51 protein-coding genes and 1 riboswitch (1 of these 52 cut by a window edge) are annotated in these 57,671 nt (G+C 40.9%); of the genes, 42 read left to right on the top strand and 9 right to left on the bottom strand.

The window, feature by feature from the left end; translation table 11 throughout:
* Nucleotides 1–432: 432 nt before the first annotated feature.
* The 26 genes from ORH16_RS04120 (at nt 433) to ndk (ending at nt 28,594) form a co-directional block, all read left to right on the top strand.
* Nucleotides 433–1,161 carry a winged helix-turn-helix domain-containing protein gene (locus tag ORH16_RS04120; RefSeq protein WP_265456474.1) on the top strand — a complete coding sequence of 243 codons (729 nt, stop codon included), beginning with the start codon at nt 433–435 and terminating at the stop codon, nt 1,159–1,161.
* 276 nt (nt 1,162–1,437) lie between these two features.
* On the top strand, nt 1,438–5,508 hold the full coding sequence (locus ORH16_RS04115; RefSeq protein WP_322597285.1) for a pectate lyase-like adhesive domain-containing protein: 4,071 nt from the start codon (nt 1,438–1,440) through the stop codon (nt 5,506–5,508).
* A 16-nt stretch (nt 5,509–5,524) separates the two neighbouring features.
* A complete protein-coding gene (locus ORH16_RS04110) occupies nt 5,525–5,839 on the top strand; it encodes an LPXTG cell wall anchor domain-containing protein (protein ID WP_265456472.1) in 315 nt (104 codons plus the stop codon).
* Entirely contained in the window at nt 5,836–6,651 is an 816-nt protein-coding gene (locus ORH16_RS04105; RefSeq protein ID WP_265456470.1) for a WxL domain-containing protein, read from the top strand. Before ORH16_RS04110 ends, ORH16_RS04105 begins: the two co-directional genes overlap by 4 nt.
* 87 nt (nt 6,652–6,738) lie before the next feature.
* Complete coding sequence (locus ORH16_RS04100) at nt 6,739–7,602, top strand: WxL domain-containing protein (protein WP_265456469.1); 864 nt, start codon at nt 6,739–6,741, stop codon at nt 7,600–7,602.
* Between the two features lie 152 nt (nt 7,603–7,754).
* Nucleotides 7,755–8,858: a DUF916 and DUF3324 domain-containing protein gene (locus tag ORH16_RS04095; protein ID WP_265456467.1), complete on the top strand. Its 1,104-nt coding sequence runs from the start codon at nt 7,755–7,757 to the stop codon at nt 8,856–8,858.
* A gap of 135 nt (nt 8,859–8,993) precedes the next feature.
* Complete coding sequence (locus ORH16_RS04090) at nt 8,994–9,560, top strand: hypothetical protein (protein ID WP_265456465.1); 567 nt, start codon at nt 8,994–8,996, stop codon at nt 9,558–9,560.
* On the top strand, nt 9,557–10,444 hold the full coding sequence (gene lepB, locus ORH16_RS04085; protein ID WP_322597281.1) for a signal peptidase I: 888 nt from the start codon (nt 9,557–9,559) through the stop codon (nt 10,442–10,444). The genes ORH16_RS04090 and lepB overlap by 4 nt, the downstream gene beginning before the upstream one ends.
* Before the next feature lie 263 nt (nt 10,445–10,707).
* Nucleotides 10,708–11,916, top strand: coding sequence for an ABC transporter substrate-binding protein (locus tag ORH16_RS04080; protein WP_265456463.1), 1,209 nt, complete (start codon nt 10,708–10,710; stop codon nt 11,914–11,916).
* Between the two features lie 109 nt (nt 11,917–12,025).
* Complete coding sequence (locus ORH16_RS04075) at nt 12,026–12,904, top strand: branched-chain amino acid ABC transporter permease (protein WP_265456462.1); 879 nt, start codon at nt 12,026–12,028, stop codon at nt 12,902–12,904.
* A 9-nt stretch (nt 12,905–12,913) separates the two neighbouring features.
* Nucleotides 12,914–13,870: a branched-chain amino acid ABC transporter permease gene (locus ORH16_RS04070; RefSeq protein WP_265456460.1), complete on the top strand. Its 957-nt coding sequence runs from the start codon at nt 12,914–12,916 to the stop codon at nt 13,868–13,870.
* On the top strand, nt 13,870–14,646 hold the full coding sequence (locus ORH16_RS04065; protein ID WP_265456459.1) for an ABC transporter ATP-binding protein: 777 nt from the start codon (nt 13,870–13,872) through the stop codon (nt 14,644–14,646). Before ORH16_RS04070 ends, ORH16_RS04065 begins: the two co-directional genes overlap by 1 nt.
* On the top strand, nt 14,646–15,347 hold the full coding sequence (locus ORH16_RS04060; RefSeq protein WP_265456457.1) for an ABC transporter ATP-binding protein: 702 nt from the start codon (nt 14,646–14,648) through the stop codon (nt 15,345–15,347). The genes ORH16_RS04065 and ORH16_RS04060 overlap by 1 nt, the downstream gene beginning before the upstream one ends.
* A 3-nt stretch (nt 15,348–15,350) precedes the next feature.
* Nucleotides 15,351–15,998: a CBS domain-containing protein gene (locus ORH16_RS04055; RefSeq protein ID WP_265456455.1), complete on the top strand. Its 648-nt coding sequence runs from the start codon at nt 15,351–15,353 to the stop codon at nt 15,996–15,998.
* Between the two features lie 392 nt (nt 15,999–16,390).
* Complete coding sequence (locus tag ORH16_RS04050; protein ID WP_265456453.1) at nt 16,391–17,026, top strand: endonuclease III domain-containing protein; 636 nt, start codon at nt 16,391–16,393, stop codon at nt 17,024–17,026.
* A gap of 160 nt (nt 17,027–17,186) precedes the next feature.
* Nucleotides 17,187–17,834, top strand: a complete 648-nt coding sequence (locus ORH16_RS04045) for a FusB/FusC family EF-G-binding protein (protein ID WP_265456452.1) — start codon at nt 17,187–17,189, stop codon at nt 17,832–17,834.
* Nucleotides 17,835–18,188: 354 nt separating this feature from the next.
* A complete protein-coding gene (locus tag ORH16_RS04040) occupies nt 18,189–19,208 on the top strand; it encodes a LacI family DNA-binding transcriptional regulator (protein WP_265456661.1) in 1,020 nt (339 codons plus the stop codon).
* Nucleotides 19,209–19,434: 226 nt separating this feature from the next.
* Complete coding sequence (locus ORH16_RS04035) at nt 19,435–19,749, top strand: PTS sugar transporter subunit IIB (RefSeq protein WP_265456450.1); 315 nt, start codon at nt 19,435–19,437, stop codon at nt 19,747–19,749.
* Between the two features lie 13 nt (nt 19,750–19,762).
* Nucleotides 19,763–21,175, top strand: a complete 1,413-nt coding sequence (locus tag ORH16_RS04030) for an L-fucose/L-arabinose isomerase family protein (RefSeq protein WP_265456449.1) — start codon at nt 19,763–19,765, stop codon at nt 21,173–21,175.
* Nucleotides 21,172–22,002 carry a transketolase gene (locus tag ORH16_RS04025; protein ID WP_265456447.1) on the top strand — a complete coding sequence of 277 codons (831 nt, stop codon included), beginning with the start codon at nt 21,172–21,174 and terminating at the stop codon, nt 22,000–22,002. Before ORH16_RS04030 ends, ORH16_RS04025 begins: the two co-directional genes overlap by 4 nt.
* Nucleotides 21,999–22,925, top strand: a complete 927-nt coding sequence (locus tag ORH16_RS04020) for a transketolase family protein (protein WP_265456445.1) — start codon at nt 21,999–22,001, stop codon at nt 22,923–22,925. Before ORH16_RS04025 ends, ORH16_RS04020 begins: the two co-directional genes overlap by 4 nt.
* A 12-nt stretch (nt 22,926–22,937) precedes the next feature.
* Nucleotides 22,938–24,374, top strand: a complete 1,437-nt coding sequence (locus ORH16_RS04015) for an FGGY family carbohydrate kinase (RefSeq protein WP_265456444.1) — start codon at nt 22,938–22,940, stop codon at nt 24,372–24,374.
* A gap of 38 nt (nt 24,375–24,412) precedes the next feature.
* Nucleotides 24,413–25,873 (top strand): DUF1593 domain-containing protein, encoded by a 1,461-nt coding sequence (locus tag ORH16_RS04010; protein WP_265456442.1) that lies wholly within the window; start codon nt 24,413–24,415, stop codon nt 25,871–25,873.
* Nucleotides 25,874–25,896: 23 nt separating this feature from the next.
* On the top strand, nt 25,897–27,117 hold the full coding sequence (locus tag ORH16_RS04005) for an MFS transporter (RefSeq protein ID WP_265456440.1): 1,221 nt from the start codon (nt 25,897–25,899) through the stop codon (nt 27,115–27,117).
* A 91-nt stretch (nt 27,118–27,208) separates the two neighbouring features.
* Nucleotides 27,209–28,117 (top strand): ROK family protein, encoded by a 909-nt coding sequence (locus ORH16_RS04000; protein WP_265456438.1) that lies wholly within the window; start codon nt 27,209–27,211, stop codon nt 28,115–28,117.
* A 75-nt stretch (nt 28,118–28,192) separates the two neighbouring features.
* A complete protein-coding gene (ndk, locus tag ORH16_RS03995) occupies nt 28,193–28,594 on the top strand; it encodes a nucleoside-diphosphate kinase (RefSeq protein WP_265456437.1) in 402 nt (133 codons plus the stop codon).
* 80 nt (nt 28,595–28,674) lie between these two features.
* Here the strand turns inward: ndk and mgrA are convergent, their stop codons facing one another.
* Complete coding sequence (gene mgrA / locus ORH16_RS03990) at nt 28,675–29,661, bottom strand: L-glyceraldehyde 3-phosphate reductase (RefSeq protein WP_265456435.1); 987 nt, start codon at nt 29,659–29,661, stop codon at nt 28,675–28,677.
* A gap of 105 nt (nt 29,662–29,766) precedes the next feature.
* Here mgrA and ORH16_RS03985 point away from each other — a divergent pair, with 105 nt between their 5' ends.
* Nucleotides 29,767–30,177, top strand: a complete 411-nt coding sequence (locus ORH16_RS03985; RefSeq protein ID WP_265456433.1) for a MerR family transcriptional regulator — start codon at nt 29,767–29,769, stop codon at nt 30,175–30,177.
* 165 nt (nt 30,178–30,342) lie between these two features.
* On the opposite strand, the gene ORH16_RS03980 is transcribed toward ORH16_RS03985, so the two are convergent.
* Complete coding sequence (locus ORH16_RS03980) at nt 30,343–31,074, bottom strand: class I SAM-dependent methyltransferase (protein ID WP_265456431.1); 732 nt, start codon at nt 31,072–31,074, stop codon at nt 30,343–30,345.
* Between the two features lie 214 nt (nt 31,075–31,288).
* Complete coding sequence (locus ORH16_RS03975) at nt 31,289–33,724, bottom strand: hydroxymethylglutaryl-CoA reductase, degradative (RefSeq protein ID WP_265456429.1); 2,436 nt, start codon at nt 33,722–33,724, stop codon at nt 31,289–31,291.
* Nucleotides 33,725–33,939: 215 nt separating this feature from the next.
* Between ORH16_RS03975 and ORH16_RS03970 the strand changes: the two genes are divergently transcribed.
* From ORH16_RS03970 to ORH16_RS03935, 8 genes are all read left to right on the top strand, one after another.
* Complete coding sequence (locus ORH16_RS03970; protein ID WP_265456428.1) at nt 33,940–35,094, top strand: hydroxymethylglutaryl-CoA synthase; 1,155 nt, start codon at nt 33,940–33,942, stop codon at nt 35,092–35,094.
* 315 nt (nt 35,095–35,409) lie between these two features.
* Entirely contained in the window at nt 35,410–37,098 is a 1,689-nt protein-coding gene (locus tag ORH16_RS03965; RefSeq protein WP_265456427.1) for a peptide ABC transporter substrate-binding protein, read from the top strand.
* Between the two features lie 183 nt (nt 37,099–37,281).
* The gene (locus ORH16_RS03960) at nt 37,282–38,355 is read left to right on the top strand and encodes a dipeptide epimerase (protein WP_265456426.1); all 1,074 of its coding nucleotides are present in this window, start codon (nt 37,282–37,284) and stop codon (nt 38,353–38,355) included.
* A gap of 20 nt (nt 38,356–38,375) precedes the next feature.
* A complete protein-coding gene (locus ORH16_RS03955; protein WP_265456424.1) occupies nt 38,376–39,284 on the top strand; it encodes a C40 family peptidase in 909 nt (302 codons plus the stop codon).
* A gap of 5 nt (nt 39,285–39,289) precedes the next feature.
* Entirely contained in the window at nt 39,290–40,081 is a 792-nt protein-coding gene (locus ORH16_RS03950; protein ID WP_265456422.1) for a M55 family metallopeptidase, read from the top strand.
* Nucleotides 40,082–40,303: 222 nt separating this feature from the next.
* On the top strand, nt 40,304–41,140 hold the full coding sequence (locus tag ORH16_RS03945; protein WP_265456421.1) for an AraC family transcriptional regulator: 837 nt from the start codon (nt 40,304–40,306) through the stop codon (nt 41,138–41,140).
* A 264-nt stretch (nt 41,141–41,404) separates the two neighbouring features.
* Entirely contained in the window at nt 41,405–42,715 is a 1,311-nt protein-coding gene (locus tag ORH16_RS03940; RefSeq protein WP_265456419.1) for an alpha-glucosidase/alpha-galactosidase, read from the top strand.
* Between the two features lie 224 nt (nt 42,716–42,939).
* Nucleotides 42,940–43,653, top strand: coding sequence for a glucosamine-6-phosphate deaminase (locus tag ORH16_RS03935; RefSeq protein ID WP_265456417.1), 714 nt, complete (start codon nt 42,940–42,942; stop codon nt 43,651–43,653).
* Between the two features lie 63 nt (nt 43,654–43,716).
* Here the strand turns inward: ORH16_RS03935 and ORH16_RS03930 are convergent, their stop codons facing one another.
* The 3 genes from ORH16_RS03930 to ORH16_RS03920 all read right to left on the bottom strand — a co-directional run bounded on the left by ORH16_RS03930 (nt 43,717) and on the right by ORH16_RS03920 (nt 46,356).
* Nucleotides 43,717–44,886, bottom strand: coding sequence for an MFS transporter (locus tag ORH16_RS03930; RefSeq protein WP_265456415.1), 1,170 nt, complete (start codon nt 44,884–44,886; stop codon nt 43,717–43,719).
* A 75-nt stretch (nt 44,887–44,961) separates the two neighbouring features.
* Nucleotides 44,962–45,237, bottom strand: a complete 276-nt coding sequence (locus ORH16_RS03925; RefSeq protein WP_265456413.1) for a hypothetical protein — start codon at nt 45,235–45,237, stop codon at nt 44,962–44,964.
* Between the two features lie 111 nt (nt 45,238–45,348).
* Nucleotides 45,349–46,356 (bottom strand): hypothetical protein, encoded by a 1,008-nt coding sequence (locus ORH16_RS03920; RefSeq protein ID WP_265456411.1) that lies wholly within the window; start codon nt 46,354–46,356, stop codon nt 45,349–45,351.
* Nucleotides 46,357–46,494: 138 nt separating this feature from the next.
* Between ORH16_RS03920 and ORH16_RS03915 the strand changes: the two genes are divergently transcribed.
* Nucleotides 46,495–47,298: an HAD-IIB family hydrolase gene (locus ORH16_RS03915; protein ID WP_265456409.1), complete on the top strand. Its 804-nt coding sequence runs from the start codon at nt 46,495–46,497 to the stop codon at nt 47,296–47,298.
* Between the two features lie 65 nt (nt 47,299–47,363).
* Here ORH16_RS03915 and ORH16_RS03910 read toward each other — a convergent pair whose 3' ends face one another.
* On the bottom strand, nt 47,364–48,347 hold the full coding sequence (locus tag ORH16_RS03910) for an alpha/beta hydrolase fold domain-containing protein (RefSeq protein ID WP_265456407.1): 984 nt from the start codon (nt 48,345–48,347) through the stop codon (nt 47,364–47,366).
* A 341-nt stretch (nt 48,348–48,688) separates the two neighbouring features.
* Nucleotides 48,689–48,752: riboswitch (Fluoride riboswitch) on the top strand.
* 89 nt (nt 48,753–48,841) lie between these two features.
* Between ORH16_RS03910 and eno the strand changes: the two genes are divergently transcribed.
* Nucleotides 48,842–50,113: a phosphopyruvate hydratase gene (eno, locus tag ORH16_RS03905; RefSeq protein WP_265456405.1), complete on the top strand. Its 1,272-nt coding sequence runs from the start codon at nt 48,842–48,844 to the stop codon at nt 50,111–50,113.
* A gap of 21 nt (nt 50,114–50,134) precedes the next feature.
* On the top strand, nt 50,135–50,803 hold the full coding sequence (locus ORH16_RS03900; RefSeq protein ID WP_265456403.1) for a 2,3-bisphosphoglycerate-dependent phosphoglycerate mutase: 669 nt from the start codon (nt 50,135–50,137) through the stop codon (nt 50,801–50,803).
* 349 nt (nt 50,804–51,152) lie between these two features.
* On the opposite strand, the gene ORH16_RS03895 is transcribed toward ORH16_RS03900, so the two are convergent.
* The gene (locus ORH16_RS03895) at nt 51,153–52,658 is read right to left on the bottom strand and encodes a helix-turn-helix domain-containing protein (protein ID WP_265456402.1); all 1,506 of its coding nucleotides are present in this window, start codon (nt 52,656–52,658) and stop codon (nt 51,153–51,155) included.
* Between the two features lie 253 nt (nt 52,659–52,911).
* On the opposite strand from ORH16_RS03895, the gene ORH16_RS03890 reads away from it, so the two are divergent.
* The 4 genes from ORH16_RS03890 to ORH16_RS03875 all read left to right on the top strand — a co-directional run bounded on the left by ORH16_RS03890 (nt 52,912) and on the right by ORH16_RS03875 (nt 56,880).
* Entirely contained in the window at nt 52,912–53,607 is a 696-nt protein-coding gene (locus ORH16_RS03890; RefSeq protein ID WP_265456400.1) for a winged helix-turn-helix domain-containing protein, read from the top strand.
* A 251-nt stretch (nt 53,608–53,858) separates the two neighbouring features.
* Nucleotides 53,859–54,365: an acyl-CoA thioesterase gene (locus ORH16_RS03885; RefSeq protein ID WP_265456398.1), complete on the top strand. Its 507-nt coding sequence runs from the start codon at nt 53,859–53,861 to the stop codon at nt 54,363–54,365.
* A 284-nt stretch (nt 54,366–54,649) separates the two neighbouring features.
* Nucleotides 54,650–56,179, top strand: coding sequence for an ABC transporter permease (locus ORH16_RS03880; protein ID WP_265456396.1), 1,530 nt, complete (start codon nt 54,650–54,652; stop codon nt 56,177–56,179).
* 23 nt (nt 56,180–56,202) lie between these two features.
* Nucleotides 56,203–56,880 (top strand): ABC transporter ATP-binding protein, encoded by a 678-nt coding sequence (locus ORH16_RS03875; RefSeq protein ID WP_265456394.1) that lies wholly within the window; start codon nt 56,203–56,205, stop codon nt 56,878–56,880.
* Nucleotides 56,881–57,229: 349 nt separating this feature from the next.
* On the opposite strand, the gene ORH16_RS03870 is transcribed toward ORH16_RS03875, so the two are convergent.
* Nucleotides 57,230–57,671, bottom strand: the 3' portion of a protein-coding gene (locus ORH16_RS03870) for an endonuclease/exonuclease/phosphatase family protein (protein ID WP_265456391.1). The gene runs 365 nt beyond the window's last position; only the last 442 of its 807 coding nucleotides appear in the window; its start codon lies beyond the right edge, outside the window; its stop codon occupies nt 57,230–57,232.

Raw genomic sequence — 57,671 nt, 5'->3', positions numbered from 1 at the left:
TGATTCTGATATTTTATTCTCCTGTAGCAAGCAAAAAGGTACATTTCAAAATACATATAAATGTCGATTTTTTTTTAGAAGGGAGCATGCAATATAATTTAAACCTTTTTTATAGATATTAGAGCAGGTCTAAAAAAAGAGAAGAAACTAATAGCCAATTAGCTGTATTAGTTTCTTCTTCTTTTTTAAAGGGATTCCAATAAAGCAAGATACTAAAATTTAAGCCGTTTTAAAAACCGTCATTTTTTTTAAAAAACATTGCAATTACAAGGTATTCTGAAAAATCTTCGCATAAGAGACAGTTATAAGAAGAAAAGTGTTCAAATGGCGCTTTTTCTTCATGTTTTTTTAAAATAATGAATATGTTTAAACATGTGAAATTTTTACTATCAAAGTTTTTTAAAATAGTTAACTGAAATTTGAGGTGACGAGATGCAGCAGATTCTTTTACTGACTAAGAATATTTTTATAGATAGTGATTGGCAGAATCGCATCCAGCAATTAGGCTATGAAGTCTTTTGTTCAAGCCAAGTGTTAGAACAGGTTCTATTTAAACAAGACTTTTCACTGTTTTCACTTTTCAAAACGATTATTTTTAGTGAAAGCATAACTGATGAAGAAGTGAGCAAGATTGTTGAGAATGCCTCCACAGAACAAACTAGTCTTTTTAGAATTGATGAGCAGCCATCATCTGAAGAATACATGGATGGGGTTAATAGTCGAGACGTTCTCAAAATTATCAATTCCCAAATGAATCCCAATGAGCTAAGAGAGGCTTTAGTAGATGGGAAATCAATTAAGATTCTTGCGACATTTTCGCAAAACTTTCAAGAGACATCAGTAAAAGAAGTGTCAATCCAGTCCATAGGTACACTACTTGGAGTGTTGTCAAGGAAAGAAAAAGAGCTGTTTGATATACTCTACGCAAAAAATGGTGATTTTGTAGCACGGACGGAATTAAGTACTAGTTTATGGCATCAAGAAGTGTCTAATTCTTCTCTAACTCAATTGTCGCAAATTATTGGGCGATTAAAGAGGAAGATGCAAAAATTTGATTTTGATGAAAATTTCATTATTACCCATTGGAATAAAGGTTATGCCCTCGATCGACGTTTTTGTGAAAGTATAGATGCCTTCGAGAATGAAAAAGTTAACAACTAACTAAAATTAATAAACAAGTTTTGGTTGATTAGTCCTGTTAGTTATAGACATCGGTGTACTTAAGAAACAAGATTCTAATACTGTTTTAAGCATGATTGTCATGTTTAAAAATATATATTTCTCTAAGTGGTTCTAGAGATGATTGTATTTATTAGTGGAAAGGGGGCGTTGTTGGTTATCAAAGCAGCTGTAATTCTATCTGACAGGCTGCTAATTTCTCGAGGAGTGTGATGCTTTTCTTGGAAGTAGAAAAGATAGGAGGGAAGAGTGAATGAAATGAAAAACAAAAGAAAACATTGGTTGCTGTTAATAAATTTCATAACGTTGTTTTCATTAATTACAGCAACTGTTGTTCAACTTTCTTCTGGGTTGACTGAAATTTTTGCGGCGCCAAATGAGATTAGCTTATCTTCAGAAGACGATTTAACTAGTCTACAAGCTGGAAATGAGTTTGTTATGAAAATCTCAGATAGTCGTGATGAAGGTGACATCGCAACAACGGAGAATACAGATGTTCCACTTGTAGATAGATCTGGTGATCTCAGCGATGCTTCAACTAGTTCTGGAACGGCTTCTGTTACTCGTCAATGGACGATGACTTTGCCAGAAGGTATTTCATTTGATGAAGATGCTGAAAAGGCTATGCTACAAGAAGCAGATGCAAATGTTGTTTTACCAACATTTAGCTATGATGAAGACACAAGAGTATTGGATATTTCAGTAGATGTTGCAGTTACAGAATTGGATTTGAAACTCTCGGCAGATACTGCTGGAAGCTATGAATTAAGTGTAGCAGACAAAAATATCATGCTAACGGATTCAAATAAACTAGAGGTAGTTATTGGTGAAGCTGAAGAGGTTAATTCAGCAATAACTGATGCTATTGAACCAATGGCAGTAACTACTGATGAGGTTGGTACACAAGCGAGCGAGGCATTGCTTGATTTTGATTATGGAGTGACTTACAAACCCGATGCTGATGCTACATGGGGAACTGAAGCAGCAGCTACAGAAGTAGTGACGGTGTATACATTTACTGAGTTGAATAACGCAATACTAAGTGGGACTGCCGATTATATCAAACTAGGTAATGATATTGTGAGTGATACCTTTCTTGCACTCGGTGCCCTTAATCGAAGAAATGCTAGTGCATATCGCCGAGATTATGTGATTGATGGACAAGGTTATACCTTAGATTCAGGATCAGTAAGTTGGTCGTATCCAGAAACTCCTAACAGAGAACATAATTTTTACATTAAAAACATCAAAATGCATTCTACTAATCCGTATGGATGCTTTATGGGTGCTGAAGCAAATTATAATTATACGTCAATGGTTTTTGAAGATGTTGATTATGATGGCTCGCAGTTAACTGCATCATGGACAACAACGCTTTTTTTTAGAGGAGCAAATAAAGTGACTTCACGTTATGACTCGTATACAGCATCCTATGTGAATGCCAATAATACGGGGCAAGATTATTCTTCAGTAAGATCAGTTTATACTGGTTTAACTTACGGATCTCGTGGACAAAGTGGGCTTGAAGCCTATCGAGTTATTTTTGATGAAGGCTCAACTTTTGATTGCATTGTCGAAAATGGTGACGGATTGTTGATTGGTTCATACAGAGGTAAAGAGCCTAGTGCAGCTGGTAGGACAACACCTTATGTCGCTGTTCGAACTGGTGCAAATGTGAACATGGTTTCTCAAGGAAATAGTGGCGAGACATGGTATTACTATACTGGTGATGGTCTTTATTATGCTGGTATTAATATTCAAGCCGGTGGCAAACTGTATGTTGGGACCGATGCTACACTAACGATGGACGTACGAAATACGACAAGAACCGGAATTTTCTTGGGTGGAGGTACGTCAAGTAAGCGAACCAATCTAACGATTGACAATGGGGGAACGTTAAATCTCCTAGCTGATGGTAATCGTAATACTACTGATAATAAGTATGCAGGTATCAAACTTTACCAATATTCTGATTTGAATATTTTAGCAGGTGGTAAGTTAACTGGTCTTATTGAAAACGATTGGAGCGGTCGCCCGGCGGTTGAATTAGCCGCATATAGTACAGTTACCGTCGGCTCTGATGGTGCTGAATATATTGATGATAATACCCCACAAGGACTATTAGATATAACTGCCAGTGGCACAAATGGTACTGCTTTAAATCTCATGGCTTACTCAAACTTTACCGTTAAAGATTTTGGACAAGCCTCCTTCCTTGGACGGTGGCAATATGGAACAACAAGTGATTTTGTTCGAGTAGATGGATCTCTTGTTGTCGGAGAGCGTGGCATATTTGAAGCTGTACTAGCCGAAGAGACAGGGTCTGAAGCAACCGGCTACAGGAACTTGGTTAACGCACCTTCAACAACCTCGACATTCAAGTTTACTGATGCCTATCGAGTTGATTTGGATGCTCGTGGTAACCCTAATGCTGTTCTGTTAAGTATGGGAACGGCTTCTGTTAGAGGAACTTTTACTGCGGATATTCAAGGGGTTTATCAATGGAACCAAGGGAATACCGCAGCTGGTGATGATACCTATGATGAAGAGTGGATACCGATTTATAATGCATCAATCTCTTACAATCAAAGTACAATTCGAACTAGAAACGCCAGCAGTTCTATGCAGAGTATAGCCGATGACTTTATGGGATTAAATACAGCAACTGGGAAAGTTGCTTATGACACCCAAAATTCTGAACGAGTACTTTATATTTGGATTCCGGATGTCACAGTTAGTATTGACGAAGTATCAGACAATGAAACTATAGCAAGCGGTCAAAAGATTACAGGTGTAACTAATCCAAATGCTTATGTAACGGTCTCTGCAAGAGGCTCAGTAATAGGTGGAACGCTAACTAGTTCTGGAAACTATGATACAGATGGTAATTTAGTCTCGTACAATGCATTAGCAGATGCTAATGGTAACTTTGAGATTGATGTACCGAGTGATTTAACTCTATACGTAGGGGATGAAATATCTGTTTACAGTTGGCGAGCAGGTAAATTCCAAACTGAAACGACGACTGTACTAGATAAAACACCGCCAGAAGCCACAACTCAAACTTACTACACCTATCTTGGTGATACGGCTCCTAGTGCGAGTGACTTTATTACAGGAGTTACTGATAAGGGTGTTACGGATACTTCTGGATACACAATTGCTTACAATTCAGCGACAGATATGGATACCTTGATGGCAACAACTGGTACGAAAAAAGTACAGATTGACGTTTCCGATTTGGCGGTAGATAGCTCAGGAGCTACAACTCCAAATACAGCTACATTCACAGTAGATTTAGTTGTTTATGACAATGCAACAGGTATTGAAGCACCAGGCGCACCGCTGACCTATTCTTATGTAGATATTCGTGATTTGACTTCAACTGAACTGAGTACCAACATCTTCACGGATGGTGGTGTTACTGCTTATAAGATTGAAGATGGGATTCTTACTACATGGGATGCGTTTAGTGTCTTTAACGTTAACTTAGGTTCTTTAGGAGATTTGAGTACGATTTCTCCAGATACACCTTATGATGTTGTGGTGACATTACCAACATCAGCATCTGGATTAACTAACGAATTATCTGTAGCAATACCGGTAACCGTCATCAACATGAATTCTATACTAACTTTTGAATTTGTGGATGAAGGCGGTAATACCTTAAGTGGTTACTCATTGACTGCTGGTGAAGGTAGTTCTAACGATATCGTTATGACAAATGGTCTTTATGTAGGAGATTATGTTGATTTAACCTCTGATATTTTCCAACTATTACAAGATCGTATTGCAGAAGTTCAAAGTGCTGGATATGAGATTACCACTCGTCCAACAGGAGAAAATAATCTTTTAGTTACGGATGTCGCTCAAACCATTCAATATATTGTTACTGGTCAAGTATTCCTTGAGTCAGCGCCAGCAGCTTTGAATTTTGGTTCGATTGACTACGATGCTAATACTCAAAGAATTAGTGATCCGACTCAAGATGGCTCAGATTTGATTGTCTCAGATACCCGTGCAAGCACAGCTGCTGGATGGACATTGCAAGCTGCTGTGACAAGTCCAATGACTAACTCTGATGGCTCGATTATCAGTGAGGCGTTAAGATATGTTCGGGGAACTGATGATGAAATTACTTTAAATGGTAGCAATCAGAATATCTTTGTAAGTAGCACTGGTGGTAGAACCAACATTACTGATACATGGGGGATTTCTGATACAGATCCAGGCTTGAAATTGGAAGTTAATCCGCAACAAGTTTCTGGTAGCCAGCTTGGTACATTCTCTGGCGTCGTTACTTGGACAATCATTGTAGGACAACCATAGAAGGGATGGGAGATAAATGAAAAAGAAAATAGGTTTTCTCCTAGCCTTGATCTTATTGATTGTAGGAGCTTTCGGTCAAGCTCGCTTAGCTAGTGCAACAGGAGACGTTGGGGGTCAAGTACAAAATGACGGCGAGATTACTTTCTATGAAGAATCTACAGTTCAATCAACTGTAGCAAGTAGTGAATTGCCGAGTACAGGCGGTAAATTGCCACAAACAGGTGAAACTATAAGAAATTATAGTTTAATTGGCGGAGGGATTTTACTCGCATTGTTATTAGTTATTCTTTATCGCAGAAAAAAGGATAAAGAGAAGGGGGGAGCCGCATGATGAAAAAAAGGTTCTTTATGCGTTCCCTACTAAGCTCAATTATTCTTGGTTCATTTGTGATGGGAGCAACGCAAACTTTGGCGACATCTTCTGCTGATTCTCTCGGTGGCAGTGGCTCAGTAACTGTTGATAAGACAGATATTACAACGCCAAAAGATCCAGAAAATCCTGGAAATGAAGTTGATCCTGGACCAGGTCCATCGACAACAGGAGACTTGCGAATTGATTTTGTTTCATCTTTACGGTTTGGGGCGACTAAAATCACAGAGACTAATCGAGTATATAATTCGCTAGCACAGCTATTTTACGGTGATACTGCAGCCCGAGGATACTATATCCAAATCACCGATCAACGTGGTGGTAATCAAGGTTGGAATCTGACTTTAACACAGGATACCCAGTTTTCTAGCTCGATTATTCAAGATTTGGATAGTCAAGAATTAACCGGTGCTGTTTTATCCTTTGACCATGGTTGGGCAAATTCAGTCTTTTCTGGTGAGACCCCGACTGTTACTAGGGACACGCTTGCTATTGATGCTATGGGAACTGCTTATACAGTTGCCACTGCAACAAGTGGGCAAGGGGGAGGTACTTGGACCATAGCCTTTGGTGCATCAGAAGAAAATGTATCAGATCAAGAAAATACCTTGACTGCTTTAACAGATGCTGACGGACAAGCTCTCATAGACAGTACCTTTAATAAGCCAGTCTATGATAATTCAGCGATTCAATTGTCTGTGCCAGATACTACGAAAATTTATCCAGTGCAGTATACAACCACACTAACATGGACATTGGAAGCTACTGCCTAGAAAACTAAGAAACATCTTAAACACAACAAACTGAGGGAGACCTCATTTGTAAATAAAAAAGGGAACATATTATAGGAGGAAAACAAAATGAAATTTAAACGTTTATGTGGAGTTGCTTTAGTAGCAGCTATCGGAACAACCGTAGTAGGACCAGTTGCAGCAGGAGCAACAAATATTGCAACAGAATTAGAATCATCAGGTACAGTTACTGTTACACAGGGTGGAATTGATACACCTAACACAGATTTAGGTGACCCGGAAGATGACACAAGTAACATTGTCGTTCCAGACACAGATATCAATGAAAATCAAGATACTACTGGATCTTTGACTCTAATGCGTACAACAAATTATAACTTTAATTTAGCAGGACCTACGGGATCAGCAACTACTTTACAAAATACTGGTCAATTACAAAGTCTGTATGCTTCCCCTGTAACTGTTGAAATTTATGACAGAGGTACGCTTCCAACTGACCCTGGCTATTCTACAACTGAAGTTACTCGGGGTGCTTTAGTACAGTTTGGTGATATTGATGCTAACGCAACAACTGGTACAACAACAGTTTCAGCTGAATTAAGCACTCAGTTCACTTCAAGCACAAGTGCTCATACTTTGGAAGGTGCTACAATCACTTTCAGTAATGGACTTTTGGCAACACAAACAGTAGGAGCTGCTACTCCAACTACCTTCAATACTGGCTTTACTTTATCAGAAGGAGTTGCACAAACTGTAGTTGTGAACAATGCTGCTAATAAAGGTATCTACACTGCTGAGTTTGGACAAAGTGCTGGATATAACGAAACAGCAAACAGCTTAGGTTACACAGGTAATGCAGATACTGATTCTTCTTCAGTAATGTTAACTGTACCAGCTGCAACAACTGGTGGTATGGATGTAGGTGCTGACTATACTGCGGTTGTTACTTGGTCAATTGCTAGAACTGCATAAGAAACTAGCTAATTCAACTAAACGAGTTAAAACCTTTTGATATGGCAGGCTGATGTTTCATCAGCTTGCTATATTCTTGTTTTACAGTGATTTAAAAGTACATATATTATTTTTAATTAGTATTATCAAAAATAGATAACGAGGTTTAGCGTATGATAGTGAACAAAAATAAACTTATAAAACTAATGGGATTACTTAGTATCATTATTTCTATAATTGCATTTTTTCCACAACAAGTAAAAGCTGCGTCCGAATCAGATTCAGCATCAACCGGAAGTTTTACTTATAGTCTAGAATTTCCGGAAAATCAAACGGATACAACTTTAGGCTATTTCCATTTAATGATGGAACCCAGCCAACAGCAAACTATAAATTTAGTTTTGAGCAATCCAAGTGAGGTTGCGGTTACGGTAAACTTAGCACTGAATGGAGCTAAAACAAACCAGAATGGGGTTGTCGAGTATTCGAACTCAGAGATTGAAAATGACGCTTCTTTAGCCTTTAGTTTTACAGATATTGTCACTGGACCGGCCTCTGTCGAATTGGCTGCTGGTGAAACTAAATCGGTACCAATAGACATCCAAATGCCTGAAACAAGTTACGATGGGATTATCGCTGGTGGTGTACAAATGATGCTAGCAGACCAAGGAGAGAGTGAGAGCTCAAGCGGTGGTTCCCAAGTGGTCAATCAATACGCCTATGTTTTTTCTATTGTTTTGCAGGAAACAGATGTTGAATTGACACCAGATTTGCAATGGAACAGCGCTTATGGTGGTCAAAACAATTATCGTAATTCGATGTTCATTAATTTTTCAAACGTTGTAGCTGATTTTTTGAATAATATGAATATTGACGCAAAAATATCAGCACAAGGTAGCAGCGAAGTTCTCTATGAGTCAAGAACTACTTCTCTACGGATGGCGCCTAATTCTTTTATCGAGTATCCAATCAGTATGAACGGAGATCGGATGGAAGCAGGCATGTATACTGCGCAAGTTGTAGTTACTACGTTAGAGGGTGGGCACTGGGAATGGACAGAAGATTTCGAGATTACTGAGGATGAAGCAAATCAATATAACGAGCGTGATGTAGGTTTAGTCCAAGATACTGGTCTTGATTGGCGCTTGATAGCGGTAATCGCTGGTGGGTTTTTAGCAGTAGTTCTTTTAGCCTTCTTAGTAGTACGACAAATTCGTAAAAATAAGAAAAAAGCAAAAAAAGGCACGAAATCAAATAAGAAGAAAAAATCAACCTAATATAGAAAGGGTGACATAGATATGACTATATTAGAGTGGATCGTGATAATTGGGGCTTCAATTTTTGTTATTTGTTTTATACTACTGCTTTTCTTTCTATTCCAATTGCTTTCACAAAATAACAAATTGAAAAAAATGCCCAAAAAATTGCCTAAAAATAAGAGTAAGCGTCGGCGGATAATTAGACTAAAAAAAGAAATCAGCAAAAAAAGGAAAAGGAGTTTAGTTGGGATTGCTGTTTTTTTCATTTTAAGTGTGGCAGCAGGTGGGGGAACATATTATGCGTACTTTTACCAATCAGTCAGTTTAACTTCTGAAAATGAAAATGACATTGTTCGGTCTTATTACCTATTGAGAGATTTTCAGCAGGAATTAGAAGCTGCGGGAAATCAATCTGAAGAAGAAACAGCTAGTTTGCAAAACATTCGTTATTTAGCGACCAATTTATCAAGTTATAATACAAGTGCAGCTAGTAATTTAAACACGGTTGAGGGTCAGTCTGCATTAAATCGCTATTTTAACGCATTGTCTGAATTAGGTATCAATGCAACACGGGAAAGCCAGAATTTTTATGGAAATCCTGAATTAGTAGCTGAGTTTATCGCAGATATCGAGCGAACAATCGGTTATGAAACAACCGCCTTTGATTATTATAGAGTCAACCAATCTGCGTTAGAATCTGAATTGAGTGATGGTGAATGACCCAGACAAAGCGGAAAAAAAGAGTTAAATTGAAAAACGAAAAGAAAAAAAATGGTCGTCAAGTACCCACAGACCCGAAGAAAGAAAAACAGTCTACATTATCTAAGGGTAAGAGGGGACAAAAAAAGTCGTCAAGCAATGGATATAAAGTAACCGGAAAACAAAAGCAACGGAAAGTCTCGACTAAGAGTGGAAACCAAGTTATAAAGAATAACCGTCAACCTTCCAAAAACATTAGAAGAAAAAGTAATAAAGAAAATATGCATCTCTCTCAAAAATTGAAAAAAATTTTGAGAAGGTTAAGAACGTCATGGAAGAAACAGAGTCCACTTTTTCGTGATTTGATTTTGGCAATTTTGGGAACTTTGATAGTGTTTATGATTATTGGGAATTTTTTTATTCGAGTTACTAAGGTAGAGGGATTCAGTATGATTCCCACCCTAAGAGACGGTGATACAGTGGTTGTTCGGCGTACTAAAGAAGTTGAGCGTTTTGATTTAGTTCTTTTTCAACAAGGAGGAAAAACAGTTGTTCGGCGAGTGATAGGATTGCCCAATGAATTAATCCGCTATGAAGATGATATTTTGTATGTCGATAGTCAAGTTGTAGACGAGCCCTTTATCATCGATGAAATTAATGATGCTCAGCGGAATGAAGGGCAATATACCGAAGATTTTACGACGAGGGATATTACTGGTCAAACATACATTCCGGAGGATCGCTATCTAGTTTTAGGAGATAATCGGCAATATAGCACGGACAGCCGACAATGGGGTCTGCTGGCGAGCAATCAGGTTATTGGTGTCGTAACACTGAGACTTTTTCCGATTAATGATTTGACTAGTTTCACGATTTTTTCAGAAATTAAAATAGCTTCTGAATAGAGCTCGTATTTTATTCAAAAGTTAAATTTATGCAAGCTAACTAACCTGACATCGTTCAGGTTTTTTATTTAACATGGCAATGTTCAACTGAGGAAAATTTACAGTTGCGAGCCGAAAATCCTATAAATTCTGACAAAGAAAATGGTTACAAAAAAAGAATAATCAAAATTAACGGAATTTTCAGAATATTTGTTGACAGTGACAAAATTTTTGGTTATATTGATACACATAATATTAAGAGAAGATTAGAGGGGGATTTATAAATGAAGAAAAAATTGGCATTTTTGTTTATGGGTATGACGTTGTTGGCAGGTTGTAGTGCGGGACCGTCCAGTAGTGGTAGTGGCGGGGGAACAGCTGATTCTAGCGGAAGTGCTAGTGGTGGCAATGCTCAATCAGGCGACACTATCAAAATTGGTGTTAACTTAGAGTTGTCAGGTGCAGTAGCGGCTTACGGTACCGCTGAGGAACAAGGCATTGATTTAGCTGTTGAGCAAATTAATGCAGACGGCGGGATTGACGGCAAACAAATTGAAATCGTGAAGTATGATAATACTTCTAATAATACGGAGGCAGCGACAGTTACTGCCAACTTAACAGAAAATGACGATGTTGTAGCGATTATCGGACCAGCAACATCTGGAGCAGTTCAGTCAGCATTACCAAATGCGACAAGTGCGCAGGTGCCGATTGTGACACCTTCTGGAACAGCTGATGCGATTACTGTATCAGATAGCGGCTCCGTTCAAGAGTATGCCTTTAGATCGTGTTTCCAAGATAGCTTCCAAGGAACAGTCTTAGCACAATATGCAGAAGATACTTTGAATGCTGAAAATGTTATCATCTTAGGAGATAACTCAAGTGATTACGCAATTGGCTTGACGGATGCCTTTGAAGCAGAATTTTCCGGCAATATTGTTTCATCGGAAAACTTTACTTCCGGCGATACTGATTTCCAAACTGTTTTAACTAATATTGCTAATCAAGATTTTGATGTCTTGTATGTACCTGGCTACTATGCAGAAGCTGGTTTAATCATCAAACAAGCACGGGAAATGGGTATTACACAACCAATTATCGGAGCAGACGGCTTTGGTGATTCACAGATGGTGGATATCGCCGGTGCTAGCAATGTAACGGATGTTTATTACACAGCTCACTTCTCAGCAAATGCACCAGCAAATGATACTGTTAGCTCATTTATCTCAGCTTTTGAAGCAGAATACAGCACGACACCTTCTGCCTTCAACGCATTGGCTTACGATGCAGTTTACATGATCAAACAAGCGATTGAAGATCAAGGCTCAGCTGATTCAAATGCAATCACTGAAGGTTTAGCTTCATTAAAAGGTTTTGAAGGTGTAACAGGTACGATGACTATCGATGCCGATCACAATCCTGAAAAATCAGCAGTAGTAATTGGTTTGACTGATGGAGCAGAAACTTCTGCTGAAACAGTTGAACCTGCTTAACAATTAAAATCTGGCGACTGAGATGCTCTCGGGTGTCTCAGTTTTTGTCAGTTTAAAGGCGAAAAATAGTTTAGCTCTTACATAAATTAGTTATTGGATGTGAAAAAATATGGAAATCGTGATTCAGCAACTAGTCAACGGATTATTTCTAGGCAGTATCTATGCATTGTTGGCTTTGGGCTATACGATGGTTTATGGCATTATTAAATTGATTAACTTTGCCCACGGTGAAATTTATATGATAGGTAGTTTTGTTGGGTATTTTGTCTTGAATTATACCAATATCGGCTTCTTTCCGGCGATGATTTTGGCGATGTTCTTCTGTGCGATTTTGGGTGTGGTGATTGAGTTTCTGGCTTATCGACCATTGCGTAAGTCCACCAGAATTGCGGCATTGATTACAGCAATCGGTGTTTCGTACTTTCTACAAAATATCATGATTTATTTCTTTTCGGCCAATGTCCGTTCCTTTCCACAGGCGATTGAACGTCAGACCTTCAACTTTGGCTTTTTGCAGGTGAGTAATATTCAATTATTAATTCTCGGCACGTCAGTTTTCTTGATGCTGGTTCTGCAGTTAATCATTAAAAAAAGCCGCATGGGTAAAGCGATGCGAGCCGTGAGTGTTGATCCGGATGCTGCACAACTGATGGGAATTAATGCCAACCGCACGATTTCCTTTACCTTTGCTTTAGGTTCTGCACTGGCAGCTGCTGGTGGGATGTTGATTGGCTTGTATTATAATTCCATCACACCGACGATGGGGGTTGTGCCAGGTTTGAAGGCCTTCGTTGCGGCGGTGTTCGGCGGGATTGGTATTATTCCTGGGGCAGCCTTGGGGGGCTTTGCGATTGGTTTGATTGAAACTATTGCGACAGCACTGGGCTTCTCTGATTATCGAGATGCGGTGGTTTATGGTATTTTGATTATCATTTTGCTAGTTCGTCCAGCGGGGATTCTAGGTAAAAACATTAAAGAGAAAGTGTAGGTGGCAGCAATGAAAAAGAATTTAAAATACAATGCAGTCTGGTTGGCCATTGCCGTGGTCGCGTACATCGTTATCTTTATTGCTTATAATACTGGTTTCGTTAATTTGTTTTTAGATGCGATTATTGTGAATATCGGCATTAATATTATTTTAGCAGTTAGTCTGAACTTAATTATTGGGTACTCCGGTCAGTTTTCACTGGGGCACGCTGGTTTTATGGCGATTGGTGCTTATGCGGTCGCAATTTTGACCCGCTATAGTCCGGTCTACATCAACTTTTATGGTGGACTTGTTATCGGAATGGTAGTCGCAGGATTAATTGCACTTGTGGTTGGGATTCCGACCTTGCGCTTGAAGGGCGATTATCTAGCAATTGCCACGTTAGGTGTGTCGGAAATTATTCGAATTTTTCTTGTCAATATGCGCAGTGTCACGAATGGTCCTGCTGGGATTTTCGGACTGGCTTTGTTTACCAGCTGGGAAGTCGTCTTTATTTTCGCAGTGTTAACTATTTTAGTGGTCTCAAACTTTATCCGTTCTGGTTCAGGCCGGGCGGTGCTGTCGATTCGTGAGGATGAAATTGCTGCTGAGTCAATGGGTGTGAATACGACCAAGTACAAAGTTATCGCCTTTGTCTTAGGGGCAATGATGGCAAGTGCTGCCGGCAGTCTTTATACCGGCTATCAACAATCTGTTTTCCCAAGTGATTATGACTTTATGAAATCAATTGATATTTTGATTATTGTTGTGTTCGGCGGCATTGGTTCAACCACTGGTGCGGTGGTTGCGGCTATCGTCTTAGGTGTCTTAAATATGTACCTACAATCTTTTGGAAATCTGCGGATGATTATTTACGCATTGGCCTTGATTATCATCATGATTTTCAAACCAGGCGGGCTATTAGGCACATGGGAATTTTCTGTTAAGCGTCTCTTTAATAAGTTCACCAAAAAGGGGGAAGCGTAATGGCGTTACTTGATGTCAAACATTTAACCAAAAACTTTGGCGGACTGACGGCGGTTTCCCATGTGGATATGACTCTGGAAAATAACGAGCTGGTTGGTCTAATTGGCCCCAATGGAGCGGGGAAAACAACTTTGTTTAACCTGTTAACCGGTGTGTATGAGCCAAGCGAAGGGGACGTGCTCTTTGAAGTGAATGGCAAAGAAGAACGTTTAAACGGCATTGCTCCTTATAAAATTGCCGGCAAGGGTTTATCACGCACCTTTCAAAACATTCGTCTGTTTAAAGACTTATCAGTGATGGACAATGTGCTGATTGCCATGAACGCCAAAAATCAAGAGGGCTTTTTCAGCACGATTTTCCGTTTACCGGCCTTCTATAAAAAAGAAGCCGGCATGGAGAAAAAAGTGCATGAGCTGTTGCATATTTTTGAATTGGATAAGAAAGTCGATACGTTGGCTAAAAATCTGCCATATGGAGAACAGCGGCGCCTAGAAATTGTGAGGGCCTTGGCGACAGAACCGAAAATTTTGTTCCTGGATGAACCGGCTGCTGGTATGAATCCGCAGGAAACGGCGGATTTGACCGATTTGATTCGCAAAATTCAAAAGGATTTTGGGATTACGATTTTATTGATTGAGCATGATATGAGCTTGGTCATGGAGGTCTGCCAGCGGATTTATGTTTTGGAATACGGTCAAGTGATTGCCCACGGCACCCCAGAGGAAATCAAGAATAATCCGCGGGTGATTCAGGCTTACTTAGGAGGGGAAATCTAATGCTAAAAGTTGAAAATTTAGCTGTGCATTATGGCGTGATTCAAGCGATTCATGACGTCTCCTTTGAAGTTAACCAAGGAGAAATCGTTTCGTTAATCGGAGCCAATGGAGCCGGCAAGACCACAATTTTGCGAACCATCTCCGGTTTGATTCGACCTTCTCAAGGAAAAGTCGAATTTGAAGGCAAAGCGATCGAAAAAGCCGCCCCGCAAAAAATTGTCGCCTCTGGGTTATCACAAGTGCCTGAAGGACGTCATGTCTTTCCCGGTTTAACTGTGAAAGAAAATCTTGAAATGGGAGCTTTTCTCAGAAAAGACGCCGGTGTTAAAGACGATTACGAGCAAGTGTACCAAAAATTTCCCGTATTAAAAGAGCGTCTAAGCCAAGACGCTTCGACGCTATCTGGTGGCGAGCAGCAGATGCTGGCAATGGGGCGGGCCTTAATGTCCAAACCGAAACTGCTATTGTTAGATGAGCCGTCAATGGGCTTAGCACCAATTTTTATCAAGGAAATTTTTTCGATTATTCAAGAGATTCAGCAACAGGGCACGACGATTTTATTGATTGAACAAAATGCAAAAATGGCTTTATCGATTGCCGACCGCGGTTATGTTTTAGAAACCGGCCGGATTGTCTTGGCGGGGACTGGTGAAGAATTATTAGCCAGCGATGAAGTTAGAAAAGCTTATTTAGGAGGGTAAACGATGAGTGTTCAGGATTTTATGACCAAAGATGTGGTGACGGTCACGTCTACTACGCCAATTTTTGACGCAATTGATTTAATGAAAAAACATGATATCCACCGCCTGCCGGTCATTGATAATGGCAAATTGAGCGGTTTAATCACCGAAGGCACCATTGCGGAGGCGACACCTTCAAAGGCCACTAGCTTGAGTGTCTATGAAATGAATTATTTGCTAAATAAAACCACCGTTGGCGATGTGATGGTTAAACATGTGAAAACTACGACACCAGATGCGCTACTAGAAGATGCGATTTATGAAATGCGGGAAAACAATATCAATGTGCTGCCGGTATGTGACGGCACGCAGTTGGTGGGAATCATCACCAACAATGATATTTTTGACGCCTTCTTAAGAATCACCGGCTATAACGCCGGTGGAACAAGAATTACACTGCAGATTACCGATGATCACACCGGTGTCTTAGCAGCCATCACCAGTCTGTTAGCCGAAAAAAATTACAGCATTGCGACAATTGTCGTCAATCCGATGGAACTGTCAACAATTATCGAATTGCAAATTGAGTCCCGCAGCACAGATGAACTGCAGCAGGTATTCGAAAAAGCTGGTTATACAGTCTTAAGTGCTGTTTTGACGAATAATCATTAGTAGGTTTTCTTTGGGATTATTTTAGTTGGGTGTATTGATGAAGTGAAATGAATGCAATAATAGCTTGTTTACCCATCGGTGCTTATCGGTGGGTTCTTTGGTTTAGGAAGAGCTAAGTGTATTTTAGAGTCAACAGATTTTAAAACGAGTTAACTGTAAGAAATTGCGGAGATTGCTGAAAAATTAGCAGTGTTAACTGCAAGCCAACTAGCCCATTTTACCAACAAACTAAATTCCAAAATCAACCTTCTACAAATCACTTCCACAAGTCGCTACCTTAACTTACAAAAAATATCTTTAAGAAATAATTTAAAAATCAACCAAAGCGACTTGATTGGAATTCAACGTGTCCTCAGCTATGATTAAGAAAAGAGATGGACAAGGAGCTAGTTATGAAGACAGATCAAGAGAAGCGACGGGTTTTAGACAGACTTGTTGCCCATTATGGAAGGCAGGACTGGTGGTCCAGTGAAAATTTTATTCAAGATTGGGTGTCAATGATTTTAATTCAGCAGACGACTTCTGCCAACGCAGATCGGGCGCTAACTAATTTAGCCGGAAAATTTGATGCCCAGACGCTTCTAAATATGCCGATGGAAGAATTACAGGAATTGATTCGTCCAGCAGGCTTTTTTAAAAGTAAAAGCCAATATATTAAAAACATTATGGCCTTCTATCTTGAGCACGGTGGCGACTTAGCAGCCTTTGAAAATGTTGCTACAGAAGATTTGCGCAAGCAGCTGTTGGCGATTAAAGGTATCGGCGAGGAGACTGCCGATGCCAGCCTTTTGTATGTTTTTAAGCGGAAGGTCTTCATTGCTGATCAATATGCACTGCGGTTGTTTAATCGTTTAGGCTTTGGACCGTATAAAACTTATCGTGAGTTGCGACAGGATTTTATGCCTTTGGTGGAAGAAAAAGATGTCGACTTGAAATTGTGCCAAGAGTGGCATGCAGTGATTGATGTTCATGGCAAGCATTTTCGTAGTCAAAAGGAAATGGATGAAAGCTGGCTAATGGTGGATTAACTTTTGTTTTCTTTGAATTGTGCTATAGTAAGACAAGATAACAAAGGGGGTGGTCATATGGTACGGTCTGTATCGATCGAATTGGCCAAATTGTCAAAAGAAAAATAAGGCTGCTGAAGGTGTTTCCTGCGGCAGTCTACCACAGAAAAGAGGAAACCCAATGAAAACTGAAATTTATCCTCATCAATACTTTGCTTTAAAAAAGCAAGTGGATGATTTAATAAATGTTTATCAATCAGTGAGTGATTTGAAAACTGTTGCGACAATGCAAAGCCTGATTTTTGAGCGCATTGATCAAATTTTTCCAGAAAAATTTGCTGAAATTGAAGCTCTTAAAGAATTTATTTTGGACAAGACCTTATCCAAAGCTAAAGCACAAGCTTATTTAGAAGATTTGAAGACCATCGTTATTCCCTTTGAAACGCCTAGCAACAAGCAAGTTGAGAAGGTTTTTCGCAAAGTCAAAAAACTGCATGTGCCGATTTTGGATAAGCTGGATTTAAAGGAGCATACCTATATTGGTTGGAATGATCTCGGCAGCCAAAGAAAATATCTGATGCTCTATCAAGATCAACGGTTGACGGGCATATACGGCAGCTTTTCACCGAATATTTTGCAAAATGTCTGCACGATTTGCAATCATGTCAGCAATGTTGCGATGTTTTTAGCCACCACAAAATCCGGTGGTGATGGCACCTACACCAAAAAAGGCAATTACATCTGCGTTGACAGTGACCAATGCAATCGGCAACTGTTTGAATTAGCGCCGCTCCATGAGTTTGTTGTGAAGATGCAGGAGAGTAAATAACGATAATTAGCTTTTTTCAAAGATGGCTGTGATACAAGTTTTCTGCAATGAAATATTCGAATAATAGTATATCTGTCTTTGTACTCCGTATGGTTGCGAGACAGAAATCACATGTCTTCTGAAAATTTAGTGAGCTATGGCGCAAAATGACACAATTTTGTAATTCTTAGAGAATATTGTTTGGAAAAAATCATTGCTGGATTAACGTGTATTGCAACCATCTTTTTGATTTATTCAAGAATTTTGCCAGCCGAGATACAAAAATAAAAATCACTAAAAAATTTAGTTGTTTTTAGCTAAATTATAGCCGCTATAAAAATAATTTGCTACAATGGAGCAGTAGAGGTGAAGAAGATGAAAGTTTTAATTTCAGATATCGCAAAGAAGGCTGGCGTCTCCAGCGGGACTGTCTCCAATGCTTTAAATAATCGCAAGGGAATCAGCGAAGAAAAAAAACAGACTATTATTCAAATTGCAACGGATATGGGCTATTTTCGTCAGAAGGAAAATCGTGAGAGTCGTGAGTTAAAAATTCGTTTAGTGATTTTAAATAATCAGCGAAATGTCGTGGGGGATACGCCTTTTTTTTCTGAATTGATTAGAGGTATTGAAATGGAATGCCGCAGTCTCGGCTACGAGCTGTCGATCAATCATGTGGACATGGGAGCCGACGACGATCTTGCGGATGTTTTAAATCAAGAGGCTAGCGGTGTCCTCGTTTTAGGTACCGAGTTGGAGAAGGATGATTTAGAAAAATTTTCTCAACTGAATAAACCAGTGGTCTTCTTAGATACAGTCTTTCGCACCCAACAGCATGATTTTGTCGCCATTAACAATGCCGACAGTGCTTATGAGATTGTCGAATTATTAATCCGCAATGGTCATAAAAAAATCGGTATCATCAATTCGGCTTTTCAGATTAATAATTTTCGGGAACGTAAACAAGGCTTTATCCAAGCCATCAATGACTACGGCTTGATTTTTTACGAAGAGATGGAAGCGTTGGTGGAGCCGACTCTTGAAGGGGCCTATCACGACATGAAAAACTTTTTAGCTGCTTGTTTAGCAGAAAAGGCCACATTGCCAACAGCCTTTTTTGCAGTGAATGATAATATTGCTATCGGTGCTATGCGGGCCATTGAGGAATATGGCCTTAAAGAGGAATTATCAATTGTCGGTTTTGATGATATTCCTCTGTCGGAATTTTGTAATCCGCCATTAACGACCATCAAAGTTGATAAAGTCAACTTGGGTAAACAGGGAATTCAGCGTTTAATTTTTAAAATTGATGGACAAACGAGTTCATCACTAAAAATTTTAGTTGGCACCTCGATTGTTGAACGGCAAAGTGTTCAACAAATTTCAGCAGATTAAAGATTAATTCGTGGCTATTTATAAGCTGTGCAACCAGATTCTAGTGCTGGTTGTACAGCTTTTTTATTGTCACGAAAATCTACTAAAAAACTATTTTACAAAATTATTGCTAAATATTTTAGATAAATTTTTAGTTTTATGTTGCAAAATAAATTTAGTGATGGTATTCTTAGTTCATCAAGTAAAGGGTTACAAAAAAATGTAACTGAAAAGGATGTGATAATTTGTGTTGAAAATTGGTGTCTTTTGTGTAGCAGGTGTCTCAACAGCAGTGCTCCTCCACAAACTTCAAAATGAATTATCTGCACGAAATATGAGAGCGGAATTATTAGCGGCTCCGATTGCCGATGTTTTTTCAAAGGGTCAGCAGATGGATGTGATTTTATTGAGCCCCCATGCCCGTTTTAATTTTAAAAAGGTTGAAAGCGTTTATCCCGATAAGCCAATCCTGTTAATGAAGAATCAGGATTATCAAAAAATGAACACTGAAAATATTGTGAATCAACTAATGGCAACTTTAACTATCAGACAGGCAAAATAAGGAGATGGAAAATTTGGATCAAGTAACGATTGGCTTTGCGCCAACCCGCAGAAATTTATTCAGCGCAGAAGCGGCGATTGAATATGCAAATTTAACAAGAGAAAAGCTCAAGGAATTGAAGATAAACTTTGTTGATATTTTAGATATTAATGAAGACGGTCTCATTTACGATGATCAGGGTGTTGAAAAAGCCGCTGAGAAATTTAAAGCTGCTAAAATTGACGGATTGTTTATTGCCAATGAAAATTTTGGGACGGAATACGCTGTTGCACGTTTAGCAAAAAAACTTGATGTGCCAGTATTGCTTTGGGGACCAATGGACGAACCGCCGGCTGAAGACGGTTCCCGTTTAAGAGATACCCAATGCGGCCTGTTTGCAATCGGCAAAGTGTTGCGCCGCTTCAAAGTGCCATTTACTTATATTAAAAATTCAGAAATTGATTCGGCAGCCTTTGCTCAAGGCGTACAAGATTTTATCAAAGTCTGTAATGTCGTGAAAACCTTCAATAATACTCGCATTCTGCAGGTGGGGCCAAGGCCTTTTGATTTTTGGACGGTTATCTGTAATGAGGGTGAATTGTTGGAACGGTTTAACATTCAACTTTCTCCGATTCCATTGCCGGAATTAATGGAGGAAATCAATCGAGTAAAGGCAGAAAATTATCCGGCTGTCCAACAGACGATTGATTATTTTACGGAAAATACGGAAGTGCAAATTACCGCTGAACAATTAGAAATGGTAGCAGCTTTAAAAGTGGCCTTGCAAAGTCTCTGTGAAAAATATGGTTGTAATGCCGGTGTGATTCAATGCTGGACGGCTTTACAAGATTTAATTGGTATTTTGCCTTATGCGTCATTGTCTTTACTGCAGGAGGAAGGAATTCCCTTTGTCTGTGAGACCGATGTTCATGGGGCGATTTCAGAATTATTGGTAGAGGCCGCTTCTTTAGGCGAACATCGGGCTATCTTCGCTGATGTTAACTGTCGCCATCCAGAAAATGAAAATGCCGAATTATTGCAGCACTTAGGTGTCTTTGCTTATCAAACAGCTGAGACTAAACCGATTTTACCGCCGCGTCATTTTGTGTTTGATTATCCTGGCTCAGTCGCCTTTAGAGCCATTAAAGATGAATATACCTTATGCCGTTTTGACGGTGATAACGGCGAGTATTCTCTTTTAATGGGGACTGCCAAAGGAACAGACGGTCCTTTTAATCAAGGGACTTATCTGTATTTGGAATTTGAAAACTTGAATCGTATGGAATTTAAGTTTGTCGAAGGGCCTTACATTCACCATGTGGCGGCTGTTAGAAAAAATGTTGTACCGATTTTATATGAAGCGTGTAAATATTTAGGCGTGGCACCGGACTTCTATGATCCGATTGAAGAAGATGTCAAGGCTTACTTAAGGGGAGATACTGTATGACCGCTGATGTGAAGGCGTTAGAAAAAAAAGCTGTTGAACTGCGTAAGCGGACGTTCCAATTAGTTTATGAAGGGAAAACTGGTCACACCGGTTCTGATTTATCCTGTGCCGATATTTTAACGGCTTTGTATTTTCAAGTGTTAAATGTAGACGCCAAAAATCCCGAGAATCCTAATCGTGATCGCTACATCCAAAGTAAGGGCCACGCTGTTGAAATTTTGTGGACAACCTTGGCAGCGAAGGGCTTTATTGATGAAGCTGAATTAAATACTTTTTCTCAATTCAAATCTCGTTTAATTGGCCATCCCAATAATCAAGTGGATGGTATCGAAATGAATACAGGCTCCTTGGGTCACGGCTTGGCTGTTTCCACCGGTATTGCACTAGCCGGTAAAATGGATCAAAAAAATTATAAAACTTACACCTTGATGGGGGACGGCGAATTAGCGGAAGGCTCCGTCTGGGAAGCTGCGATGGCGGCCGCCAATTACAAATTGAAAAATTTGACGGCCATTATTGACCACAACGGCTTGCAAATTTCTGGTAAGACTGTTGATGTTATGAACTCAGAGCCTCTGAAAGAAAAATGGCAAGCGTTTGGTTGGCATGTGATTGAAGTTGACGGTAACAATATGGCGGAATTATTAGCCGCCTTTGACTCTGACGAAAATGGCGAGAAACCGAAAATGATTATCGCCAACACGATTAAAGGTAAGGGCGTGTCCTTTGCAGAAAACCAAGCCGGCTGGCATCACAAAGTGCCGACTGACGAGCAATATCAACAGGCCATGGCCGAATTTGATCAGCAATTGGAGGCGTTAAAATGAATACAATTCCCAATCGCCAAGCGATGTGTGATGTTTTAATCGCAGAAGGTAAAAAAAATCCTGATTTAGTGGTGTTGACGAGCGACTCGCGGGGTTCAGCTTCAATGACTGAATTTGCCAATCAATTGCCTGAGCAATTAGTCGAAGTGGGTATCGCCGAACAAAATATTGTTGGCATTGCAGCAGGCTTAGCTCATTCAGGCAAGCAGCCATTCGTCACATCACCGGCCGCATTCCTCAGTATGCGCAGCATCGAGCAGGTCAAAGTTGACGTGGCGTATTCCGATACCAATGTCAAATTAGTGGGCATCAGCGGCGGCGTCAGTTACGGCGCTTTAGGCATGAGCCATCATTCGCTACAGGATTTCGCCGTGACACGGGCGATTCCTAATCTACAAGTATTAGCGCCGGCTGACCGTTTTGAAACGGCAGCCATGATGAAGGCTCTCGCTAAAAGTCATCAACCGGCCTATATTCGAATTGGCCGCAATCCAGTCGCTGATTGCTATACATCAGATGATTATGGCTTTGAAATTGGTAAAGCGGTGGTGATGCGTGAAGGCCAAGACGTCACTCTAGTGGGCATCGGTGAAACAGTCCGCCAAGTGTTAGACGCAGCCGAGATTTTAGCAGCGGCCGGGATTGCTGCTGAGGTCATCAATGTTCACTCATTAAAACCTTTTGATGCCGCAACTATCATTCAATCCGCTAGCAAAACGAAAAAAATTATCACAGTGGAAGAACACAGTCCATATGGTGGCCTTGGTTCAGCCGTAGCGGAAACATTATGTGAATTAACCGATATCAGACAAAAAATTATCGCTTTACCGGATGAAGAATTAATCACCGGAGATTCAAAGGAAGTCTTTGAATATTACGGACTCACTGGCAGCAAGATTGCTAAAGCAGTTCAAAAATTTTAGGAGATGACGCTGATGGAATATCGAATTGTTATAGATCAGAGTACATCTGGAACGAAAGCCTTATTAGTCAATACAGCAGAAACAGTTCAAATTTTAAGTCGTTTGGATTTGCCCCACCGCCAGCTCTATCCGCAAAAGGGCTGGGTGGAACACGATCCAATCGAAATTATCAGTAATGTTAAAGAACTGATTGAAAAAACACTGCTGAAAAATAATTTACGCTCCGATCAAATTAAAAGTTTATCCATCACCAATCAGCGGGAATCGGTTGTGATTTGGGATAAACGCACCGGCGAACTACATACCAATGTGATGGTGTGGCAGTGTAACCGGGGTTTAGAAATTTGTAATCGATTACAGGAGGCGGGTTACAATCACCTAGTTAATCAGAAAACCGGCTTGACAATTGACCCGTACTTTTCAGCCTCTAAACTAAAATGGTTTTTTGACAGCCATCAGTTAAATGAGCTGCAATTGAAAGATTTGGCTATCGGCACCATCGATACTTGGCTAGTGTGGAATCTTACAGAAGGTAGTAGCTACTTAAGCGATGTCAGCAATGCCTGCCGAACTTTATTGTTCAATATTTTTGAGCAAAGCTGGGATACCGATTTGTTAAACTTATTCAATGTTCCGCAAAATGTTTTACCGGAAGTTGTCGACTCGGTTTATGATTTTGGCAGTTACTTGGACATTCCGATTGTCTCAATTGTGGCGGATTCGCAAGCCGCCCTCTATGGTCATCAATGCAATACCCCCGGCAAAGCCAAAGCCACTCTAGGTACTGGCTGTTCTGTCTTGATGAATATTGGGCCCGAGGTGAAACAGGTCAATGAAAAAATTTTAACAACGATTGCTTGGCGAGAAAGTGGCGTCACCACTTATGCTTTAGAAGGCGTGATACGTTCCTTTGGCGACATTTTAAATTGGGAGCAGGATACCTTGCAATTATTTGATGATGTACAAACAGCCTCTGAAGAAGCGTTAGCGCTGAAAGATAATGGCGGCGTTTACTTTGTGCCAGCGCTAGAAGGTTTAGGCGCACCTTTTTGGGAACCTGGCCGAGAAGCGGCCTTTGAAGGAATTTCCCGCAATACTACAAAAAAACATTTAATTCGTGCCAGCTTTGAAGCGATGCTCTTTCAAATTCGCGCAGTCATCGACGCCTTTGAAGAAAGCTGCGGTGTCACATTGGCTGAGCTGCATGTTGACGGCGGCGCCAGCAAAAATCCATTGCTTATGCAATTATTATCAGATATCACCCAAAAGACTATCATCAGCGGCGAAGTGGAAGAAATTTCCGCTGTCGGCACTTTGGCAATTATTGGCGAAACCATGCAAAACGCTGCAATCAATCATAAGTTTGAGCCTGTTGGTGAATTTGAAGCAGAGTATCAGAAATGGTTGGGGATTGTGGAGCGGAGAACAACAGTGACGGTTGAAGTTTAAGCAAGAACTATTATTGAAAAATAAGGAGGATTTTGTACATGCTTGAGAAAAAAAGAACAGTAATAACCACTGACGGTGAAGTCGATGATATGAATTCGTTTCTTCGCTACCTACTTTACAGTAATGAAATTGACACGGCTGGAATTGTTTTAACTAGCTCCGTTTATCATTATGCTGGAGATGAAGAGAAGGGCATCGAACCTTATCGTTGGACTGGGGAAAGCTGGGTCAATGAATTTATCGATGAATATGCGAAAGTTTATCCTAACTTGCAAGTCCATGACAAAAGCTATCCAACCCCTGAGTTCCTCCACAGCATCTATCACATTGGGAATATCAGCTATAAAGGTGAGATGGAAAAAGAAACTGCTGGCTCACGTTTTTTAGAAACGTTGTTTTTAGATGATGACCCTCGCACGCTATACGTTCAGACTTGGGGCGGGACTAATACAACAGCACGGGCTTTAAAATCGATTGAAGAACGCTTTGGCCAGCAAGCAGATTGGCAGGCAATCAAACAAAAAATTGAAGATAAGTTAGTTGTTTACATTATCTTGGATCAAGACGAAACTTATAGTGATTATATTGCTAAAGAATGGAATATCAAAGTAATCAATGACCAATACAATTTCTGGCATTTTGCCTATCTATGGAAAGCAGAAGATGACAATGTCACCACTCGTCTACAAGCAGACTGGAATTATGACTTGAAAATGAATTTTGGCCCATTGTTAAAAAAATATGCTTTGATGGCCGATGGTAATGTTCTTGAAGGAGAACTTGCTGAAGAACAGCGGGGTGTTCAAACCTACATTGATCAAAACCCTGAATATCAAAAATACGATTTTATTTCTGAAGGAGATTCCCCGTCATTCTTTTATCTTTTTGAAAACGGGTTAAGAAACAGTGAAGATCCAACATATGGCGGTTGGGGCGGTCGCTTCATTAAGAAAAATGAAGATTTGTTTATCAACGAGGCACTTGATTGGAACCCCTACACCAAGCAATACGAAGCTGAATATAGCTTGACTCGTTGGTTTGATGATATTCAAGATGATTTCAAAGCAAGGGCAAAATGGTGTGTTGCTGAAACACTCGAAGAAGCGGCTCATTATCCAATAGCAACAGTTAAGGAAGGTCTTGATTTAACAGCAAGTGCTGGCAGTCAGGTGAAATTGACTGCAGAAGCTAAAGATGTCAACGGCAGTCAACTATATTATAAATGGTGGTACTATCCAGAAGCATCCACCTATCGTGATGCGAGCAGCTTAAAACCAATTGTCGAAAAAATTTCTGGGATGGCGATTAATTGTCATGCTGAGGGTACAAAGGAAGCCTACAGTTACGTAAATATTGAAAACGATTTTACGCCACAATCAGTAGTGCATATCCCTAAAGATGCCCAACCCGGTGAAACAATTCATATTATTTTAGAAGTCTTAAACGATTTTGATTTACCACTGAAAAGTTATCAAAGAGTTATTATCACTGTCAAATAAAGGTTTGAAAAGGAGAAAAAAACATGAATGCAGTCAAAAAGAATCAAATAACTTTCAAAATTGCTTTGTTGTCCATCTCGCTTTTGTTAACAACGTCCGGCTCGATTGCTTCGGCAGTAACAAAGATGCAGGAGACCTTCAGTAATCATAGCGCTACAGCTGTTGAGGCCTTAGTAACAGCCTCTAATATTACTGTCATGATTTTTGTTTTACTGAGTGCCTTTCTAGTGAGAGTTCTGGGGACTAAGAAAACAGTTCTCTTAGGTATATTGTTGGCGGGAATTGGCGGTGTTGTGCCCTTCTTCTCGGATAACTATACATTAGTTTATGCTTCACGCTTGGTGCTAGGTGCTGGTTTAGGGATGTTTAATTCATTGGCAGTTAGTTTGATTAACGAATTCTATTCAGGTGATACTCGCAATAAGATGTTGGGTTATCAAGCCGCAGTTCAAAGTCTAGGTCAAACTTTAACCACTTTTGTGGCAGGTATTTTAGTTAATTACAATTGGCATTATGCTTTTGCAATTTACTTCTTAGCAGCTGTTTCATTTGTATTATTCTTAGTTTATGTACCTGATGTAAAACCGGAGGAAGAACAATCAGCTTCTGAAGAAAAAGTTTCTACTAAGCAAAGTGTGAACAGTTTTGTTATTCTACAAACACTAGTGCTAATGCTCTCTTTTGTACTTTTAATGGCAGTTAGTTTAAAGGCATCGGCATTAGTTCAAGAACATAATATGGCGAATCCTGGCTTCTTAGGAACAGCATTGTCTGTCCAAACATTAGTTAGTTTCTTAGCGAGTTTCTTTTACGGAAATATTGTTAAGTACACGAAACAATTTACTTTGGCTATCTGTTATATCGTTTTAGGCGTTGGCCATATCATGTTGTCTTTTGCAACCAATATGGCAATGCTAACAGTAGTTTTAGCTGTTGCCGGAGCAGGTTCAGCAATGTTTTTACCTTACTCATTTGGAATCATCATGGAGCGAGCGCCTAAAAATTCAGCGAACTTAGCTGTTTCTATTTCAATGGTGGGAACTAATCTTGGCTGTGTGCTTTCACCTTACATTTTGGCTTTTATCGGCAGTACGTTTAATAATACCTCTGCAAGCTTTTCATTATTAGCCTGTGGATTTATCTTCGTTCTATTAGCTGTGGTTTACTTATTCCTATCTAAGTCACTAAAGAATGATTCAAAAGATTTGGAATCAATGGTGGAAATGGAAGAGGCTATGGAGTAAAGTTAATTTAGTAGGATGAAAAAATACCTTCAGTAACACGATTTATGATGTTGCTGGAGGTTTTCAATGATTAAAAACCATGGAGGCAATTATGGCAAAAAGTTATTTCAGCATCGATATCGGTGGCACCTACATAAAATATGCAAAAGTCAATCGCTCTGGAAACATTGAACAGGTGGACAAAGTACCTACGCCAACCACATTAGACGATTTGGAAGCAGTGCTGACACAATTAGTCGAGCCTATCAATCAAGAAGTTAGAGGTGTGGGCATCAGTTGTCCGGGTAAAGTGGACATCAAAACAGGGACGGTCTATAATGGCGGCGCCTTGCCATTTTTACACGGCTATTCTTTCCGTAATTTTTTTGAAACCCGTTTTAACTTACCTTGTGGGGTCAGTAACGATGGCAAGGCGGCGGCTTTGTCCGAAGTTTGGCTGGGGAATTTGAAAAGCATTGAAAATGGGGTGGCAATTGTATTAGGCACAGGCATCGGTGATGGGATTATCGCTAATGGAGAATTGCTGCAGGGAAGCCACTTTCAAGCAGGCGAGTTGAGCTTTTTAATACGCACCCCTGAGAAAATGACGATGGAAAATATGCTCGGCTTCACCGGCTCAGCGGTTAAATTTATCGCTGCCTGCGCACAGGTTCTTGGTTTGCCAGACTCAGACGGCTTAGCTGTTTTTGAAGCAATCAAGGCAGGAAAGCAGCCTGAAGTCACTAGACTTTTTGAAAGCTATTGCCATGAGATTGCCTTTATGATTCTTAATTTGCAGGCGACATTAGATATTGAAAAAGTCGTCATCGGCGGAGGCATCAGTGCTCAAAGCATTTTAATTGAAGAAATCACCAAACAATATTTGGCGATGCGAGAAAGTTTCAGCTTTTGGGATAATTCATGGAGCAGTCTAGCCATTGAAAATTGTAAATTCTTGAACAACGCTAATTTATTAGGAGCGGTCTATCAATTATTACTCCAATTTGATGAAGAAATGTAAGTCATCCCTCCAAAAATAAGGTAAAATAAAAGGATAATCAGCAATTTTTATTTTGCTTTCAAGGGAGGAATCATCATGGAATCGACTTTAGTTATTATTAAACCGGATGGGGTCAAGCGGAAGCTGATTGGCCGTGTTATCCAACGTTTTGAGGAGAAAGGCTTGGCTCTGCAAAAGTTGAAATATGAAGTGTTAACTGAAGAAGTGCTAAAGGAGCATTATAGTCATTTGGTTAATAAACCTTTTTTTCCTGAGCTAGTAGCTTACATGACAAGTGGTCCAGTGGTGTTGATGATTCTTGAAGGGGAAAATGTCGTAAAAAATGTCCGTAAATTGGTTGGAGCCACTGACCCTTTTGAAGCAGCGGTCGGGACATTGCGGGGAGACTTTGGCTTATCGAAAACCGAGAATTTGGTTCATGCTTCAGATTCTGAAAGGGCCGCTTTGACAGAAATTGCCCGCTTTTTCCCAGCATAAAATACAAAACGACCTGTCGGAGTTAATGCAAAAAGCAAAACTCCGACAGGTCGTTTTTTGGTCGATGATGATTTTAAAAATTATTGTAAAATCTGATCAATTTCCGCGAGTTCAGCGGCTGTGAAAGCTAAATTATCGAGAGCTTTCAAGTTATCCTCCAGCTGGCTGACCCGTGAAGCGCCAATTAGAACACTGGCAATTTCTGGTAGGCGAAGATTCCACGCTAAAGCCATTTCCGCAAGTGTTTGATTGCGGGCGCTGGCTACATCATTTAAGCGGCGTACTTTAGTTAAAGTAGCCTCCACACGATCTTCAGACAGAAATGGACTATCCGAGCGATGAGCCCGCGAGTCTTCCGGCACACCATTGAGGTAGCGATTTGTTAACAAGCCTTGTGCCAAGGGGCTAAAGACAATTGCCCCTAAACCTTCTTTGGCTAAAACATCCGTCAAGCCTTCTTCAATACTGCGATTAAACATATTGTACTGGGGTTGATGAATGATAAAAGGCGTGTGCCATTCTTTAAATAATTTCGCAATCGCCGCAGTTTGTTCAGGGGAATAATTTGAAACGCCGACGTATAGAGCTTTGCCTTGTTTAACTAGCAAATCTAAAGCGTGGGCCGTTTCCTCCAATGGAGTGTCCGGATCTGGCCGATGATGATAAAAAATATCGACGTAATCCAATTGCATCCGCTGCAAGCTCTGGTCGCAGCTGGCGATAATATTTTTCTTGGAGCCCCATTCGCCATAAGGCCCAGGCCACATATAATAGCCAGCTTTAGAAGAAATAATAATTTCATCCCGATAACTGCTAAAATCCTCTTTAAAGAGACGGCCAAAATTGGTTTCCGCAGAGCCAGCCGGCGGGCCATAATTATTGGCCAAGTCAAAGTGGGTGATGCCATTGTCAAAGGCGGCCCGTAAAATGGCCTGCTGATTGCTGAGCTTGTCGACATCACCAAAGTTATGCCACAAGCCTAAAGAGATGGCGGGCAGCTTTAAACCGGATTTGCCAACTCTTTTATAAAGCATTTTTTCATATCTGTTTTCATTTGCAAGATACATGGAGGGTTCCTCCCTTTCCAAATTGTTTGCCGATTGTTTCTTTACATATCATAGCACCTCAAGTACACTTGAAGTAAAGCCTTTTCAAAAAGAAAGTTGGATTTTATGCAGGTACAGGAAAAATTTACTATAAGCGAGCTGTCACAAAAATTTGCACTGCCCCTCTCAACGCTGCGTTATTATGAGGAGGTTGGACTGTTGTGTGATGTTCAGCGGGATGGCAAGCATCGGATTTTTGACGAGTCGCATATCGGTCGCTTGGAAGCTATCCAGTGCTTTAAGCAAACTGGAATGACCATTAAGCAGATTCGCGAGTTTTTTTATTTTGAAGATCAAACGCAGGACTACCAGCAAATTGTTGCGCTGCTGGAATCTCATTGTGATGAAATTCAGCAACAGCTGTTGGCATTACAGGAAAACCAGCTGCACATTCAACAAAAATTAGCCTTTTATCAGGCGAAGAAAAAAGCACTAGTAGAGGAGGAAGTAGTGCCTCAGTGGGATGAATTTAGTTGACAAAGGTTTAAAATTAACTCTGTCAAAGCTTTTCCCCACAAAATGAACACTACAAAATTTCGTGATTTGAAAAAACTTTTTCAAAAGCTCAAATTAGTGTAGAAAAAAAAAGCTGATCAGCCATGACTGCAAAAACAGTCGGAGCTAATCAGCTTTTTACATTTTTTATTGATTAACCGCTTTGACAATCAGCATCATTGGCCGGCGCATTTCGTCTTGCATGCCGGGAACCGTCAGCATATCCTCTGGCGGCATCGGCTCAACTAGCCGTTCAATCTGAAAGCCGTTGGTCAATAAGCCGTCTAAATAAGTGGTTAAGGTCTTATGAAATTTAGTGATGTCTTCTCCTAGAAAGTTCGCTGTTCGCTGGCCTTCATAAAAATAATTATCCACCGGAAAATGTAAAATTTTGCCAGTTTCATCGTAGTACCAATCCTGTGTACCATAAGCCGTGAAAATTGGATGCTCCACAGAAAAAATAAATTCACCGCCGGGTTTCAAATAGCGATGGACATTTTTGGCGACCGCCGCAAAATTTTCAACATAATGGAAGGCTAACGAGCTGAGGACCACGTCAAAGGTGTTTTCAGGGAAATCAGCTTCTTCGATACTGTTTTGTTCATAGCGCACATTGGCAAAATGGGTTTTACTGCGGGCAACTGCCAGCATTTTTTCTGATAAATCCACACCGACGACTGCTTTGGCCCCGTGTTCGGCGGCATAAATACAATGCCAGCCATAGCCACAGCCTAAATCTAATACAGTTTTATCCTCGAAGGCGGGTAGTAATTTTTCCAGTGTTTGCCATTCGCCGGCTCCTTGCAAGCCTTGGGTACTGCGATTCATTTGGGAATATTTTTCAAAAAATTCCGGGTTATCATAATGATTTTCTTTCATGGGTTTGTCCTCCATACAATTTTTTTGTTGTCTGCTAAATTGTATGGAGACCTGTTCTTTTATGAGCTATCATAACCATCACTCTCCTTAATTAATATCTTGCAACGGTTTTCACTAAAAGTCAACTAGTGAAGGTGAAAGCCCGCTGATTTTGAAATAAAAAGGTTGGCGGAAACATACAAGAAGTTTCCGCCAACCAGATTAAATAAAAAAATTATTTACGTAATTCAGCTAGCAATTTTTGGGCCACAGCTAAATTGCGAATAGTTTCAGCCTGTAACAGCTTGGTCAGCGTAGCGATTTCGCTACCGACTGCGCCAGCGGCAATGGCTAATTGCCGCATATGCAAGTTCATGTGGCCTTTTTGAATGCCATCAGTGACGAGGGCTTTGATGGCCGCCAAGTTTTGGCCTAAGCCGACCGCTGTGATAATCTCTGCCAATTTTGCTGCAGTAGGAAAGTTTAAAATTTCCATTGCAATGTGGGCTTTCGGCAACACTTTAGTGGCACCGCCGACAGTTCCAACGGCGACGGGAATTTCCAGCTTGCCGACTAAGCTATTGCCTTCAATTTGCCAATCAGTTAAACCTTGATAGCTGCCATTGCGACTGGCGAAGGTATGAATGCCGGCTGCGACGGCCCGAGTATCGTTACCGGTTGCCAAGACTACGGCATCGATGCCATTCATAATACCTTTGTTGTGGGTCGCTCCCCTATAGGCGTCTAATTTAGCAAATTGGCTGGCTAGAACAATTTTTTCAGCGACCAGTTCACCGGCAAAATTTTTTGTGGTTAATAAATCAAAAGGAATTCTACAGCTAGCTTGGCTCAATGCCTCTGTCGGATAATTGCTTAAGATGCTGAACAAAATTTCTTCTTCAGGAAACCAGCTGCGCAATTGCTGAGCTAAGCCTTCTAAAATTGTATTGATCATATTTGCCCCCATCGCATCTTGCGTATCCACCAAAACATCCAAGCTGACAAAATCCTCCAGTTGACGAACTTTAATAGCTCTGACGCCACCACCCCGAAGGACAATCGAAGGATAGACCTCCGCCGCTAAAAGTTGCAGCTCAGCTTTTTTCTCCGCTAAAGCAGCTGTAAGTTTTTGCGGCTGTTGGACCTTTTGGAAAACTATTTGCCCTCGCATCACCCTTTCCGTTGTGGCGGTGGTGAAACCGCCACTTTGAGCAATGATTTTAGCGGCGTTACTGGCAGCGGCAATCACAGAGGGCTCCTCCGTGACCATCGGCACAACAACTTCTTCATTATTAATCAAAAAGTTTTGGGCCACGCCTAAGGGCAGCTCAGCTTCGCCGATTTGATTTTCAATCATATTGTTGGCAATATCGGTATCTAACAGCTGTTCCTTTAGTAACACGTCAGCGGCATTTTGCGAAAGAATGCCGTCAGCGGTCAATTTAGCCAAACGCTCTGGCCGAGTTTGCTGATAGAATTTTTTTGCGGGCGTATCAGGTGTCGTTGGCGTTTCTTTTTTGATGAGCATGGCCAAACCTAAGCCGCCGCCGACACATAAGGAGGCAGCCCCGAGACTTTTTTCTTCTTGAAATAATTCAGCTAACAGTGTAACTAAAAGCCGTGCTCCGCTGGCTCCAATCGGATGACCTAATGAAATGCCGCCGCCATAAATATTTACTTTTTCTGGTGACAGATTTAATTCATTTTGGACAACTAGGGAAGAGGCAGCAAAAGCTTCATTGATCTCAAAGAGGTCAATTTCAGTCAGTGAACGACCGGTTTTTTCGCTGAGGCGTTGCAGTGCCTTGATTGGGGAAATCCCCATAATACTTGGGTCAATCCCAATTTCGCTATAGCCTTCAATCGTCGCCAAATAATTTAAACCGTGGGCTTTAGCGTAGCTCTCGCTAGCCAACACTAGCATCGCTGCCCCGTCATTTAAAGTCGAAGCATTGCCGGCAGTAACACTGCCGTCTGCTTTGAAAACAGTTTTTAAAGTAGCTAGTCTTTCAAGGCTGGAATTTGCCCGAATGCCTTCGTCTTCTTGGAAAAGCTGACCATCAGCTAGAGTGATAGCTGTAATTTCTTGGGTAAATTTCCCGGCCTTTTGGGCAGCGGCCGCTTTTGTTTGCGATTGGAGGGCAAAGGCATCTTGCTGGCTGCGGCTGATTGAAAAAGTTTCGGCCACTTTTTCAGCAGTCAGACCCATGTGTTTTTGGCTAAAGGCGTCAGTTAATCCGTCATGAACCATGCTGGAAATCGGTTCTGCATAACTGTCGCTTTCAGCTTGATATTTTTGCAGCAGAGGCGCTTGGCTCATGCTTTCAGTGCCGCCGGTTAAAATAACTTGGGCTTCACCTAATTGAATCTGTTGCATACCTAAAATAACCGCCTTCAAACCAGAACCGCAGACTTCATTGAGGGTCATTGCTGGACTGCTTTCCGGTAAGCCGCTGTTGATGGCAATCTGGCGGGCAATATTTTGACCATTGCCGCTGCTTAAGACATTGCCGATAATGCTTTGGTCGATGTCCTTTGGTGATATGCCGGCTTTTTTGATGGCCGACTGCGCAATTTTCGTGCCTAATTCAACCGCTGAAAATTCCTTTAAAGCGCCTTTATATTTTCCAATAGGGGAACGGGTCCCGCTTAAAATTACAACTTTTTCCACGTACAGCACCTCCAAAAAGAAATATAACATTAAATCACAACAAGCGGCGCCTTTGTCTGGCGGAATTAATAAAATCACAAAAATTTTATTTTTATAAAGAGCGGGTAAAAACTGCTTCCAGTTTTTTGAAATCGTGATATAGTATTGTGGGCTTTAAATTTAGGACAGGTTTAATACAAATAAATAGAGTGGTTTAATTTAGAGAGGGGATTTTTATGACAGTCGGTATCGACAAAATTGCTTTTCATGTGCCCGATTATTTTGTAGACATGGCAGAATTAGCAGTTGCTCGCGGGGTGGACCCGAATAAATTTTTAATTGGAATTGGTCAAGATAAGATGGCGGTGATTCCTAAAACGCAAGATATCATTACCTTGGGCGCCAATGCGGCAGCGAAAATTTTGACAGCAGCAGATAAAAAGGAAATTGATATGGTATTGGTCGGCACAGAAACCGGCATTGATTATTCCAAATCAGCGGCGGTTGTGATTCAACAGCTGCTAGATATTTCTCCCTTTGTCCGTTCCTATGAATTGAAACATGCTTGCTATGGCGGCACAGCCGGCCTACAACAGGCGAAGGAATACGTGCTGAATCATCCAGATCGAAAAGTGTTGGTGATTGCCACCGATATTTCAAAATACGGCTTAAATTCTGGTGGCGAGCCGACGCAGGGTGCTGGCGCTGTGGCGATGCTAGTCACCAACAATCCACGGATTTTAGAATTAAGCGATGACAATGTTTTTTATTCAGAAAATGTCTATGATTTCTGGCGACCAAATGGGCATGATTATCCTTTGGTGGACGGTCATTTATCTAACGATATTTATATTGAGGGCTTTAAGCGGGTCTGGCATGAAAGCAATCAGCGGCATCAACGCAGCGAAAAAGATTATGCAGCGCTAACCTTTCATCTGCCTTATACTAAAATGGGCCGCAAAGCATTACAGAGTATTTTTCCTGAAATCTCTGAAGCAGAACAAAATCGCTTGATGGAGTGCTATGAAGAAAGTATTCTTTACAGCCGCCAAGTTGGCAATCTGTATACTGGTTCTTTATACCTAGGACTGATTTCGCTATTGGAAAATTCGACTAGTCTAAAAGCTGGCGACCGCATTGGCTTGTTCAGCTATGGTTCAGGGGCTATCAGCGAATTTTTCTCGGGTCGCTTAGTTGAAGGCTTCAAAGAACAATTGCAACCGGCAAAAGATGAAGCAGCCTTGGCCGAACGCCAGCAGCTGAATGTAGCAGAATACGAAGCGATGTTTGCTGAAAGCCTGCCGGAAGATGATGTAGAAACAGAGTTTTCTGATTCGACACCTTATGCGATTCGCAAAATAGCTCAAGGTATTCGTTATTATAATCAGTAATTTTAAAAAATTACGACAAGCATTGATTGAAGGATATGAAAATAAAAATTTTCTTCAGCTTGAAAAACTGAATTCAATCGCTAGCTTTCAAAATTAAATAAAGAATGGGAAGGCGCAAACTGCTAAAGCTTGCGCTTTTTTTCAGCGATGAGTGGTTTTTATTGAGGAATGCTGTATTTTATTTTTTAATTAAACGTGAAAGCCTTTTTTTTATAATTTTGTTATGAATTTTGAAGAGAAATTGACAAGGAGACATTTGTTATCTAAACTTTGACTATAGTTTGTTAAGAGAGTGTCTTAGGGAAGGAGATTTTTATGAAAAGTGTTACGAAAAAAAGTTTATTGGGCTTAGTGGCAGTGAGCGGACTGGTCCTCGCAGGTTGTTCCAATTCCACTGATTCAACAACGGATACGCAAAGTTCCCAGGGGACAAACAGCAGCGGCGAAACTTTAGCTGCCGATCAGACGATGGAAGTGGTTGTGCCAGCAGAAATGGGTAGTGCAGATATTTCCCTGGCAACAGATTCTTACAGCTTCACAGCGTTAAATAATGTTTATGAAGGTATGTATCGTTTAGATGAAACCAACATGCCGGTGATTGCCGGTGCCGCCGAAGATGCGGTAGTCAGTGATGACGGTCTGACTTATACAGTCAAACTGCGGGAAGATGCGACTTGGTCAAACGGCGATTCCGTGACGGCGGCTGATTATGTTTATTCTTGGCAGCGGACCGTTAATCCAGAGACGGCTTCCGGCTATGCTTATATGATGGCGCCGGTCAAAAATGCCACCGCCATTAGTGAAGGCGAAGCCGATGTGGCGACGCTTGGCATCGAAGCGACTGGCGAATACGAAGTTACAATTACTTTAGAGCAGGCCACACCTTATTTTGAATCTTTATTAGCTTTTCCAACCTTCTTCCCACAAAATCAAGCGGTTGTCGAGGAATATGGCAGTGATTATGCCCTGACCAGTGAAGCCGCAGTCTACAATGGACCTTTTGTTTTAGAAGGCTTTGATGGACCAGGGGTGGATGATGCGTGGACCTTTGCCAAAAATAATGACTATTGGGATGCGGATACAGTCACGATTGAAGCAGTTAATATCAGTGTAGTCAAAGAATCTTCAACAGGTTTGAATTTATTTGATACCGGCGAAGCAGATGATGTCGTCTTGTCCGGCGAGTTGGCGATTCAAAATGCCAACCATGAAAATTATGTCACTCAACCGGGAGCGACGACACAATATTTAGAAATGAATCAAGCACCGGAGGATTCACCTTTTAGAAATGAAAACCTTAGAAAAGCGATTAGCTATGCAATGGATCGCCAGCAGATTGTCGATAATATTTTAGGTAACGGTTCTTTAGTGGCCAACGGCTTAGTGCCGCAGGATTTGGCGTATAATCCAGAAACCAACGTCGATTTTGTGGAAGACGCGGACCGGACTTTAGAATACGATGAAGCCCAAGCCAAAGAATATTGGGAAACGGCTAAGTCTGAGCTGGGTGTTGATACGATTTCCTTCTCCTTAATGACTTCTGATACCGATCAGTCGAAAAAATTAGGAGAATATGTTCAAGGTGCGTTGCAGCAGACCTTAGAAGGCGTCACTGTAACCTTACAAACTGTGCCTTTCTCTGTCCGTTTAGACCGCTCAAACAATGGTGACTTTGAAATGGTTATGAACAACTGGATTGGCGATTACGCTGACCCAATTAACTTCTTAGAATTATTTACAACAGATAGTTCTTACAACCGAGGCAAATGGTTGAATGATGACTATGACAGTCTGGTGGAGGCTGCCAGCACGACAGATGTCAATGATCCAGAAGCTCGTTGGAATGACATGGTGGAAGCAGAGCAGGTGATTACCGATAGTTTAGGTATCGTACCGCTATTCCAAAATGCGGAAGCGCATCTGCGTTCTGACAAAATTAAAGGCTTAGTTGTTCACAGTGTAGGAGCCCAGTACGATTATAAAGATGTTTATATTGTTGAATAACGTAACAAATTGCTAAAAATGAATAGAAATATTTTTTGACATCAAATAGATTTGCGCCGCTGACCGCTAAGTTTGGCGGTGCAAATTTTTTCTATTTTATTGGCAACAAGGTACGCCTCTTTTCTTTTTATTTTTCCGGTATATAATAGGCGTAAGATTATTTTGAAAATAAGCAGGTGAGCTATGAAAATCGTGCAGGTTCAAACTAAAATTATCCCGATTCAGTTAAACGCTCCTTTTAAAACTGCGTTGCGAGAAGTGCAGTCGGTGGATGTGGTGCGGGTATTGCTTCATTTTGATAACGGCTTGGTGGGCATCGGCGAAGCAGCCCCCACTAAAGTAATCACCGGTGATACTGAGGAAAGTATTTTGCAGGCGATTAATGAAACGTTTACGCCGTTTTTATTACAGCGGGAAGTGGATGAAGAATTGAGTCTCTTAGACGATCTGCAAAATTTATTACCCCATAACACCAGTCCGAAGGCGGCCATTGATATTGCGCTGCATGATGCCTTGGCTAAGGCCCACCAGCAGCCGTTGTTTCAGTTTTTAGGCGGTAGCAAGCCTGAGCTGGAGACTGATTTTACCATCAGTGTCGGTTCTCGGGAAAAAATGGTGGCTGACGCCAAGGCCAAGGTCGCCAGTGGTTTTCAATCGCTAAAAATCAAATTGGGCTTAGATGATGTCGCCGAAGAAGTTGCCAAAATCCGCAGCATCAATCAAGCCTTGGCAGGAAAAATTCCTTTTCGGATTGATGCCAATCAAGGCTGGAGCAAAGAAGAAGCGGTGGCGATTTTAAATGAATGGCAGGACATCCCGATTGATTTTGTCGAACAGCCGGTGCCAGCGGCTGACTTTGAGGGATTAAAGTGTGTCACCGAACACACCAAAATTCCAATTATGGCGGATGAAAGTCTATTTGGTTTGGCGGATGCTGAAAAATTAATCACCAATCAATGTTGTGACTTACTGAATATCAAATTGATGAAGAGCGGCGGCATTAAAGAAGGCTTGAAAATTTATCGCTTAGCAGCAGCCCACGGCATCGACTGCATGGTGGGTTCCATGATTGAAGGCTATGCCGGTATGGCTGCTGCCGCCCATTTTGCTGCCAGCCAGCCGGGCATTCGTTTTTACGATTTAGACGTGCCCTTTATGTGGGAGACGAAAAATTTAGATGTTCAAACGAGCGGCATGACAATTTCTGCCGGTAAATTAAAATTGCAAAGGACCCCAGGCTTGGGGATTACAGATTAGAGGTAGGAGGCCAACTAAATATGTTAAAAGCGGTTAGTCGCAGTTCAAGTTTTTTGTGGAAAAAACCGGAGAGCAATCCGGTGTTAACAAAAATTCACACAGCACCAAAAGAAGCGCTCCACACCTTTTTGACGGGCACCGATACGATGGAATTATTCAATGACCGCCTTGTTGATTCAGAAGTGATTTACGGAACCCTCGTTGAAGTCGTTGCTGAAAAAGACGGTTGGTCAGAGGTTATTGTGCTGGACCAAGCCAGCCATCAAAATGAAAAGGGCTATCCCGGTTTTATCCCAACTGCGGATTTAACCAAAGTTTCTGCAGATTATGGAAAAGCTGCGGAAAAAATTTCCGTGATTGTTCCGCAAGCGGATTTGAAACTTACGGACCATACTCGCCCAATTCCCTTTGGTGCGGTTTTAGATTTATCATCAGAAACGGAGACCGATTATCTGGTGAATACGCCGGAAGGTTCGGGAACAGTTTCAAAGGCAGACAGTCAAAAAATTACCGCTTATCAGGACTCACTGGCGCAACGGATGATTCAATTAGCCGAACAATTTCTTGACTTGCCTTACATTTGGGCCGGCACCAGCGGCAGTGGCTTTGACTGCTCAGGCTTTGTCTACAGTTTGCATCGGGCCAATGGTGTGCTGATTCCTCGTGACACACCGGAACAAGCTGATGGTGGTCAGCACGTTGCCTATAAAGATGCTCTGCCAGGTGACTTATTGCTGTTTGCTTATGAAGAGGGCAAAGGCGAAGTCCATCATGTCGGCATGTATCTTGGCAATGACGAAATGATTCATTCTCAAACTCCCGGTTCAAAGGTGATGAAAACAAAAATTGCCGGCTCTAAATATGAACCAGAATTAACAGTTGTCACCCGCTATTGGACGGATGAAAAAATAAATAAAGAAGGGCGCTAACCTAGATGAAAATTTTTATTTCCGCAGATATTGAAGGGGTTGCCGGTATTGGCCAGTGGAACGAAACAGAAAGCGGTCCTTGGTACGATTATTTTTCTAAAGAAATGAGTCGGGAAGTAGCGGCTGCCTGTGAAGGCGCCTTAGTTGCTGGCGCTACCGAAATTTATGTGAAGGACGGCCACCACACGGCCTGTAATATCTATCCTGATATGCTGCCAAAAGAAGCCGTTTTAAATCGCGGCTGGAGTGGAGATGGTTACGGCATGATGTCCGGTGTTCAGGATGATGTCGATTTTGTGGTGATGATTGGCTACCATGCTGCTTCCTATTCAGATGCCAATCCCTTGTCCCACACCAGCGAAAATTATATTCGCAAATTTGCAATCAACGGCCAGCTTGCCAGCGAGTTTATGATTAATCGTTATATTGCGGCGCTTCATCAGGTGCCGGTGATTTTTCTCAGCGGTGACCAAGGCATTGTGGACGAGGTGCGGACCACAGACCCGGGAATTTCGACTTTTGCCACGTTGCAGGGGCGGGGCGGCTCAACTACTAGCGTTCACCCTGAGGTTGCCTATGAAAAAATCAAAGAAGGGGTGCGCCAAGCCGTCACCTTAAATAAATACTATGTTCCTGAACTACCAGAATACTTCGATGTGAAAATTACCTATCAGGAACAAAATCGGGCCCGCAAAGCGGCTTTGTTCCCAGGAGCGAAGCGAATTGATCCTTATACCGTCCAATTTGAAACAGACGAATATTTTGAATTTTTGCGCTTTTATACTTTTGTCGGTTAAAAGGTTGGTGGAGAAAATTTTTCTAAGCCAAGTTGGTTCGTCTAAGCTTTAAGCTGACAAATAAATCCGAAAAAAATTTTGCTCAAAAAAATAAGCCACTTACAGCCGCAGATTAAGCTGAGCCAGTTAGAAATTTACACTGGATTTCTTCTTAATCTGTGGCTGTTTTTGGCATTCTGTAAAAAACATGCTACTCTTAAGCTGTAAAAGGAGGCTGACGCAATGGCAAATAAAAGCTTTCAAGATGTTTTTTTCCGAGATGATTATTTTAAAGATATCAATTTTTTTAATATCGGCCATGAAATCTGCAGCCCGAGCCATCGGTTTGGGCCGGCAGCCAGATCTTATTATTTGATTCATCTGGTGGTCAAGGGGCAGGGCACCTATCAAAATGAACGCATCACCTACCAATTGCAGGCGGGGGATTTTTTTATCATCAAGCCTCAAGAGCTGACCAAGTATCAAGCGGATGCCACAAATCCATGGGAATATTATTGGATTGGTTTCTTAGGGACAGAGGTGGCCAACTTACTGCGTCTTAACGGTTTTGGCGAACTGGATTATTTAGGAAAAGTTCTTGATTTGGCTGGGACGACGGCTAAATTTCAGGAGCTGTTAGACTTGGATTTATTTGATAATGGCCAACGACTGCGGACACAGGCTTTATTTTTAGAGCTGTTGAGTCAGTTTAAGCTGAACCGGCTGCCGCTTTTTCCAGAAAAAATTGCCAAGCAAAGCCGCTATCGAGATTCGTTTTTACTATATATCCAGAGTAATTACTACCGCAGTGAGTTGAGTGTGCAGGAAATTGCCAAATCCATGTACCTTCACCCGGCTTATTTCAGTCAGGTGATTAAAGCGGAATTGGGGGTGACTCCTCAGCAATACTTGATTTCCTATCGAATGGAGCAGGCACGCTTTTTATTAAAGACTTCTGATAGTTCGATTGATGAAATTGCTGATCTGATTGGCTATGATAATCGTCACTCATTTTCAAGGGCCTTCAAGACCTATCATGGGACTTCACCTTCGGAATTTAAAGCGTTAACAGAATCTTAAATTGTGTACCCTTTAAATAAACTGATGAAATAGTCAACCGCCATTAAATTTTCTATACTTGAGACAAGCTAATAACTTTGCTATCAGTAACAATTAAAAGTTTGGCTGTGAAATTCAGAAATCGCTGTGAGATAAGTTGATGCAATTTTTTTGCCGCAAAGGCTTAGATTTTTGCTTGCTGAAGGACAGCGGCGAAAAGCAGTTATCTCTTCTGAATAAAACCTCATAAAAAAATTGATTTCAAACACATTAGGAGGAAGTTTAATGGTTAAGATTACGTTTATCGGTGCCGGCAGTACCATTTTTGCCAAGAATGTTTTGGGGGATGCGATGCTGACACCAAGTCTGCAGGAGGCGCAAATCAATTTATTTGATATTGATGCCAAGCGTTTGAAGGAATCTGAGCTGATGCTCAACACCATCAACAAAAATTCCAATCAATCACGGGCGACCATCACCGCCTTTACTGACCGCAAAGAAGCTTTACGGGGGGCGGATTTTGTTGTCAACGCCATTCAAGTCGGCGGTTATAAACCAAGTACCGTCATCGATTTTGAAATTCCTAAAAAATACGGTCTTAAACAAACGATTGCCGATACATTGGGAATCGGCGGGATTTTCCGAGGCTTGCGGACCTTACCGGTGATGTTTGATTTTGCTAAAGAAATGGAAGAAGTTTGTCCAGATGCCTGGCTCTTAAATTACACCAATCCGATGGCAATTTTGACAATGGGCATGCTAAAAGCAACGAATGTTAAAACAGTCGGCCTTTGCCACAGCGTACAGGTCTGTGTTCCAGAATTATTCGGCTATCTTGGCATTCAAGATAAATATGATTTAAATGATTTCAAATGGAAAATTGCCGGCATCAATCACATGGCGTGGCTTTTGGAGATTGAAAAAAATGGTGAAGATTTCTATCCAGAAATCAAACGGCTGGCTAGTCAGATTCCTAACCCGCATAAGGACTCCGTCCGCTTTGAATTAATGCGGAACTTTGGCTATTACGTAACAGAATCTAGTGAGCACAATGCAGAATACCATCCGTATTTTATCAAAGAACGCTATCCAGAGCTGATTGACCAATTCCAAATTCCGATTGATGAATATATCAGACGCTGTATCCAGCAGATTGAAGACTGGGAAAGTCAGCGGGATGAAATTGTTCACAACGGCAGCTTAGAACATGTCCGCAGTCGTGAATACGCTTCTTATATTATGGACGCTATCACCACTGGCAATCCAACCGTAATTGCCGGAAATGTGATGAACAAAGGGTTGATTACCAATCTGCCAGCAGACAGCTGCGTGGAAGTGCCTTGTTTGGTTGATAAAAATGGTGTCCAGCCAACAGTTGTCGGCGACTTGCCAACACAATTGGCTGCCTTGAACCGGACCAATATCAATGTGCAGGAATTGACTGTTGAAGCGGCGATGACCTTAGAAAAAGATAAAATTTACCAAGCTGCTCTGTTAGATCCCCATACCAATTCTGAATTGAGTATCGATCAAATTCGCGGGATGGTGGATGAATTAATTGAAGCCCACGGCGATTATCTGCCAACTTATCATTAAAAAAAACAGTTTAGCCCTTGCCACAGTATTTTTTGCACTGGCAAGGGCTTTTTGATTGTTGGAAAATGCTCAACCTTGAGTTCCAAATTTGATTTGATGTTTTAAAAACTTCTACAAAATAAGTTTTTCACAAAATTTCTGCGCTAACGCATTTATCTTGATGACAAAGCCAATTTTTTTCGTTACACTAAAATGAAAGCGGATAAATGAAGGAGTGTTGCTCAATGAATTTAGTTATCACAGAAGATTATGAAACTTTAAGTGAACTGGCTGCCGGCATGGTGTTAAGTAAAATTGCCGAGGAGGGGCGGGTAAATCTGTCGCTGACCACCGGCAATTCGCCAACACGCATGTACGAAATTTTGTTGGAGCGTTTAGCAAAAATGCATTATCAGTCAGAGCAAGTTTATTATTATAATTTTGACGAAGTGCCAATCGTGGGGGAACGCTACGGCTTGACGACGGCGGCCTTGAATGAAGCCTTTTATCAGCCGGCTCAGATTGCCCCGGAAAATATTCAAGAATTCAATGAGAAAAATTACCAAGAATTTGAAGAGAAATTATTGATGGATGGTGGTCTTGATTTAGTGGTGATGGGACTAGGCAGTGATGGGCATTTTTGTGCCAATATGCCCGGATTAACAAAGTTTAATCGAGGCATTTACCCGATTGAAATGGGTCCTGGCGATGACATGTGGGAGCAATTAAAAGCAGCTCTTGGCAAGGAGCCGGGCGATAAGGCGGTCACCTTTGGTCCGAAAACGGTTATGGCGGCCAAGCAACTGCTGCTGATTGTCAACGGTGCAGCCAAAGCCCAAATTGTTAAAGCGGTTTTGGAGGGGCCAGTGACCGAAGAAATTCCCGCCAGCATTTTAACCACGCATCCGAATTTGACGGTGATTCTTGACCAAGAGGCCGCTCAAGAACTAAGTAAATAAAGCAAAAAACAACATTTCCCACTAGTCTTCATATGAAGGCTGGTGGTGAAATGTTGTTTTTAATTAGGCCGCCTTTTTTAACGTGCGGTTCAATTTTTCGGTACAGAAGAACAATAAAAAGGCGAAGAGTAATAAATAAAACGGGTAGAGCTGAATCGAAATCGCCGAGGCTAAAAAGCCGAATAAAGGCGGCATAAAAGTTGTGCCGACATAGGCCGCTGCCATTTGAATCCCAATCACTGATTGAGAATTTTCCTTACCAAAATTGGCCGGCGTCGAATGAATAATCGACGGATAAATCGGCGCACAACCTAAACCGACGATGATTAATCCGACTAACGCAAAGATGGTCGTCTCCGCAGGAATTAAAATCAGCAAAGCGCCGACTGTCAAAATTCCAATGCCCATGCGAATTAACTGGCGATCGCCAAAACGGTTTGCGATGATTCCCGATAAAAAGCGGCCAAAGGTAATGCCCAAAAAGAAATAAGAGGCAAACTGAGCGGCGACATCCGGTGCAACATTGCGGGTTTCCACTAAGAAAGTGCTAGCCCACAAACCAGTTGTCTGTTCAACTGCCGAATAGCCTAAAAAGGCAATTAAGATAAACCAAATCCCTCGTAGACGGAAAACATCCTTCAAAGAGAGCCCTTTTGTCGGTGTTTCAGAAGTTTCAACGACCGTTCGATGCTGCTTCCACAGAGGCAGGCTGATAAACAAAATAACCGTTAGAATCAGCTGCAAAATCCCCACAGTGCGATAGCCGTTATTCCAAGCTTCACCGGCCGTTAAATAGTAACTCATGATGTAGGGACTAATCGCCGCTCCAACACCCCAAAAGCAATGAAGCCAGTTCATATGACGAGAATTATAATGAAGGGCCACGTAGTTATTCAACGCCGCATCGACCGCACCAGCCCCCAAACCGTAAGGAATCGCCCAGAGAATCAGCGCCCAAAAACTATGGGAAAAGGAAAAACCAAAAAGTGCAATCGCCGTCGTCAAGACACTGAAGAGGGTCACCAAACTCGTGCCCAATTTTTTAGTCAGCTTGTCTGAAAAAAAACTGGAAACAATCGTACCCGCAGCAATTGTCATGGTGATAAAGCCAGCGTAAGACACCGGTACATTCAAGTCCTGCTGCATTACCGGCCAAGCCGAGCCAATCAAAGAATCCGGCAGCCCCAAACTGATAAACGCCACATAAATAATTACAAGTAACAAGGAATACATAATTTTTCTCCAATAAAATCATTAATTTTTTAAAATTTCGCTACTTTAGTAAAAATACCACAGTTTGAAAGAGAATTAAATGGCAAAATTTGTCGGCGTAAATTTTTCTAAACGAGTGCGCTGCGACAAAGCTTGTTTCAAGTTGCGGTCCGCCAAAGAAATATGCGGACCAACTAAAATTGTCTGACCATTTTGCAAAGGGTAACTCAGAATATTTGCCAGCTTAATCACTTTTAAACTGCACTCTCTACCTGCCATCAATAGTAAATTTTTAACCATAATTTTGACTAGGGCAGCTGGCAGACCAGAATCATCGATAAAAATTATCCGTTCGATTTTTTTATTTTCCATTTTAAGTCCTTCCTTCAACTTAATTAATATCTTTAATTAAGTATATTAACAAAAAGGAGATTTGTAAAGAAAAAAGTGAAACACTTTTCCCTCAGAAAAATGGTTCACTTTTTAAAAATGATAAATTGTCTCTAAAGTAACCAGCCATAAAAGACCGACTGTTAAGGATTGTTGAAAGTTTTCATCAAATAAGTAAGCCGGCTGATTCATCTGTTTACTCAAAATATCTGAAGCAGCAATCATCTCTTGAACAGCCTGCACCTGAACGGATTCAGCAGAAATAATAAACGTATCTGGAGCAATCACAGCGTTGTAAATCGCTAAAATTTGCGCCAAATTCGCCAATAGTTCTGCTGGTGATGTCGGGATACTCCCATCAATCAAATGGGGCAGATATTTTGCTTCACCAGCCAGATTATGGCCCCCTTCAATCAGTGCGCCCTTATCATAAATAGTAATGCCCGGCATACTGTTTTCGGGATAATAGATGCCGACAATACTTTCAACAGTCGCCAACTGATGCTTTTTAGCATAGCCCACCGTTAACAAATGGGCATCATTTTGCATCACTAGCGGAATTCCCGTGATTTTTTTTAAGGCAGTGGCCGGTTCCCAGCCATCAAAGAGCGTCTCCCAGCTGGAAAGAATTTTTCCCTGATAAATTTTTCCCGGCAGCGAAAGGCCAATTTTTTCAATTGTAAATTCTTCCGCCGCTTGTAAGTATTGTTGAATTATACTGGTAAAATTTTCTAAAGAAAACGGCGTGAAGTCCAGCCGTTTCTGCATTTTTTGGGTGCCCTTTAAGTTGACTACACGGCCGTCAAAAATTAACTTTCGCTGCCCAGCAACCTGTTCCTGTTGAATGCTCAGCAAAAGAAAATGGCTTTGATCGTAATTGAAATAATAATTAATCGCCGGCCGGCCCAACGGCGGCTGCACCATCTCGCCTTCTGTAAAAATATTTTGCGCCAGCAATTCTTTAACCAACGCATTAATTGTCACAACGCTCAGGCCGGTATCTTTGGCCATCTCAGCCTTCAAGGCCTGGCCCTTTTGAAACAGATAAACTTTGAGGGTTTGCAGATTTTTATCGCGAATTAGATTTTTATTTGAACTCATAAGGTCTCCTTAATTAACTAGCTTAATTAACTATAAGAGAAAAAAGCCAACTTGTAAATCAAAAACTGCTTGACAAGCGCTATCAAAATAAATAAACTTAATTAAGAAGTTTAATTAAATGGAAAGTTGGCTACTAAAATGATTAAATTAGTGATTAGTGATTTAGACGGAACTTTTTTGAATAGTCAGAGCTTATTTGACAAGGATTATTTTCGTCGGGTGAACAACATGATGAAGGAACAGGGGATTGCCTTTTCCGCTTGTACCGGCAAACAGTGTGAACGGGTCGAGAAATTATTTGGCGAAGAATTTGCCAATGACTTATGGATTCTCGGCGATAGTGCCACCAGAATTAAACACCAAGGTGAGTATGTCTTTGAATCGCTGTTGCCCAATAAAATCGGCATGGCGTTAATCAAAAAATTAATGGAAATTCACAACGATTATGTGATTATCGCCTGCACACCGACAGCAGCCTTTGTTTTAGATACGCTGCCTGTCAATGATGTTAGAATGGTACGGGGTTCTTACGAAGTCGTGGAGGTTGTCCCAAGCTTTGATAACCTGACAGAAGATTTCGTTAAAATTACCGTTTATGATAATCAGCTACGTTGCTTTGAAACTGTCAAAGAATTGACTGATTTTGAAGATCAAGCCTATATTGTTGCCTCTGAAGCAGCCTGGATTGATATTTCCAATCACGGCGTGCACAAAGGTACAACAGTGGCTGAATTACAAAAAATTCTCAACGTCACCCCAGCGGAAACAATGGTTTTCGGCGATGGCCTGAATGATATCGAATTGATGGCAAGAGGCGAGTATAGCTTTGCCATGAGCAATGGCTTCGATCAAACCAAAGAAGCAGCGGCCTTCATCACAAAATCAAATGATGAAAATGGCGTTCTAACTACTATCGAAAAAATTCTTTCACTGCAAAAATAAACAAAAAAATTGTCGCAGGAAGCTTTGCTGTTTTAGCAACTCTTCCTACGACAATCAAGTGTGACTTAATTGGCCAAGATTAGCTCAGCAATTTTTTGCTGGGCTTTTTTAGCTTCTGGAATTGGCAAAATCGGATAGACATGATTCATTTTTTCGCCAATCACAAAATGATGGGGTAGCTCTAGCTCCTGCAGCTTTTGCCGCAAGACCAGCGCCGACGGATAAAATAATTCATGGGTGCCGATGAAAAGGGAAATATGTCCTAAGCCTGTGAAGTCACCATATAAAGGGCTGACTAATGGATTCTTTAATTGCCCACTCCCCCAAAGTTTTCCTAAAATACTCAGTTGCTCAACTGAAAGCAGCGGGTCAGTCGCCGCAAACTTTTGCGTCACCGGGTTACTGGTATCAATATCAAGCCAAGGGGAGAGCAAAATAATATCCTTTGGTTGCGGCAGTTCGTTTTGCTTTAGTAAAAGCGCTAAGCCTAAAGCTAGACCACCGCCAGCCGAATCCCCCATCAGTGTGATTTGCTGAGCTGAAAAAACTGACAGTAAAACCTCTTGATACAAGGCTTCAATTTTTAGATAAGCCACCTGAAAATCAGCAGCCGGCAGCTTGGGATAAATTGGGAAAATAACGCGTGCACCGGTTTCTTTGGCGATGCGGTCCACCGCCTTAAAATGAAAAGCGGAAGGCTGGGCAACATAAGCTCCGCCGTGCAAATAGAAAATGACCTTTTGCCGAGGGTCGGCTAAATCATTCCAAGAAAAAACCTGCATCCCCTCAAAATAAAATTCTGTAACAGGACCAGATAGATACTTTTTCGGATTTTTAACTGGCAGCTGATTGACTTTAGCTGCGTGATCTAGCAGATGAGTCATGAAGCTGGCTTGATTTTTGCGTTTTCTTGGGAAATTAAGCAGACCCAGGCTTTTCTCTAAAGAAAAGCTTGCTAGGGAGCGCTTTTCAATCAAATGGCTATAGGCATAAAGACCGGCCGATACTCCGCCGATGACAGATAAACTAGTGATGAGTTTCTTTTTCATGGGAATTCTCCTCGTTAATTAGTTTCAGCATTGATTAGGCGACTTCGATAGTCGCCTGTAATCTATTCATCTGATTATAACAAGAAAAAAGCTAAGGCCCAAACATCGGCCTTCAGAGGTTGATATTTTCTAATGATTAGAGACAAATGGAATGGTGCCAGATAGAAAAACTCTAAGGTTATAACCGATTAAATACTGCGGTTGAAAAGAAATATAATAGCAGTAGTTGTTTTTTTTATTTTGATACACAGTTACGTCGTAATTCAAAAACTAAAGGGAAATAATAAGGAAACATAAACAATACAAGTTAATTGCTAAAAAATAATTAAAGGATTATAATGCAGTCAATCAGGGATGGCGTTCCCTATAACTGCCATGCAAATGGCTGATGACGCCTGTCTATAGTTAGTTTATTTGAGTGTGTAAGCATTTAATAAAGTAATTATAGACAGGCGTTTTTGTTTTGCATTTTTTATCTTAAGGAGGAAACAATCATGACAGTAACAATTGAAAACATTAAGGCTAGAGAGATTTTTGATTCGAGGGGGAATCCAACAGTGGAAGCGGATGTCATCTTGTCTGACGGAACACTGGGGCGGGCAGAGGTACCTTCTGGGGCTTCCACTGGTGATCGAGAAGCGGTAGAATTGAGAGACGGCGGGACTCGTTTGCAAGGTAAAGGCGTTTTAAAAGCTGTTGAAAATGTTAACACGGAAATCAAAGCGTCTCTGATTGGCAAGTCGCCCTTTGATCAAGCGGGCTTGGATAAAATTATGATTGATTTGGATGGGACGCCAAATAAGAGTCGGCTTGGTGCCAATGCCATTTTAGGTGTTTCAATGGCGGTAGCCCGAGCCGCTGCTGCCAGCAAAAAAATTCCTTTATATCGTTATTTAGGTGGTGTTGATTTAGAATTACCACAACCTTTTTTCAATGTCATCAACGGTGGAGCCCACGCAGATTCTGGAATTGATGTGCAGGAATTTTTAATTACTCCAATCAAACGGACTAGCTTTCGCGATGGCGTCGAAAAAGTAGCTAATATCTATCACACACTAAAAGCTGTTTTAGCCAAAGCCGGTTATGAAACTGCAGTAGGAGACGAAGGCGGCTTCGCACCAAAATTAGCAAACACAGAAGCAGCAATAGAAATGCTGTATCAAGCTATCACTGAAGCGGGCTATACGCCAGGAGCCGAAATTGCTATCGCCATTGACCCAGCCTCTAGCGAATTTTATTCAGATGAAACCCACAGCTATCATTTTGAAGGCAAAGAATTAACCTCAGCTGAAATGTTAGCCTACTACCAAGAATTAGTAAAAAAATATCCAGCTTTAATTTCAATTGAAGATGGCTTTTCTGAACATGATTGGGAGGGCTTTAAACGGCAAACGGATGTGATGGGCCAAGAAATCCAATTGGTAGGGGATGATATTTTTGTCACCAATCCGAAAATTTTTAAAGAAGGCATCACCAAGGGTGTCGCCAATGCGATTTTGATTAAATTAAATCAAATCGGCACCGTTTCCGAATCAATTGAAGCCATCAAAATTGCCCGGGCCAACGGCTATAATACGATGATTTCTCATCGTTCCGGTGAAACTGGCGATACCTTTATCGCCGATTTTGCAGTCGCTTTAAATGCCGGTCAAATCAAAACCGGTTCGATGGCCCGCAGCGAACGGGTGGAAAAATACAATCAATTTTTACGCATTGAAGAAGAACTAGGTGAAACTGTCGGCTTAGCCCATTTCCCTAAAAAATAAAGAGATTCTGGAGGAATTCCCGTGACCTTAATTCTAATGAGACATGGCCAAAGTGAAGCCAATTATCAAAATATTTTTACCGGCTGGCTTGATTTTCCGCTGACAAAAGTTGGCGTCAAGCAGGCTCATCGTGTCGGCCAGCTACTTCAACAGGAGAATATTCATTTTGATGCGGCCTTTACCTCTGTTTTAAGCCGTGGAATTCTTTCGACAACTATTGTTTTAGAAGACGTGCATCAGCTAGCGATTCCAGTTACAAAAAGTTGGCGCTTAAATGAGCGCCATTACGGAGCTTGGCAGGGGCGAAACAAAGCTGAGTTGGCAGCCATCTATGGTGTAGAAGAATTAGAAAAACGCCGCCGCAGTTTCAAGATAGCACCGCCAACTGCTACAACTAAAATAAGCGACCGGCGTTATCAAAGCGTAGGAGCAGAAATCATTCCGCTGACGGAAAGTCTGGAAGACACGCTTGTTCGTGTGCTGCCTCTATGGCAAGACCAGATTGCACCGCTGCTTTTAGCTGACAAAAATGTCCTGATTGTCACTCACGGCAATACGATGCGAGCCTTGATGAAATATATCGAAAGTATTTCAGATGAAGCGATTGAAAAGATTAGTGTGGCAACTGGCGATGCGATTTGGTATGAGTTTGGGGAGGGGCTGAAGGTGAAAAATCGCCGTGAGGTTTGACCTGAATTGATGCGGTCTACTAATGTTGCTGAAAATCCTGATTCGCGATTTTTTTGAAATAGTTAGAAAAGCAAGCAAGATATGATTGTTTCAATGACTCCATAGGAATGCTAGTAAAATTACAGACCATCTCTAAACAACTGTAAACTTAGAAATTTTATGAGCCTGTGACATTAGTTAAAACAGAACTGATTTTTCCGAATACTATCTGGCAAGCACGACCAAATGTTGAGAATTTGTGATGAGTAGCTACTGGACACAGCCACCAATACAATATCATTCCGGATTTCATCTGTTCACAAAACTAATGCCACAGGCTCTGGGAAGTGGAACTGCTAAGAAACGACTCTCACACCTGATAAACTTGATTCAAATCATTCATCAGTTTATCAAAGAGCCAATAACTGATTTTTTGGGTATCTAAGGTGATTTTTTCCAATGCAATCACCAAAATGTCTTTGTATTTATGCTTGTTGGTCTTAGCAAAGTATAAATCATTGGTAATCAGATAATCACACTCTTGGTCCTCGTCTAAGAGATTGTAAAAAGAAAAGCTGGGATGAAACTGCAGACTATTTTTTAAATAGTCAAAAGAAATTCTAGTTTGGAATGGATCATTAGCCAAAAAAAGACCGATTTTGACCCGCTTGACAGAATGCAACGAACTTTCAATGATTAAAAAACCATAATGATCTACTAAATAATTTGTGGTTACAGCTTGCAGTCCTTGTGCTATTAAAAAGGCATTTAATTGTTCGACAATATCAATCACATACTCAATAGAAGGATCATTGACGTTATGATTGCTGTCATTGACGAGGTTGCCGATGATTTCCGAGATATGTTTGTGGGTGGAAAAAAATAGAGCGTTAACGTTAATACTAAACAGGAGATATTCCAGTCGCTTAATGTTTTCTGGGGTATCAACAAATTGAAAAGCAGGAAATAGCATGTCTCTTGAAAGCTTAAATAAATCATAGGAAACAGAATGATATTTTTTTTGCAGCGAAAAGAATTTGTCGTATAATTGCCCATCATACATCACTAAAGGCAGGTCAAAGAGAAAATGCAGCAGCAGTTCTTGTTCACTAGATGTCAGCAATGAGCTAGGTAAACTGGCCTTTTCTTTGGCAATCTCCTCAAAAAAAGAAAATTCGCTAATGTCAGGTAGCTGCACCACTTGCTTGTAATATTCTTGTATCTGGTTTGGTTTTAATGAGCGATAGTAGGCAATGTACAAAATTCGTTGCAGCCGGTGACGGTTGAAGGTGGAGATACCTAAAGAATCATTTTTTTTGATAAAACGAACGATTAAGCTAAGATAGCGGTCCACCTGAGAATTCATCGGAAAAGGATTCTCAGTCAGACTATAGGTTTTTTCAAGATAGACTTGAAAGAAAAACCGAACTTTTTCCTCTGGCCCTTGAATGGTCAACATTTTTAAATCCAATCCGTTTTGTTGCAGGATTTCTTTGATTTTTCTAATGCTTCGATTAATAGTCGCAGTGCTTAAAAACAGTTGCTTCTGCAATTTTGTATAGGTTAAGTCCTTTTCCATTAAAAGACTCAAAATGATGGCATGAGCAGTGGATTGTCGATAAAGATAGTTTTGGAAGACTAAAAAGGAGCTGTCACTTCGGTAACTAATGTGAATTTCTCTGGGGAGATTGATACAGTCGATGAAATCGGCATAATTATTTTGGATGAGTTGAATTTGAGAACGCAAACTTTTCAGAGAAATTGACAAATCAGCGCAAATATCCCGCTTAGTTGCCTGCCCTCCTTTTAGTTTCAAATATTTTACTAACTTTAAGATATCCTGTTCATTTGAACCTAAAATAGTTTCTATTTCCATCTTTTCCTATTCTCAGCTCCTCTCTATGACTTTGTATAAATAACAAATTAATAGAATTAACTTTTTCCACCTATTTTAACTAAAAAAACGAAAAAAGGCAATCTGCTTTACAAAATCTGATGAATATTACTGTTAAAATTACGTTAAACTAGATAAGAAAAATTAATAAAATAATAAATATATTTATAAAGAAGGCGTACTTATAAAATGAAAGGTATTTGTGTGGATTGATTTAGTAAAGCGAGGAATTAAAATGGAAAAAATATGTATTTTGACAAAAACTATAATGGCGGAAGATGAGCTGCAGAAAAAATTACAGCTTCTTGGCTATGAAGTATTTGTTTCCAGTCATTTATTGGAGATGTTGATGGCTGGTGAGGGAAAGGTTCTTTTTCAAATCTTTAAGACGATTATATTTAGCGAGACGGTTAGCGACTATGAGATTGAACGAGTCGTTGAGCAGTTGGCCAACGAACCCGTGAGAATGTTTAGGATGGACAGCACAAAGGAAAGCAGTGGTGACGAAGGCTTGTCACACAACACGCCTTTTTATTTGAGAAATGATACCAGTTTAAATGATTTGCGGGAAAAGCTGTCCTATGTTTTTGAAAGTATGCCTGTGGAGTATCAGGAAGAACCTGCTCCAAGTACCAATTACTTGGATTCGAATTTTTTAAATTTCATTCACAGCCTATCTGTAAATGAAAAAAACTTATTTGATATCTTGTATGCAGCAAACGGTCAATATATTAAACGAGCGGAATTGAGCGAAAAGCTTTGGCAAAAGGAAGCATCAAATTCAAGCTTAGCCCAATTATCTCAACTACTTTTTCGCATCCGTAAAAAGATGACGAATCATCACTTGGATGGCGAGTCATTACGCAGTCATTGGCGGGAAGGCTATGCTCTGTCACAGGATTTTTATGATGAAGAGGATTTGCCTAATTAATGAGGACTTTAATTTCTTACTCTTTAACTCAATAAATTTAGTTAAGCCCAAATCGATGGAGCTGGTTTGAATGCATGATGGTGTATTCAGGTTGACTCTCTTTTTATTGGAGGCAATAGCTTAAAGTCGAAATGCTAGAGACTCTTAGTTTCATTATAAAAAGCTAAAATTTCCGGCTTTTATTTGGCGCTACTTAAAAGCTATGGGATAATTATCGTAATGTCAGCCACAATAAAAAAGGAGTTTTAGTTATGATTCTTACATGTCAGCAAACGAAAGCAACACAGGCCCATTTGATTACATATCCTTACTTAAACGAGCATAAAACCTTATTTGGTGGACAATTAATGTCTTGGCTCGATGAATCTGGGGGGATTTCAGCAGTTCGTCTGGCGCGAAGACCGTTGGTAACGGCTTCGTTAGACCATTTAGATTTTTTACATTCTTTAGCCCATAGTGAAATGGTCTGCATCGAAAGCTATGTTTCTGGTGCCGGCAAACGGTCATTAGAAGTCTTTTGCAAAGCCATCGGTGAAAATTTGCTGACTGGTGAGCGCTATTTAGCGAATACTTGCTTTATGACATTTGTCGTTTTGGACAAGGAGATTGTGCTGCCACAAATCCAACCGGAAACGCAGGAGGAAATATTTATCTGCGGCGGCTATGATGCCCGTCGCCAGAAAAGAAAAGCCGATTTGGCTGGTAATTTAGAACTAGCAAAACACATGCAACTGGATGGTCTGATTTCAAAAGATTAACCAGCAAGAAAAAAATCAGTTTGTGGAACATAGCTTTTTAGTTTTCCTGGAAAATAAACTGGTCTGAGCTCAAATTTTTATAACGGAGCTGTCTTAATAGAGAGAATTGATTGCCGTCGATTCAGTTCTCTCTTGCAGGGCAGCTCTGTTTTTTTGTGCTGAATTCATATTATTTAGTCTTAAAAAAATTCCTAAAAAAAGTCATAAGTTCTTCGATTTTTTTTAAGTTTCCTTTAAGCTGTGCTCTCTACTCTTAAGTCACAATCATATTTAGGAGGTTTGAAATGAATTTTTTAAAACGTGCTCTGGCCAGCAGCTGGTCTAAAAAGGGGCACACGATTTTGCTGTGCGCTGTTTTTTCGGCAATTTTAGTATTCGTCTTAGCTGGTCTGACGATTCAAAGTGCGGCTAATCAGGCAATTACTAATGCCCAGAATGATACCGGTGCCACGGTGACACTTGCGGCTAGCCGAGAAGCTCAATTTGGCGGTGGTGCCCCTAGTGAAGATGCCACAGACAGTAGTGACAGTGAAACAGCAGGACAAATTGACCCTGGCGGGTTTACAGCAACGCCAGTTAATGTTAGTGATGCTGAAGCGATTGCTGAATTAGACAATGTGGCGTCCTATTCATTAGAGTCTTCTTCAACGGCGATGGCCGGCGATGATGTCTCCGCTATTACCAGCTCTGATTCCAGCAGTACAGAGAGCTCAACAGAAACAGATACCGCAGAAGCTGGCGAGATGGGCGGTGGTATGGGTGGCGGCATGATGGCAGGTGGTCAAGGCGGCGGCATGTCCGGTGACTTCCAAGTGTCGGGGGTTTCTGAAACAGCCCTTGCTAGCGATTTTAGTGATGGGATAGCCGAAATTATTGACGGTGAAGGAATCACCGCTGCCGATGCCGACACGAATAATGTCGTGATTGAAACAACGCTAGCCGAAGCCAATGGATTAGCAGTTGGCGATACTTTTACTTTGCAAAATAGTGATGAAGATACTAGCTATACAGTCACGGTCAAAGGAATTTATGAAACCTCAGCGACAGCTTCTGGGATTTCAGCGCAAATCAGCATGCTGAATCCCGTGAATACAATTTACAGCTATTATACATTTGCTAATGCTTTAAATGGTGACGCGGATTCAGCGACAGTGGATGAAGCGGTGTATACTTTGGCTGATCCGGCAGGAATGGATGCATTTGTCAGTGAAGCAGAAGCACTGATTGATACAGATTCTTATGCTTTGACGACCAATGATCAATTGTATCAACAAATGCTGGAACCATTAAACAATGTGGCGAGCTTTGCTAAAAATATTGTCATCTTAGTGGCGGTGGCTGGAATTATTATTTTGACATTGATTGTCATGCTGACAATTCGCGAACGCCGTTATGAAATTGGCGTCCTCTTATCAATGGGAGAATCTCGCTTCAAAATGATTTTACAATTTTTCAGTGAAATTTTTATTGCGATGGTGGTAGCGTTAGTGATTGCTACTTTTAGTGGCAATATTGTCGGCAATGTCGTCGGCAACCAATTGTTGTCGCAACAATCTGAAACGACAACTGAACAAGTCAGCAATAATCAAAATGGCCCTGGCGGTGAGATGGGCGGCGGTGGTCCGAGCGGGGCCTTTGGCGATATTTCTAGCGCCATCTCTGGTTCAGAAGCTATTTCAGAACTAAATGTTACAGTCGAGCCAACAACAATTGCAGCTTTGGCTGGACTTGGTTTAGCGATTAGTTTCTTATCGATTATGCTGTCATCGATTGGCATTTTGCGATTGAATCCGAAAAAAATACTGATTAGTTAAGGTAGCGAAAAGGAGGGCGTACCATGTTAAAAACCAAAGATTTAGGCTTTTGGTACCAAAATGAAGCAGATTATTTATTTAAAGAGGTGGACCTCGAATTCAACGACGGGCAGGTCTACGCCATTTTAGGCACAAGCGGCTCTGGCAAAACGACATTCCTTTCTTTAATCTCTGGATTAGATACACCTAAGACCGGTTCGATTTTGTACAATGAAGAACCGATTCAAAAAATCGGTTTGCGAAATTATCGTAAAAAAGATGTCTCAATTGTTTTTCAGGCGTATAATTTGTTGCCGTACTTGTCAGCTTTAGACAATGTCTTAACCGCAATGGAAATCTCTGGCTCTAAAAGAGAAAACAAAAAGCAATATGCACTGGATAGCTTGGCTAGAGTTGGCATTGATGAAGAATTAGCCAAGAAAAAAGTGCCGTTACTTTCCGGCGGCCAGCAGCAACGGGTGGCCATTATCCGTGCTATCTGCTGTGATCATAATTTGATCGTTGCCGACGAACCCACCGGCAATTTAGATGAAGAAACCTCTCGAGGCATTGTCCAACTCTTTAAACAGATTGCTCATGAAGAGCGGAAATGTATCATCATCGTAACCCATGAGATTGAAGTAGCCAAAGCCTGCGATCAAGTATACGAATTAAAACAAAAAGTATTTACCGAGAAATTTTTAGAATTGGAACCGGCTTAACTTGATTGGAAGTAATCAGTAAATAAGAGTTTTAGCATTTTGTCAGCAGTGTTGTTTCATGCTAAATAATTTACTAGCTTATAGAAACATACTAAGATTAGAGGCTGTGACATTAGTTAGAACAAAGCCGAACTTTTACGAAGGATATCTAGTGGAAACCACTAGATATTGTTACTTTGCGATGAGAACCTATTGGACCGCAGGAGCAACTATAATATAGTTCGGGATTTCTTCTGTTAAAAAGATTAATATCATAGGCTCTTGTAAAACAAAATAGAGACTGTAAAAAAAACGCCCCATCCTTAAAGGATTGAGGCGTTTTTTTTAGATTGGTTACAGACAAACTGTGTTAAAAAGCAATCTCTACCCCGTAATGATCAGAGACAACGGGAGCATTCTGCCCATCAAAGCAGACCTGTGAAGAGTGGACAGGAATTTTTTCAGAGACAAAAATGTAATCGATGCGAATTCCCTGCTGATTGTTTTCCCAGCCGGTGATTTCAGCTTCGACTGTGGCACTGCCGGAAGTTTTTTCAGCTAAGAGAAAAGTATCCTGCCAGCCATCTGCATGGATTAATTGATAGCCTTGTTCCTTTTCTTGGGCGGGATTGTTAAAATCCCCAAGTAAAAAGATGAGGGCTTCGCCAGTTTGTTGGTGCTTTAAGTCCTGCAGCTGAGCTGATAAAGTCCGCCATTCCTTTTGAAAGCCTTCATCGGGATTTTGTTGCCACCAGGAAAAATGCAGCGAAAAAAACCAATGGGAGCGCCCGTTGATTATTAACTCAACGCCG

The organism is Enterococcus sp. HY326 (assembly GCF_026157065.1).
Classification (GTDB): domain Bacteria; phylum Bacillota; class Bacilli; order Lactobacillales; family Enterococcaceae; genus HY326.
Note: the sequence above shows the minus strand (reverse complement) of the source record. Positions and strands in the feature narration are given on the sequence as shown.

Bases quoted from the DNA above. Each gene is read 5' to 3' on its own strand.
- ORH16_RS04025 (WP_265456447.1), top strand. From the start codon at position 21,172: ATGACCGCTGATGTGAAGGCGTTAGAAAAAAAAGCTGTTGAACTGCGT.
- ORH16_RS03915 (WP_265456409.1), top strand. From the start codon at position 46,495: ATGATTAAATTAGTGATTAGTGATTTAGACGGAACTTTTTTGAATAGT.
- ORH16_RS04115 (WP_322597285.1), top strand. From the start codon at position 1,438: ATGAAAAACAAAAGAAAACATTGGTTGCTGTTAATAAATTTCATAACG.
- ORH16_RS04120 (WP_265456474.1), top strand. From the start codon at position 433: ATGCAGCAGATTCTTTTACTGACTAAGAATATTTTTATAGATAGTGAT.
- ORH16_RS03980 (WP_265456431.1), bottom strand. From the start codon at position 31,074: ATGAAAGAAAATCATTATGATAACCCGGAATTTTTTGAAAAATATTCC.
- ORH16_RS04100 (WP_265456469.1), top strand. From the start codon at position 6,739: ATGAAATTTAAACGTTTATGTGGAGTTGCTTTAGTAGCAGCTATCGGA.
- ORH16_RS03890 (WP_265456400.1), top strand. From the start codon at position 52,912: ATGGAAAAAATATGTATTTTGACAAAAACTATAATGGCGGAAGATGAG.
- mgrA (WP_265456435.1), bottom strand. From the start codon at position 29,661: ATGTATCTTGCAAATGAAAACAGATATGAAAAAATGCTTTATAAAAGA.
- ORH16_RS03920 (WP_265456411.1), bottom strand. From the start codon at position 46,356: ATGAGTTCAAATAAAAATCTAATTCGCGATAAAAATCTGCAAACCCTC.
- eno (WP_265456405.1), top strand. From the start codon at position 48,842: ATGACAGTAACAATTGAAAACATTAAGGCTAGAGAGATTTTTGATTCG.
- ORH16_RS04075 (WP_265456462.1), top strand. From the start codon at position 12,026: ATGGAAATCGTGATTCAGCAACTAGTCAACGGATTATTTCTAGGCAGT.
- ORH16_RS04080 (WP_265456463.1), top strand. From the start codon at position 10,708: ATGAAGAAAAAATTGGCATTTTTGTTTATGGGTATGACGTTGTTGGCA.
- ORH16_RS03970 (WP_265456428.1), top strand. From the start codon at position 33,940: ATGACAGTCGGTATCGACAAAATTGCTTTTCATGTGCCCGATTATTTT.
- ORH16_RS04010 (WP_265456442.1), top strand. From the start codon at position 24,413: ATGCTTGAGAAAAAAAGAACAGTAATAACCACTGACGGTGAAGTCGAT.
- ORH16_RS04045 (WP_265456452.1), top strand. From the start codon at position 17,187: ATGAAAACTGAAATTTATCCTCATCAATACTTTGCTTTAAAAAAGCAA.
- ORH16_RS03945 (WP_265456421.1), top strand. From the start codon at position 40,304: ATGGCAAATAAAAGCTTTCAAGATGTTTTTTTCCGAGATGATTATTTT.
- ORH16_RS04095 (WP_265456467.1), top strand. From the start codon at position 7,755: ATGATAGTGAACAAAAATAAACTTATAAAACTAATGGGATTACTTAGT.
- ORH16_RS04060 (WP_265456457.1), top strand. From the start codon at position 14,646: ATGCTAAAAGTTGAAAATTTAGCTGTGCATTATGGCGTGATTCAAGCG.
- ORH16_RS03955 (WP_265456424.1), top strand. From the start codon at position 38,376: ATGTTAAAAGCGGTTAGTCGCAGTTCAAGTTTTTTGTGGAAAAAACCG.
- ORH16_RS04005 (WP_265456440.1), top strand. From the start codon at position 25,897: ATGAATGCAGTCAAAAAGAATCAAATAACTTTCAAAATTGCTTTGTTG.
- ORH16_RS03880 (WP_265456396.1), top strand. From the start codon at position 54,650: ATGAATTTTTTAAAACGTGCTCTGGCCAGCAGCTGGTCTAAAAAGGGG.
- ORH16_RS04050 (WP_265456453.1), top strand. From the start codon at position 16,391: ATGAAGACAGATCAAGAGAAGCGACGGGTTTTAGACAGACTTGTTGCC.
- ORH16_RS03930 (WP_265456415.1), bottom strand. From the start codon at position 44,886: ATGTATTCCTTGTTACTTGTAATTATTTATGTGGCGTTTATCAGTTTG.
- ORH16_RS04040 (WP_265456661.1), top strand. From the start codon at position 18,189: ATGAAAGTTTTAATTTCAGATATCGCAAAGAAGGCTGGCGTCTCCAGC.
- ORH16_RS04090 (WP_265456465.1), top strand. From the start codon at position 8,994: ATGCCCAAAAAATTGCCTAAAAATAAGAGTAAGCGTCGGCGGATAATT.
- ORH16_RS04015 (WP_265456444.1), top strand. From the start codon at position 22,938: ATGGAATATCGAATTGTTATAGATCAGAGTACATCTGGAACGAAAGCC.
- ORH16_RS03935 (WP_265456417.1), top strand. From the start codon at position 42,940: ATGAATTTAGTTATCACAGAAGATTATGAAACTTTAAGTGAACTGGCT.
- ORH16_RS03885 (WP_265456398.1), top strand. From the start codon at position 53,859: ATGATTCTTACATGTCAGCAAACGAAAGCAACACAGGCCCATTTGATT.
- ORH16_RS03940 (WP_265456419.1), top strand. From the start codon at position 41,405: ATGGTTAAGATTACGTTTATCGGTGCCGGCAGTACCATTTTTGCCAAG.
- lepB (WP_322597281.1), top strand. From the start codon at position 9,557: ATGACCCAGACAAAGCGGAAAAAAAGAGTTAAATTGAAAAACGAAAAG.
- ORH16_RS04000 (WP_265456438.1), top strand. From the start codon at position 27,209: ATGGCAAAAAGTTATTTCAGCATCGATATCGGTGGCACCTACATAAAA.
- ORH16_RS04070 (WP_265456460.1), top strand. From the start codon at position 12,914: ATGAAAAAGAATTTAAAATACAATGCAGTCTGGTTGGCCATTGCCGTG.
- ORH16_RS03895 (WP_265456402.1), bottom strand. From the start codon at position 52,658: ATGGAAATAGAAACTATTTTAGGTTCAAATGAACAGGATATCTTAAAG.
- ORH16_RS03965 (WP_265456427.1), top strand. From the start codon at position 35,410: ATGAAAAGTGTTACGAAAAAAAGTTTATTGGGCTTAGTGGCAGTGAGC.
- ORH16_RS03910 (WP_265456407.1), bottom strand. From the start codon at position 48,347: ATGAAAAAGAAACTCATCACTAGTTTATCTGTCATCGGCGGAGTATCG.
- ORH16_RS04020 (WP_265456445.1), top strand. From the start codon at position 21,999: ATGAATACAATTCCCAATCGCCAAGCGATGTGTGATGTTTTAATCGCA.
- ORH16_RS04065 (WP_265456459.1), top strand. From the start codon at position 13,870: ATGGCGTTACTTGATGTCAAACATTTAACCAAAAACTTTGGCGGACTG.
- ORH16_RS03950 (WP_265456422.1), top strand. From the start codon at position 39,290: ATGAAAATTTTTATTTCCGCAGATATTGAAGGGGTTGCCGGTATTGGC.
- ORH16_RS03875 (WP_265456394.1), top strand. From the start codon at position 56,203: ATGTTAAAAACCAAAGATTTAGGCTTTTGGTACCAAAATGAAGCAGAT.
- ndk (WP_265456437.1), top strand. From the start codon at position 28,193: ATGGAATCGACTTTAGTTATTATTAAACCGGATGGGGTCAAGCGGAAG.
- ORH16_RS04105 (WP_265456470.1), top strand. From the start codon at position 5,836: ATGATGAAAAAAAGGTTCTTTATGCGTTCCCTACTAAGCTCAATTATT.
- ORH16_RS03960 (WP_265456426.1), top strand. From the start codon at position 37,282: ATGAAAATCGTGCAGGTTCAAACTAAAATTATCCCGATTCAGTTAAAC.
- ORH16_RS03985 (WP_265456433.1), top strand. From the start codon at position 29,767: ATGCAGGTACAGGAAAAATTTACTATAAGCGAGCTGTCACAAAAATTT.
- ORH16_RS03925 (WP_265456413.1), bottom strand. From the start codon at position 45,237: ATGGAAAATAAAAAAATCGAACGGATAATTTTTATCGATGATTCTGGT.
- ORH16_RS04055 (WP_265456455.1), top strand. From the start codon at position 15,351: ATGAGTGTTCAGGATTTTATGACCAAAGATGTGGTGACGGTCACGTCT.
- ORH16_RS04110 (WP_265456472.1), top strand. From the start codon at position 5,525: ATGAAAAAGAAAATAGGTTTTCTCCTAGCCTTGATCTTATTGATTGTA.